Source organism: Microcoleus sp. bin48.metabat.b7b8b9.023 (assembly GCF_013299185.1).
GTDB lineage: Bacteria > Cyanobacteriota > Cyanobacteriia > Cyanobacteriales > Microcoleaceae > Microcoleus.
This window is the reverse complement of sequence record NZ_JAAFKG010000008.1, coordinates 39,823-97,493: the sequence shown is the minus strand read 5'-3', so window position 1 is coordinate 97,493 and position 57,671 is coordinate 39,823. Positions and strand designations below refer to the sequence as shown.

Sequence of the window (57,671 nt, the reverse complement as noted above, 5' to 3'; positions counted from 1 at the left end):
GGGTAAAATTCCATTGCTGAGTACGCATCAATACGATCGTGAATCCACCAAGCTAATGCTGTCCAATCTCCTGTCTGCTCGTAATAAGGAATAAAAGAAGTCACAACAACACAGGCAGTTGCACCCATATATCCATCCTTATCTTTGACATCCCAGATGTGTCCGGCATAATTTGCTTCATTACTGGCGCAACTATATTGATTTTGATTTTCCGCACCTATTTTATTGACAGCACTAGCACGGAAAGCGGAACGGACGCTGATTCGACCGAGTGCATCTTGAATTGGCTCAAGCACTTTTTCGCACAGATTTCTTCCGGCTTCAATTGCTAAATCTGGATCGTCTGGGATATTGGGAATATTTTCAATTTGTGAAATTTCAGAATACAGAAACTCACGCATAAAAAAACTCTTTGAAAGTTGGATACGTCCTAATTTTTCCAGAGATTTTACTGTTTGCGGTTTTCTCATGATTGTTCAAAATCTAGCAAGTAGTTTTAATTGGCTAACCTCACCCAAAAGCAAAATCAGCTAACTCTAAATATTAGAGTCCCACGGGCGCAACACTAATGGCGACTTTCCCCACCACCTGCCGCTGTTCGAGGTGACGAATTGCTGCGGGGACTTCGCTCAGATGGTAACGTCGATCGATCCACGGAACAATTTTGCCGGCTTCCAGCAAATCTCTCAAAATGACCAAATCTGCTTGAGTGGGAGTCAGGACAAGACATTTCACCTTGCGGCGACTCATGAGCGAAATCAACGGCCCAAGAAACAACATCACCTGAAACAGTCGCGTTGTTGAACCACCGATGAGGACGTAGGTTCCCGTGGGTGTCAAAATTGGCAGATAATTAAAGACCGATCGATAAGCCGCCGCATCCAAAATCAAATCATAGGTTTGTCCAGTTTTCGTCACATCCGTTTGGGTGTAATCAATGATACGATCTGCACCGATCGATCGCACCATATCCACTTTTTTCGTGCTACAAACCGCCGTCACCTCAGCCCCAAAAGCCTTCGCAATCTGCACAGCAAAAGACCCGACACCACCCGACGCACCATTAATTAAAACTCGTTGTCCTGCCTGAATCTGACCGGATTTGCATAACGCGTGAAGTGCCGTCAGTGCCGCCGCCGGAACCGCTGCGGCTTGTTCAAAGCTGATATTTGCAGGTTTGATTACCAATGCGTCTTGCGGCACACAGACATATTCCGCAAAAGCTCCAAACCCACACTCAGAGATGTCACCGAAAACCTCATCCCCAGGTCGAAACTGCGTCACATTCTGACCCACCGCCTCCACCTGTCCAGCAACATCCATCCCCAGTGTCTTGAATTTAGGTTTGCGGAGTCCGAAGGCGAGACGAGCGATGAAGGGCGTTCCGCGCATCAGATGCCAGTCCCCTGCATTCACAGAACTCGCATGGACTCGCACCAGGACACCATTGTCTTTTACCGCAGGCCGATCGACCTCCATCAGACTCAAGACATCCGGCGAACCATACTTCGTTTGAACGATCGCTTTCATGGTGTCACTCCTTTAGACTTATACTGTAAGTCTAACTTACGGCGTAAGTTTGTCAAGATATAGTTCAAGAATCGATTTGAGAAGAATTAAATGGCTAAGACGATCGACTCAAATACCGCGCCCCAAGTCCCTTTAAGCCGGGAACGGGTGCTGCGCGCGGCGATTCGCATGGCTGACGAGGGTGGCATTGAGTCCCTCTCGATGCGGAAGCTGGCTCAGGATTTGGGCGTTCAGGCGATGTCGCTGTACAACCACGTAGCCAACAAGGATGACATCATCAATGGCATCGTCGATATTGTTGCCGGCGAGATTGAGGTGCCGAGTCTGGGTGTTGACTGGAAAATTGCCATGCGGCGGCGGGCGAATTCTGCCCATGAGGTGCTGGTGCGTCATCCCTGGGCGACAATGGCGATCGTCTCGCGGGCTAATGTGGGGCCGGCAATGTTGCGCTATGTGGATGGGACGCTGGGCTGTCTATGCGAGGCGGGCTTTTCGCTGGAGATGGCCGATCGCGTTTGGAATGCGATCGACAGTCATATCTATGGATTCACACTTCAGGAGTTGAACTTTCCCTTCGAGGCGGCGGAGTATTCCGAAGCGGCCCAAACCGGACTTTCACTCATCCCCGCTGACGAGTTTCCTTATCTCAACAGGCTGACACATTACGTCATAGAGGGTCGTTATGACGGTATTCATGATTTCGACTTCGGGCTAGAATTGCTCCTCAACGGCCTCGATAAATTTCGAGACAAGGTTTGATTTTTGCCGATGGTTTCTAGATGAATACAGGATGATTTAACCACAGAGTACGCAGAGAACACAGAGAGAGATAAGAGAGATGAATACAGGAGGATGAAGAGCAGAATTGATATTATCTAAATTTCCGTTCAGCCTGATAATTCCGATAAGCTGAAGTGTATTTAAATTGTATAGTCGAGTTTAAGAAAAGTCCTGTGGGGAGTAGGGGTTGGGCGTATCGCCCGCCCAAAAAATCTAATTTAGATCCCCAATAGCTTATTGCCGGATTTGAGATGAGTCACCCAAAACTTTGAAACCCGATCGCCCGAGTCACCACCTAAACAGGAATCTTTTTTCGGCTGAGCACCTCAAACCCATACTGTGCAAGCAATACAGCCGAAAAAATTGACGCCTTAAAAAAAACACTTACCGGTTCGGGTAAATGCTCAAAAATCAAATATCAGACTACAAAACTCCGACTGCTAACAGCGCCTCCGCTTCACTCTCATTCATCTCATCGAGTTTCAGCCAAACTTGGTGCATCAACTCATCCAACCCAACTCGACTCACAGCCGAAATCATCAACACCGGAGCACCGCTGATTTCCTGCAATCGCGCGATCGCATTTCCAATTTCCTCATCCTCAAGATCGATCGCATCTACCTTATTAAAAGCCAAAATCTGCGGTCGATCGCCCAAACCTCGCCCGTAAGCTTTCAATTCTTCCTGAATTGTGATGTAATCGGCGATCGGATCTTCAGAAGTAATATCGACTAAATGCAGCAACAACCGAGTCCGTTCAATGTGCCGCAAAAACTCATAACCCAAACCCGCGCCCTCGTGAGCTCCGGCAATTAATCCCGGAATATCAGCAAAAACAGTACCGTCGCCAGTCGGTTTTTTGACTACGCCCAAGTTCGGAACTAAAGTTGTAAACGGATAATCTGCAATCTTCGGACGCGCCGCCGACAAAGCAGAAATTAGCGTCGATTTGCCAGCATTCGGCAAGCCAATAATTCCCACTTCAGCTAACAGCTTCAATTCCAAGCGCAAAAACTTATGTTCTCCTTCTTTTCCCGGTAGCGCATAATCTGGAGCGCGGTTAGAATTTGTCAGAAAACACTTATTTCCTAAACCGCCTTTACCACCTTTGGCAACACAAAAAGTCTGTCCGGGCGTCACCAAATCTGCTAAAATTGCCTGAGTTTCCGCATCGTAAACTACTGTACCGCAGGGAACCTCGATCGTGCGATCGGCTCCTGAAGCACCAGTCATATTCTTCGGCGCGCCCTTCTTCCCGTTTTCGCCTTTAAAAATCCGGTTGTACTGGAAATCCAGCAACGTTTGCAGGCTTTCCACCGCCACCATAAACACAGAACCGCCCCGCCCGCCGGTGCCACCACTTGGCCCCCCCGCCGGTATATACTTTTCTCTGCGAAAAGCTACCATCCCATCGCCGCCTTTGCCGGCTGCGACTTGAACATCTGCGCGATCGATAAATTGCATAATTTAATCAATAATCATTGGTCAATAGTCATTAGTCATTAGTCATTAGTCATTAGTCATTAGTCAGCAGTCATTAGTTATGATACCAGATCCAAGTACAATGTTTATCTTTTGGCGCGCAGTGCAAATCGTACTGGACTAATTAGTAGTCATTAGTTAATAACTTACAGTCATTAATCGAACATTTGACAAGAATGCCCAATGCCCTGCGCGAGCCTTCTTCCCAATGCCCTGTTTGGCCAATGCCCTGTTTGGCCAATGCCCTGTTTGCCCAATGCCCAATGCCCAATGCCCAATGCCCAATGCCCAATGACTAATGACTCTTAACAATATGACGATATATCTTCCTTACAATCATCTGCCAAATAGCAGAGAGCTCGAAAGCGCATCCCCACCAATTGTTCGTACAGCGGGTTAAGTTTGCACATCGCCGGAATGTGGACAATTTTGCGGCCGAATAATACGACATCTCGTTCAAACGGACACTGCGGTGGAATCATTTTGCAGACAAAACGTGCCACTCTCGGATCGTGAACTTCCCAGCCGTCAAGCCAGTCTTTCACGGGTGTCAGGACATTTTTCTGCTGAGGTTGAGGCCGCGCAGAAAGAGGTGTTGCTGCATAATCAACGGCTGTTTGGCTGCTTGATTCCTGCGGCTGCGTGCTGCTATCTTCGATCGTGTGTCGCAGAGATTCGATCGCCTCCACGTTATGACCCAAAGCTGTGCAAAACTTGTAAAGTACCTCGTCTTCACTCAGAGAGTAGGTACCGTCTGCTAAGGCTACCATGACTGCTGTTCTCAAAAAATTCTCCCCGTTGGCGGTGCCTGTCCCTAATACAGCAGCTAGTTCCTCTGCGGTAATCGGTTCAAAACCGGTCTCAAAAGATACCGGATTTAGTTCATCCTGAGTCAGGCTAGCAATCATTTTTTGCTCATTTTCGTCAAAGTTGCCGTCAGCCCAAGCAATTGTCAGCAATCCCCGCAGCCAAGCGGCAATCTCTCTATCCGTGCAGTTAGATTTTGCGTTACTCATCAGCGTTTCCAGTTGGATGATATACCAGTCAAGTTGTTGGTTTGGAGCGGGATAACTATTCCCCTCTAAATAATTTTTACTGGTTTTTTGCTCGATCGATCTTTTTGTGAAAGGTTTGTGCCCGAAGATTGCTCCAAACGCTTGTAGTGGACGTGTTAAAAGCATATTTGTGTCTCAGGAGCTTCGCCAATTAGCGAGCTAATCTATGGTTTAATCCTCTTCCCCTAAAGTGTCGTCTATCTGGAGGAATAGGTTTTGTTGATTCATTGTTAAGTATAGTTGCACCGATTTTAGATGGCGTATCGAATTTTACGTAATTTCAACGCCAGATCGACCCAATTTATCGCAAGCAATCACAGGTTTGCCAAGATAGGATCTAATCAGCAACCGGGTTTCTCACCCAGGGGCGATTTTACTTCGCTATGTTTACATTTTAATATATATATTTGTAAATTATTGTGTAGCAGCTCCGTAATATTTGACAACAAATCGGAATTATGCTGTGAAAATAAAAAGACTTGATGGAAGTATCAGGCTATCTCAAGGTTCTGATTGCTGGGATAGCTTATAAATCAGTCCCAGACCGAACAATCAAGGTACGTAGTTGCGCTTCAGCGCTCCGAAGGTACGTAGTTGCGCTTCAGCGCTCTTAGGTACGTAGTTGCGCTTCAGCGCTCCGGGTGGATCTAGGTTTTGCAGAAACACCATTAAAAAAAAGGTACGTAGTTGCGGTTTAGCGCTCTTTCCTGAGATTATAAAGAGCGCTGAAGCGCAACAACGTACCTCAGATCGAAGTTGTGCTGTCTTCGCTCTTTCCTAAGATTATAAAGAGCGCTGAAGCGCAACTACGTACCTCAGATCGAAAATGGTATTAGCTGCGACGGCACAAAATCCAGCGCAATTCCATGGGCGGCCGTCCATTTGCCATCGGGAAGACATCTCTACCTGTGGCCCAACTCGGGAACCAAGGCGTTGGCGGCCAGGCTTCTTTTGGCAGGTGGTGGCGTTCGTATTCCCACACCAATTCGTCGGATATTTGGACTAAGGGTAAGCCTTCCATGGCGGCGGCGAGCTCTTGGGGCGTGAATAAAGTAGACCATGAAAGTTGTGCAACTTGTCGCACGAGGGCGTCTGGCTGGTAGTCGCCGACGGTTAAGAATGTGCTGAAGAGCAACACGCCTCCGGGACAGAGGAAATCGCACATTTTGGCAAGGAAAAGCCGTACTTGATCGATGTCTCGAAAATGTGAGATGACTTCGGCTGCCACTGCCAACTGGTAGCGGGCTGGTTTCATCCGCATTAAGGGATCGAGTACGTCGCCTTCTGTTACTGTGACGGGAAGGTTTTCGGCGGTGGCGGCTGTTTGCAATTGTTCTGCAAAAGCTGGGGTTAGCTCGATCGCATCTACAGAATAGCCCAATCTCGCCAGCGGTAAGGTATTGCGCCCGGTACCGGCCCCCACGTCTAAGATGCGGATGCGATCGGGATTTCCCAATTTAGCAGCCGTTGCCATCAATTTTGCATCGGGATGGGAACCAAATAGAGGCGGTTCTCTAGTGTCAACCCAGCTTTTATATTGTTCTCCTACTGTTGAAGTAGTTACAATTACTTTGCAAGCTAAACCGGTTTGTGGCGGCTGCACAGATTCGTATTGCAGAATCATCATCGATGCTGTTGAAGTGCGGTAGCCCTGTTCTAATTTAGTAGCTAAAAGCTTTCTGAGTTCCTCTTTACGGTCTTCTGGAAGTGGTCTGTCGAGGGTGCTAAATAGCTTTTCGATTGACTTGAGATAGTGGTCTGCCATTCCCGGTACGCAGGGGAAAACTAATTCTCCGCGTGCGGTGACGCGAGTGTTAATTTTGTAGAGGATGGCTTGCTGGAGAATGTCGGGATTGACTACCAGCGGCATTTGTTCGGTTTGGTCGATCGTGCTTTCGGCGCCCATAAGTTCGAGGAAGAAGGTTCGGCAACGAGCAATGTACGGGATTTAACGGATGTAACGGATGGAATTTTGATCGAATTCGGAATTCGGAAGAGGCTATTGGTGTCAACAAGCGCGTTAGATGTAGTAGTCTTCTGTTTGACGCTTAGGCCTTCGATCCCCCCTAACCCCCCTTATTAAGGGGGGGACAAGAGTGAGTGTCAAAGTGGTTTTTTTTAAGGGGGATTTAGGGGGATCGAGACTTTGATACAAACCATAGATACAAAGGATTTTAGATGTAAGTAGATACGCTTTGGGAATAGGTTTGAGGGAAGTTTGTTGATAGCTGACTGTACAATTTCAGATTGTTAAAGAACCAGATTACATTGAAAAAATGCGGTTTGTAGTGAGGACTTTAGTCCGCATCAATTTCTGCGGACTAAAGTCCTCACTACAAACTTGTTTTTCGGAGATGATATTTAAGATATCGATCGGCTGTAGCGCATTTAAATTGTATTTTTCAGGACGAGGTGGAAAAAGCAAATCCTCTCGCCTTCTCCCCCTCTCTCGTTTTCCTGTCCGATCGCTAGAAATCGCTTTATTGGAGTAATTCCGAGTCAATGCGAGCAGATTAAAGCTCATAGCCATAGCCGTCACTCCTATGTACGAAAACTACATTGCTCATGGTTGAGAGACTTATTCTTGCGCCATCGATCAAAACCTCAAACCCTTTTGGAGTCGGTGTCTTGACTCTTGCCGTATAAGTTCCAGCTTTGACTTTTTTCCGGTTTTTGTCGATAGTAAACCTGACTACATCACCTGCTGCAATGTGAGTAAAAACAGTTTTAGCGTTTTTCACTGCCGGAAATCCCGAAGCATTAACTCGAATGGATTGGCGACTGCCATGACCTTTGCAGGTAATCAATAGAGGTCGATCGGTTCTAACTTGAATGCTTGCCCCAGACTCGCCAACACAAGCAGCATCAAGGCTGTGAGTTTTTTCAATACCTTGACGCGCTCGGTTCATTTTCGTTCTTGCACCTGAGGAGCATTTCACGTTCTGGCAAATAGATTTAGCCATTTTCACGATTGCGTATCTGGTTGAATTGACCGCAGCCGCATCTTTTAACGGTTTTGTGGAATTCTCTAAAACTTGATTCAAAATGTCAGGTGATTTTGCCAAGAAATCGCGAACGTCCAAGTTACCTTTTTTGACATTACAGACATGACAAGCTAGAGTTAGATTTCCTACGCGGCTACTCCCCCCTTTCGACGTAGGTTGAATATGCTCAACTTCTAGCGGTACGTTTTCTGTGCCACAGTAAGCGCATTTTCTACCCCACTTTTGCAACAAGTATTCACGCACTTCGTATCCTTGTAATTCACCTTGTTGGTATTCAACTCCATCTATTTCTGGATTAGCTAACTTTTGCGTATCAAACCGAACTTGTTCAATTTCGATCCAGGCAATTGGACAATACCGCATAAAGCGTTTAATCCAAGTTTCAACTGTTAGCACTCTGTGTCGGATTGATGGAGCTAGCCATCCCTCTGGCTTGGCACGATTCAAGCGTTTCTTGCGATAGCGTAAATTGCGCGAACGTCTTCCACGTCTAAACCCTGCCCGTTTAACTAAATCTAACTTGATTGCTTCTCCTCGATGATTTAGTTCTGCTCGAAACAAGATATCATTACCACATTGAATGGCAAACCCCGTCCACTGACTACCTGGGTCAATCTTGAGGATGTATTCCTTTGTTTTGATACTTTCGATAGTTTGTTGCTGGATTGCGACATAAGGAAATCTGCGAAAACTGGCAAGCTTCCCACGATTCTGTAATTCTCGGCATCTGCCGGGGTGAATCATATCTAACGGTTGCTTGTCTCCGTTGATTTGAAATACCCAGTTCTGTTGTTTCGTTGGTTGCATTTCTGCTTCACCTTTCGGGTGATGTTTGCTTTGAAAATGCTCCTGAGACTTGTCACTGGAAATAGTGTTTCACCCTCAGAAACTAGGCAATGTTCTATTTACCAAACCGCTTAGAACTAGCGAATCCTATTGGGGTTTTGACCTCAGGTAGCGTAGATCCCAAGGATCTTATTCTGGGGTAGCAGGGCTTTTATGCCTGGGGTAAACCGGAAACTCCGATTTACTCCATTTCTTTGCTACTCAGCCATCACAGGCAATTTATCTGGGTAGCAACTGAAAGCTAGGCTTAGTTGCTGCCAGTAAAAGTCACTTCGGGGAACCTTGACTGAGCTTCAGTCATCGGGCGCCGTCTGCCTTCTTCTTGCCAGTAGTTGATAACTTCTGTAGCTTGGTTGAGGATTTCGACGCGATCGTTGTCAGCAATCCAGTGTTTGGCTTCGAGTTCGTTTTTGAGTTCTTCCCACGCATCCTTGCGCGGCCAGAAAAAGTAAGATGTCAGCGGGCTAGTTCCTTTACCGACAACTTGGTCAACGGCGAGGGCAACATTCTCTTCTAGCCAGAGAACTTTTAAGATGAACTTGGACAAGCAAACCTCCAGGGTTCCGATCGAACTTATTAAAAATTTCTACAATCGCTAAGCGTAGCACATTCTGTTCAATAATGGGTCATTGGCGATTAAAAGTTTTGTCGGAGGGCTGGGTTTCCCGCTGTTTAGGGGCCCGAAACCAATAAAATTTGTGCAAAACTCCCCCCAGCTATAGGGATAATTAAGTTATGAGCAGATTTATTTTAGTTTTTGACATTGATGGTGTGGTGCGGGATGTGTCCGGTTCCTATCGGCGGGCGATCGCAGATGCGGTAGAACATTTCACGGCTGGTGCTTTTCGCCCGAGTTCGATCGATATTGACTCTCTGAAGTCTGAGGGTGTGTGGAATAATGACTGGCAGGCGTCTTTGGAGTTAGTTTGCCGTTATTTTGAGGGAATTGGGCGATCGCGAAATCAACTCGATTTCAAATATGACGAATTAGTCGCTTTTTTCCAAAGTCGCTATCGCGGGAATGACGATCAAAATTGGACTGGTTACATTTGTGACGAACCGCTGCTGTTAAATCCAGCTTACCTGGAAAATTTAACAATTGGAGGCGTTGCTTGGGGATTTTTTAGTGGCGCAATGCGCGATGAAGCAGCTTATGTTTTGCAAGGGAAACTCGGCTTAAATTCTCCCGTGTTAGTCGCGATGGAAGATGCACCGGGAAAACCAGATCCGACGGGACTTTTCGCGACTATTGAACAGTTGGAAAATCTGCACGGTTTAGAAAGCTATTTGCCCGTAATTTACGCCGGAGATACGGTTGCCGATATTTACACAGTGGTGAAGGCGCGGGAATTACAACCGAATCGGGTTTGGCTGGGCGCAGGAATTTTGCCGCCTCATATTTTGGATGATTCTGTTCGCTGTGAAGCCTATGCTGCGGCGCTGAAAACTGCTGGTGCTGCGGCGATTTTTAGGAATATCGAGGAGTTGAATGCTGCACGAATTGGAGAATTATACGGCGGTTGAAACCGCGTCGGTACATTGGAGAATTATACGGCGGTTGAAACCGCGTCTACACAAACAATGTCTGCCTCCGCAGACTTAAGAAAGACGGCGGTTGAAACCGCGTCTACACAAACGATGTCCGCTCAGACGGCGGTTGAAACCGCGTCTACACAAACGATGTCCGCCTCCGCGGACTCAAGAAAATAACATAATTTTAACCGTTTTATCTTCAACCCGCGTCGGCGGGTTTGGTTTGTGTAGACGCGGTTTCAACCGCCGTTTGATCTTCAACCCGCGTCGGCGGGTTTGGTTTGTGTAGACGCGGTTTCAACCGCCGTTTGATCTTCAACCTGCGGAGGCGGGTTTGGTTTGTGTAGACGCGGTTTCAACCGCCGTTTGATCTTCAACCTGCGGAGGCGGGTTTGGTTTATGTAGACGCGGTTTCAACCGCCGTATAATCTTCAACCCGCGTCGGCGGGTTTGGTTTGTGTAGACGCGGTTTCAACCGCCGTATAATCAACCGCCGTCTAATGAACCGCCGTATAATCTTATTTCAAGTTCAAGAATTTGTCTAAGGCGCTAACTACAACTGGCGGCCAGCGGCGGGTTTTTGCCACCCAATCGAGGTCTTTGTAGCGGGAATCGAGGCCGACTGCTGCTACCCAATTGCTCTCAGCTTCGCCGCGCTGTCCAGCCTCCCAAAGACAGGCACTGAGGGCTGCTCTCATGTCAGCAAATTGGGGATATCTGCGGACAATATTTTTCATATTGCGAATTGCTTCTTTGGTTTCCCCGTTTTGATAAAGCGCGAGGGCGTGATTGGCACGAGCAAAGGCGTATTCTGGTGCTAATTCAAAGGCTTTGTTGTAGTCTTTAATGGCTATTTCCCATTTGCCTAAACCTGCTTCGGCGTTACCTCGGTTGTTGTAGGCGGCTGGATCTTTGGGATCTAATTCTAGCACGTGGTTGTAGTCTGCGATGGCTTCTTCCCATTTTCCTAAACCTTCTAAAGCTGTGCCGCGATTTAGGTAGGGATCGGGGGCGTTGGGAGCTAGTTCGATCGCCTTTTCGTAGTCAGCAATTGCTAATTGTAGTTTGTTTTGGCTGACTCTCGAATTGCCTCGGTTGCTCCAAGCGGCTGCTTGTGAGGGAAATTTGTCAATAATTTCTGTCCACAAAGTTTCTGCGGCGGGAAATTTGCCTTCGTTTGTAGCTGCAAAAGCTTTCTGAACAAGTTCTCCTAATTCCTGCTGCTGAGGGGTGAGCTCTGTTGCTTGTACTTGTGCGGCGGCGGGCGTGATATTTCCCAACCAAACTAACCCGGTTACAATTAATACTGTAAAAAATGTGAAAAGTGAGCGAATCATCTTTGGTGGCAGTTGAAACTTTACTTAAAGATATTATTAACCAAAATTCTGGCTGTTGGTTCGATATGTTAGGACTAATTTTATGAAAAAACGCTTATTAATTTTGGGCGGAACGGGTGATGCTGTTGAATTAGCTGCCAGAGCTTCTCAAATTGCTGATATCGAGGTGATATCTTCGCTAGCAGGGCGGACGAAACAGCCTTTGACCCCAAAAACGGGTACGGTGCGGATTGGGGGGTTTGGTGGGGCCGTTGGGCTGGCTGAGTTTTTGCGTTGTAGCCCGATCGACTTTTTAATCGATGCGACTCATCCGTTTGCAGCGCAGATTTCAGCCAATGCTGCGGTGGCTGCGACTGAGTGTCACGTGCCTCATTTGATGCTGGTGCGCCCTGCGTGGGAGGCCGTGGAGGGCGATCGCTGGATTGAAGTCGCCAGCCACTCGGAGGCTGCAAAAGCTTTGTCAGGGCATTCTCGGCGGGTGTTTCTCACCATTGGGAGGCAGGAATTAACCCAGTTTGCGGGTTTGGAGGGTGTTTGGTGTTTGATGCGGGCGATCGATCCTCCGGCACCAAATACTCTTGTTCCTGATGGTGAGTTATTATTAGCAAGGGGGCCTTTTTCATTGGCGGACGAGCGGCAATTGCTCTTGGAATATCAAATTAATACAATTGTTAGCAAAAATAGCGGTGGCGCTGCGACATATCCAAAAATTATCGCGGCTAGGGAGTTGGGTATTCCTGTTGTAATGGTGCAACGGACTCCGATTCCCAATGTTGAGCGGGTTGCTGATGTGGCTGGGGCGATTGATTGGCTGATTCAGCAGTTGAGTTGAAACGAACCGCGAAGGCGCAAAGGACGCGAAGGAAGAGGGAGAAGTTGATTGGAAGAACTAATGCTTAAATTTAGCATGAAGAAGGACTAAAGTCCTCACTACGAACCTATTTTAGGGATTTTTTCGGAGTGCTGTTTAATGAGTTAAGATGATTGTTCATTTCTTGTAGATATGCTTTTAAAACTGGATACTGCGAAGTTGCTAGCAGCGGATCTTTTTTCTGGGTGATAGTTGTTTCTAACGGCAAAACGCGATACTTAGATTTATTGTTCAGGGTATAGCGGTGTACCCAAGTAGGAATTGTTTTGATATTGGTAATTTCTGTGGTTTTTTCGGGAAATATCTTGCGAATATTAATTTGCACAATTACGCCTAAATCTGTATAATCTTGGGTCTGCCCCGAGATGAAGTTTCCCATTGAATAAATTGCTACGGCCTTTCTGGTTTTCCCATTCTTTCCTTTGAATTTAAAGATTTTGTAAGGCTGGACGACGTGGGGATGGCTGCCGAGAATGATATCTGCACCAGCTTTTAAGAGGTTTTCAACTAATTGCTTTTGTTGGGGGTTTGGCTGTCGCTGATATTCGTCGCCAAAATGCAGCGAAATTGCGATCGCATCTGCTCCTTTTTTTCGGGCTTTGGCGATGTCTTTGATTATCTGTTTTTCGTCGATTAGCGAAACTAGGTAATCTTTGCCTTTGGGTATGGGGATGCCGTTTGTGCCGTAACTGTAGGCTAGCATGGCTAGCGATATGTTATTTTTGGTGACGATCAAAATCGTATCGCCCGCTGCTTTCGATTTGGCTGTCCCTGTTGACGCAAATTTGCGATCGCCCAAATTTGCGATCGTCCTCATTACCCCTATTTCTCCCCGATCCAAAGCATGATTGTTCGCCGTTGTCAAGATATTAAATCCAGCTTTTTTCGCAGCATCCAGTAATTGAGTCGGTGCGTTAAATAGCGGATATCCCGTATATCCGCCCGCATCTTCGCCCGCTAAAGGTGTTTCCAGGTTTCCCGTTACCCAATCGCCTTTTGACAGGATACTTTTAACTGGTGCGAAGAAGCTGTCAAAATTGTATGTTTGCTTTTTTGCATCGTAGCCCGAGATTGTTTGGGTAATGTGCATCATGATATCGCCGACAGCAATTAGTTGCGCTTCTTTAATCTCAGACTTGGGTTTAGCCGGTGCAGGTGTTGCAATTGGCGATGGCGTCCCGCCCCGCAAGCTACGGCTTTCTGTACGCTGCGTGTTGGTTTTTGGCGTTTGGATGTCGCAGCTTGCGATCGAAACCACGGCAATTAGCGAAAGCAACCGACGAAAATTCATAACTATATCATAGGAATTTATCGGCACCTATGATATCATGAAAAAATTAGTTACTATCCAAAAATGAATAAAAAATATTTAATTATTGCCTTTATTGTTTTTGTTTCGATCGCGAGTTTTGGTATTTTAACTTATGCTCAAGATTCAGGCGATCGACCTTTTGAATTTGCCTTAATTGGCGATTTGCCTTACAGTGCAGAACAAGAAGCAAAATTTCCAAATTTGATTGCCGATATCAATCGATCGCCCGCAACATTTGTCGTCCACGACGGCGACATCAAAAACGGTTACACTGTCTGCGACGATGCAGTTTTTATTAAAACCAAGCAGTTATTTGAAAAATTTGAGATACCGTTTATTCTCACCTATGGCGATAATGATTGGACTGACTGTCACCGTTCAAATAACGGCAGTTACGATCCAGTAGAAAGGCTCGCTAAACTGCGGGAAATCTTCAGCAAAGGTACTCAAAGTTTGGGAAAGCGCACCTTAACCCTCACCCGTCAAAGCGAAAACCCGCAGTTTGCTAAATATCGCGAAAATGTCCGCTGGACATATCATGGAATTGTGTTTTTGGCAATTAATATGCCCGGAAGCAACAACAATTTTGGCCGCACGCCCGAACAAGATAAAGAATATGTCGATCGCAATTTCGCTAATTTAGCCTGGATTAAAGAATCTTTTACCTCAGCCAAACGCAGCAACAGCAAAGGAATCATATTAATTGCCCAGGCAAATCCAGGATTTGAACTCGATCCGGCAAACAAAAGAAGAAGCGGGTACAACGATTTTATCGCAACTCTGGAAGCAGAAACGCGCAATTTTCCAGGACAAGTCGTATTCGTACACGGCGATACTCACTATTTCCGCATCGATAAACCTTTACCCCGTTTTGACGATGACACTCAACTCCCGAGATTGCAAAACTTTACTAGAGTTGAAACTTTTGGTTCTCCCAACGTGCATTGGTTGCGCGCTACTTACGATCCAAAAAGTCCTAATGTATTTGAATTTCAACAGCGGATTGTTCCGTAAAATTAGCCAATTTAACACCAGCTTTATGAAAGATATAGCGCTTATCAGAAAGATAAGGTACGTTGTTGGGCTTCAGCCCTCTTATAAGGTACGTTGTTGGGCTTTAGCCCTCTTATAAGGTACGTTGTTGGGCTTTAGCCCTCTTATAAGGTACGTTGTTGGGCTTTAGCCCTCTTAGTCTAGTGGTTATACAAGCTGCCAATCATACCTCAATCTTTTTTAGAAATGCTATATCTGAATACAGTTTACTTAAGATTGTCATTGCGAGGAACTAAGCAATCTCCGTATCTATTTTTCATAGGGTTTTACCCCCAGAACAGTCTTAAGTAAACGGTATTGAACTTTTATCTCTAATTTCCCAGCGGTGGAATCTTAGCTAAAACACCTTTTTTCAGAGCTTGAGGACGCTCAGACCAAGGCAATAAACCATCCGGTTTCGCATAGTATTGACCAGCGCATTCAAGCACAGCCTCGACACTTTCCGGTTCATTTGGAGGCAAATCACCAAACAGATAAGTATACTTTCCAGCAGCAGCAAAAGAGACCGCACAAGAGTGACTGCAAGCACTCATGCACTCAACTTCCCGAATATCAAACTGCTCGGAAAATTCCCAGTCTTGAGCGAGTTTAGATAAATCTTCCATGAATTGTTGACCGCCACTTTTACCTTGGCGCTTGCCATCTTTCCAAACACTAGCGCAAGCAGTGCAAACCAAAAGACTGTGTTTTGTGCGTACAACCGTGTTAGTTCCATTCATCATCCATACCTCGTAGATGCGTTCAAAAGTGAGTTAGATATCGGCGGGCATTCTGACTTGAGAGGTAAAGGACTTAAGTCCTTGTACAAACCTCGTTACAGTTGCGGGACAGCGCCGGACTTGCACCGAACTTTCCCCGTTTCCTCTAGCGGCTGCTCCCCGCTAGAACCGATCGCGAATTCAAATCCTATCACACTTGCCGCCCTTTCCCAAAAAAGTTATGTTGGTAACAGCGATTTTTAATATCTACCCACATAAATTAACCCGGTTCGTAGCAAGGACTTTAGTCCTCTGATATTTCTGCGGACTGAAGTCCTCACTACAAACCTTATGAACGCTTTTCCCGACTTTTCCACACACGACTATCAAGTAACCCGCGAACTCGGATACAACAGTTTGGGCGGCCGCGTCACCTATCTCGCCACAAAAATTAACACAACAAACTCCGTTGTGATTAAGCAATTTCAATTCGCCCAATTAGGTGCTAGTTGGACAGAATACGAAGCTTACGAACAGGAAATCAAAGTGCTGGAAAGTTTGGATTTCCCTGGAATTCCCCGCTATCTCGATGCTTTCGGGACTGACAGCGGATTTTGCATGGTGCAGGAATACAAAAATGCCGAAAGTGCGATCGCCCGTAATTTCTCGCCGCCGGATATTAAACAAATTGCGATCGCCACTTTAGAAATTTTAGCTTACCTGCAATCCCAAAAACCGCCCGTAATTCACCGCGACATCAAACCGGAAAACTTGTTAATCGACGACGAGTTAAATGTTTACCTAGTAGACTTCGGTTTTGCCCGCTTAGGAGGTGGAAACATCGCGGCTAGCAGCGTAGTCAAAGGCACAATGGGATTCATGCCGCCAGAGCAAATGTTCAACCGGCAATTAACAGAAGCATCCGACCTTTACGGCTTGGGCGCGACGCTGATTTGCTTGTTGACCGGTACAAAATCTGGGGATGTCGGCAACTTGATCGACGATAATTATAGCATTCATTTTCGGCATTTAGTACCGCCGTTGCAGCAGGGTTGGATGAACTGGCTGGAAACAATGGTAGCGCCCAGAATTCAAGATAGGTACAAGTCGGCGGCTGATGCTTTGACGGCTTTGAGGTCTCTTGATGCCAGCAGTTTGCCGAAAGTGAGGCTTGAGCGCGATCGGCTCGAATTAACCGCTACAGAATATGGAGAAATCGTAACGCAAAAAATCGCCATTAGCAACCCAATTCCCGATACAATACTTTGTGGCAGGTGGGAAGTTGCGCCACATCCAAACGATCCGCCACACACGCCCTACGACCACTCTTGGATCTCCTTTGAACCGCCGTCATTTGATAGCAATGAATTAGAATGTCAAATTACGGTAGATACGAGCAAATTGCTGGCAATTAAAACTTACAAACGCCAAATTATTCTGCGCGCCAATTCCGAGCCAGAAACTCATACAATAGAGTTGCAAGTCACCACATCTGCCCTACCAGTACCGCAAAAAACTAATGCTGTGTCATTAGGCAGGCTGGCTTTTATATGCAGTTTTATTTTGTCAGGTTTTATGCTACACCAGATTTCTAGCCCCAATTTTTTTGACGACAAAGCAACCGAAAATTATATTGTTATTGCCACTTTTGTGAGTGTATTATTTGGGTTTTCAGTTTCTGAAATCACAATCGTGGCAAAGTTAAACAAATACCATTCTAATTGGTTCGGAGCATTGTTTGTAGGGGCAATGGCAGCTATGTTGTCCTTGATAATTGCTTTAATATCTACTGATTATTCAACCTTTAATAGTAATATAATTTATCGGTTTCTTGTTATAGTGGTTGTTCCTATATCATTAATTCTACTTGGAGCTTTAGTCGGCAATATAATGAGTGTTAGAGTTGTAGTAGTTTCGCTGTTTTTATTCCTTTCATTGTGTTGTTTGACGTGGCCGTCATTGTTGCTGGTTATTCTGCCGATGGCATTTGTGATGTTGATATCCGCTTTGGCTTACGCGATAGTCAATCCGATTGCTAACAATCTTGTTTCCGAGCAGATAACCAGAAAAGCCCTTAAATTAGATGCTGCCAAAATAGCCTTTCTTACTGCGGGATTTTGTACTAGCTTGGGAGCAGCATTTCCACTTTTTTTTAAATTGTGTACTCAATTAGAATGGGTGGAACCAATGGAAATGATAGCTGTAGGAGGAACGACAATGGCATCTTTAGCCGTCACTGCAATTCCCTTAATTGACCTGATTGTTTTTAAACCAAAAAGGATTATTGCCAAGTATCGCAAATCTCAACCAAATTTAATTAAACCGTAAAAACTTTTTTCTACTAAGGACTTTAGTCCTCAAGGACTGAAGTCTTTACTACAAACTCAGGACTGAAGTCCTTACTACGAACCTTATAAATTACCTATGAATTCTTTCCCAGACTTTTCCAACTACGGCTATCAAGTAACTCGTGAACTCGGACACAACCGCGCAGGTGGCCGCGTTACCTACCTCGCCACCGAAATTAATACCAAACGTTCCGTCGCCCTCAAACAATTTCAATTTGCCCAAACAGGCGCTAATTGGACTCAATATCAAGCTTGCGAACAAGAAATTAAAATTTTGCGGGAACTGGATCATCCCAGCATTCCTCGCTATTTAGATTCCTTCCAAACTGCGTCGGGTTTCTGCATGGTTCAGGAATACAAAGATGCCAATTCCCTCGCTACTTCGCGCCAGCAAACACCGCAACAAACCAAGCAAATTGCTATTTCTGTGTTAGAAATACTCAAATACCTGCAAAATCGGGTACCACCCGTTATCCACAGAGATTTGAAGCCGGAAAATATCTTGGTTGATGACAGGATGAATGTCAGCCTTGTCGATTTCGGATTTGCTAGAATTGGTGGGGGAGAAGTGGCAGCTAGCAGCGTTGTTAAAGGCACTTTGGGCTTTATGCCGCCCGAGCAAATGTTCAACCGCCAGCTAACAGTCGCATCCGATTTATACAGTCTCGGCGCGACGCTAATTTGCTTGTCGATCGGGATCAATTCTACCGAAGTTGGCAGCTTGATGGACGAGACGGGGCGGATTAATTTTAAACATCGCTTACCGCAGCTAACTCCAGAATTTCTTGATTGGCTGCAAAAAATGGTGGAACCGAATTTTAAACACCGCTATCCTTCGGCGGATGCTGCCCTCAATGCTTTGATTCCCCTTGAGGTAGTTCAGCAGCGCAACAACTCAAAAATGGTACTGATATCAGTCGGAGTATTAACAGCAATTGCTGCTATTTTTATTGCGTTATTCTGGAAATCTCCCGAACCTCAAACAGCAGTCGATCTCAAACGAATAATCAACACACGAAAGTTAAATCCTCAGACTCAAGTGATGTTAACTGACGAATTAGCATCAACCAAAACTAGAGATGTTTGGTCTTTGAAACAAAAGAATAAAGTCTATTTTGCGGTAAGTGCTACTGAATTGCCAGAGGGTGAATATCGAGGTTATTGTAAAGTTATAAATCCTCAAGGACTATTTGCAGCCCAAAGTCAATCTTATTTAAAAACGACGGGCGATCGATTAAATACTTGGTGTTGGTACAACTTTCAAAAAGATGACAAACCAGGAAATTGGAAGTTTGAATTTTATTTAGATGGTCAAAAAGTGGTGCAAAATAGTTTCAAGGTTTTACCTTAATTATTTAAGCAGCATAGTTGTTCCTGGCTGGCAGTGAATTTTTTTACCGTCAAAAGTTGGCGGACTCCAAGTTTCTGCATAACTTGCGTTAATACTATCGCTCTCGCAAATGGCAGCAATAGTTATCATATCGCTACCCGGTTCTTTAAAAGCAAATACTGCGCCCGTGTAGGATTTTCCGTTCATATCATTAGGTTTGGCAATTGCGATCGCGCTTTCAAATTGTGCTGGTTCGCGTTGATTTTGTAATGTTTGAACTGGCCCCATTGATGACACGATCGTGTAATTATAGTTCTTGGTCTGTTGTTCAAGTCCCACACCCAATGTTGCAATGGAATCGCTAAATTGACCGTTTTCTGCATAGTAAGCTTGCTGCCCTTTATTGATGCCATTAATATATTGTTTTGCTTCTGAGGATTTCGGTTCCGAGGAGATGAAAAATGTATTGAGTTTGAAGTCATAAAATGATGCTATGATGCCAGCCACAACAGCACTGTAAATCGCTATTCTCGGCAGCAAACTGGATACTGGCAATCTCGATTTTTTACTGGCTTTAGTTAAATTTGCTGACATTTTTTTAGTGTCATAAAATATTGCTAAGTTTGTAAGGTGCGCGGCGCGCGCACCTTACAAGCTACAAATTAAGCTGTTTCGTGCTGTTTGTGCCATGCGGGATGCCACAGCAATTCGGCAGTCGATCGCTTCTCGACCATTTCCTTGGTAATCGTACAGTGAGCCACATCCTTGCGGGAAGGCAATTCGTACATCACATCCAGCATTAACTCCTCCAAAATGCTGCGGAGAGCTCTTGCACCGGTTTTGCGTCGGTAGGCTTCCTGGGCGATCGCCCGCAGCGCATCCGGCTCAAATTCCAACTCCACGCTATCCATCTTCAACAGCTTCTGATACTGCTTCACCAGCGCATTTCGGGGCTCAGTCAAAATCTGCATCAACGCCGCCTCATCCAGCGGCGAAATCACCGTCACCACAGGAATCCGCCCCACAAACTCAGGAATTAAACCAAACTTGACTAAATCATCCGGCTGTACCTGCTGCAAAATATCAGCCGCCCGCTTATCTTTTGCCGGCAAAGTCGAGTTGCTTTCAGTTTCTGTTGGCTGAATAAAGCCCAAAGATTTTTTACCCAAACGCTGGTCAACTATTTTTTCTAAACCGACAAAAGCACCGCCACAAATAAATAGAATCTTGCTCGTGTCAACTTGAATAAAATCTTGGTAAGGATGTTTGCGGCCACCTTGCGGGGGCACGTTAACCACCGTTCCTTCCAACATTTTTAGTAGCGCTTGCTGCACTCCCTCTCCCGATACATCTCTGGTTATCGAAGTGTTTTCGCTTTTGCGAGCAATCTTGTCAATTTCATCAATATAAATAATCCCGCGCTGCGCCGATTCGACATCAAAATCTGACATTTGCAACAGCCGCAGCAAGATATTTTCTACATCGTCGCCGACATATCCAGCTTCTGTCAGCGTCGTCGCATCGGCTACCGCAAACGGGACTTCGAGCATTTGCGCCAAACTTTGGGCTAACAAGGTTTTGCCGCAACCTGTGGGCCCGACTAGCATGATGTTGGATTTTTGCAGTTCGACATCGCTGTCGGGGGAAGACTTGCCGCTGTCTTTGGCTTGGTCTACGCTCAAGCGCTTGTAATGGTTGTAAACTGCTACAGAAAGGACTTTTTTGGCTGAGTGCTGGCCGATGACGTGGTTGTCTAAATGCTGTTTAATTTCTGTGGGTTTGGGAATTTGAGCTAGAACAATTTTCGATTTGCTCGATCGACTCGGGCGTTTCGTTCCTTGTCCCTGAGACTCTCGCACCTCTGACTGGGGAATCTGTTGACCAATTGTTTTGCTGGAGTCAAAAAACTCCTCTTCTAAAATTTCATTGCACAGTTCCACACATTCATCGCAAATGTACACGCCGGGCCCAGCTATTAACTTGCGGACGTACTCCTGCGACTTGCCGCAAAAGGAGCATCTGAGATGGGAGTCATATTTTGACATATTTAGCCTCTTACTTTACGGTTGCGGTTGCTTGTTAGACTGGCCCAGTTGCGCCGGAATCGACCGATTCTCTGCCCTAGAAAGGCTTCCCCAGCGGACACCCCAGCCAGTCAGTCGATTTTAGATTTTAGATTTTAGATTTTAGATTTACTCCACGGATAAATTTGGGAGGTTGAACCTTCGTCTAAAATTTGGGGCTCTACACGAGTTAAGTCAGGGGCTTGTCTCGATTTTTTTGCCTGCTCAAGCTTCGCGCTCTCTATTTCTAAGTTAACACTTTTGATCCATCTCTCATGAGTCATGACTCATGGAAGCAAATTTTGAAGTTTTTATTTTCCCTTGAAGTAAAGCCGTACTGGCTTACCATTTTTTGTATTCCAAAAATTTTCCCGACATAATTATTTTCACTCGATCGCCTTTTGGGTCTATTTCTTTCTCGACATCCAAACTAAAGTCGATCGCGCTCATAATCCCGTCACCGAATTTTTCGTGGATCACTGCTTTGAGCGGCATCCCGTACACCTGCATAATTTCATAGAAGCGATAAATCAACGGGTCAACCGGAACTGCTGCATCCAAAGAACCTTTTAACGGAGGTTCGCAGAGCACCGCAGCCGTCTCGCCATCCAATCCCAAAGCCGAGACAATTTTCTCGGCTTCATCGAGTGATGCGGTAGCTTGACGGTAAATAACCGCGGCAATCCAAACTTCGTCGCGACCCAAAACTTTTTCCAACTCGGCAAAACTAATTCCCTTAGCTTTTTTAGCAGCCAAAAGCTTTTCTGTAATTTCTGAAATTGCCATTAAATATTCTCCAACTTACTGCTGTACCAGGTATGAAATATTTCTCACATTTTGGTGATTTTGTCAATGGCAACTCAATCTAAAAAACAGAATCGATCGATCGCGATCGCTTCAGCAAAACCAGGTTTCGTCAACCTTGACAACTTATACAATTTTCGCATTGGAGTATAGAAGATTTGAGATTGGCAATAATTGATGACTACCAGGGTTTAGAGCTGGTCTACAGTTGCACGATCTTTTTAAAATTGCATCGCAACAGATTAATCCCAAAAAACACTCCTAACTGCCCTCTGACAATGATACAGTTGGCAGTATATCCAGTGCAAGTTAGACAAACAAAGGCAAACGGCCCAGCTTGGATCGTGCCAGCGTGACCCCCGTGCAAACACGGATAGAAGTCCCCGACAGGAGTCGCCAGCCACCCCAAATTTTAGAATTAGGTTCCTGCTCCCAGATTCATCTGTGGAGTAGTAAATCTCTCATTCTTCAATTTTAAAATCTAACATCGACTGACTCTCCATCCTCGCTCCCGCAGCCAAAGCCCTTTTACCGTTCATAACCGACAAGTGACAAAAGTATGAATATTCAGACCAAAGATTACAGCATTGAGTACGATCGCGCTACCCAAACAGTTACCTGCTGCGGCTCGTTTCGGATCGGCCAGATGGAAGAATACGCGCCGATCGTCGATCTGCTAAACGAAGTGACGGACTCTTCGCCTAATATGATTACTCTAGACTTGCGAAAACTAGAATTTTTAAATAGTTCAGGAATTAACATTATATCAAGATTTGCGATCGAAGTGCGCCAGCTAAAAAATATTCAAATTACCATACAAGGCTCAAAACAGATACCATGGCAGGGAAAATCGCTGAAGAACTTGCAGCGGCTGATGCCTTCCTTGCACTTAGAATTGGAATAGTAAATCGCACAAGGTAAAGGTGTTCGCCTATCCCGCCTTGGGCAACCAGGATGAGGGCGCCTGAAGAACCATGCAAATATAAGTTAGCACCAAACTGTAAAAAACTTCAGCACAGACTAAAAATTACCAATTTTCAATTGCTATGCAGGAAGAACCATCGAGAGAACAGCTACTTCTGGACGTTCAACGACTGAGTGCGGAACTAGAAAACTTGAAATGTGAAAAGTCCGATCTAGAAATCTTGCTGGAGACTACCACCCAACATTCGGATACGATGGAAGCTCACTTGCTCTCTCAAGCTCAGTTGGCGGTGCGCGAAAGCGAACAGCAGTTTCGGGCGATCGCCTCGGCAACTCCCGTTCCGGTATTGGTTTCTCGTCTCTCGGACGGCTTAATACTTTATGCAAACGCTCAATTGGCTTCTCTGCTAAACATACCCCTAGAAGAATTGATCGGTTGCCGCACCCCAGACTTTTACGTCAACCCTGCCGATCGCCCAAAGGTACTCGACGCCCTCGCCCAAGACGGATACCTGCAAAACTACGAACTCCACTGCAAAAAATCAGACGGAACCCCTTTCTGGGCAATACTCTCGGTTCAGTCCCTCCAGTTTAAGAGTCAGCCGACGGCATTGTGCGCCTTGTACGATCTCACTCAGCGCAAGCAAGCAGAAAACATTCTCCAAGAGAGCGAAAAGCGGCTCCGGCGCCAGAGTCTGGCCCTGTTGCAGCTAGGGCGGCAGAGGACTCTCAACAGCGGTGCGCTGACTGTGGGAATTCGCGAAATTACTGAGGCTGCTGCGCGCACTTTGGAGGTGGAAAAAGTCAGCGTCTGGCTTTACAACCACGACAGATTTGGAACTGGCTACCCGATCGATCCTCAGCTAAATTTTACCCACAGAGCGATCGCCCGCAACCAAAAAGAATCTCTCGATACAGAGGCGGCGCCCCGAAACGATAACGAGTCAGTCAATCATTCTCAATTTAAAATCCCCAACCTCAAATTAGTTTGTCTCGACTTGTACGATCGCACTCACGAGCATCATTTGAGCCGCCAGTGCATATCAGCAAGCGATTTAAAATTTTCAATTTTAGATATAGAAAACGACGCGCCGGGCGAAAATCTAGCTGAAGACAATGGTTTAGAACCGGCGCCACACACTCAAAACTCGATCGAAACAAACTTGTGTCACTTATCATCGATCGCCGAACATTCCGGTGTGCTACCGAATAAAAGCAAGCCAAATTCATCGATCTTAAATGTAGCAATTAGGCTCGGCGGCCAGATCGTGGGCATCCTCTCCATAGAACATATCGGCGCGCCCCGCGAGTGGGCTCTGGAGGAGCGTACCTTCGCCGATTCTTTAGCAAATTTAGTCGCGCTGGCGATCGAAGGATTTGAACGCCAGCGAGCTCAGGAAGCACTCTCCAAAGCCAAAGCGCAGCTAGAAATGACCGTCGATCAGCGCACCGCTCAAATCACCGCCACCAATCAACTGCTCCGCAGCGAAATTGCCGATCGTAAAAGAGCCGAAATCGCCTTGCAAGAAGCCTTACACAAAGCAGAAGCAGCTTCCAGAGCTAAAAGCACTTTTTTAGCCAATATGAGCCACGAACTGCGGACGCCGCTCAACGCCATTATCGGTTACAGCGAAATGCTAGAAGAAGAAGCACTGGACTGCGGACTCGATGACTTCATCCCCGATACCCAAAAAATTCGTAACGCCGGCAAACACTTGCTGAATTTAATTAACGATATTCTCGACCTTTCTAAGATAGAAGCCGGTCGGATGGAGGTTTACTTAGAAGAATTTGACCTCGGCAATTTAATAGAAGAAGTTGTTGAAACTTTGCACCCTTTAGTTGAAAAAAATCACAATCAATTAGAAGTTTCTTGCTCTCCAAATTTGGGAGTAATGTATGCAGATTTAACTAAAGTCAGGCAAATTTTGTTCAATTTGCTCTCGAATGCCCTCAAGTTTACCGAAGGTGGAACGGTGCTGCTGGGCGCCACTCGCGAGCCAGCAGGCGATAGCGATTGGGTTTATTTGCAAGTATCTGATACGGGGATTGGAATGTCTGAACAACAGCAGCAGGGTTTGTTTCAACCTTTTATGCAAGGGGATGCTTCGACTACTCGCAAGTACGGAGGCACTGGTTTGGGATTGGCGATTAGCCGCTTGTTTTGCCAGATGATGGGCGGCGATATCACTCTTGAGAGTCAGTTAGGTGTTGGCTCTACTTTTATTGTTCAATTAAAGGGCAAAGTTGACAGTTGACAGTTGACAGTTGACAGTTGTCAGTTGACAGTTGACAGTTGACAGTTGTCAGTTGTCAGTTGTCAGTTGTCAGTAGTGCTGTCCCCGATCGCGAACGTTATCAGTCATTAGTTATTAGTCATTAGTCATTAGTTATTAGTCATTAGTCATTAGTCATTAGTCATTACAGGGCTATTTCATTCTCAGGGAAACCAGGGTTTTGTAGGGGTAGTGCCCCCGTGCCTACCCTCCTTATCGATGATTTGCAAGCATTTCAGGAATTGGGGCAACCTGGCGTGGGATTGCCCCTACAAAGAATGAAATAGCCCTGTTAGTCATTAGTCATTAGTCAGCTTCCCGGCTCGCTTGTCTAAGGGTAGTCATTAGTCAGCTTCCCGGCTCGCGAACGTTATTAGGAAAAAGGCAACGGTCGCGCGATGAATTTAACAGATTTAACGAATTTAACGGATGGGTAAAAGATGCAATAATTCGCCATTACCAATGACTAATAACCAATATAGCAGTCCTAAATCATTTGCATGATTTTGTAGGGGGTTCTTAAAGATCCAGGTTAGCCCGATAGATAGGGGGTAGGCACGGGGGCACTACCCCTACAAATCTGCATGAATCATTTAGGATTGCTATAGACCTCTTGCAAAAAAAATCACGAGTTATAATTAAAGGTTTTGAGTTTTAGACCTGAGAGCTAACTCATAATTGTAAAGTGCCGATCTAACCTGCAATCTGCTCCACTTAAGCCAAACCCTTGATTATAGCATAAAATTATTTTGCAATAGGTCTAACAACTAATAACCAATAACTAACAACTAATAACCAATAACTAACAACTAATAACCAATAACTAATAACCAATAACTAACAACTAATAACCAATAACCAACAACCAATAACCAATAACCAATAACCAATTCCCTGTTAATTGTGATACCGATCGCGATCGACCTCTGTTTCCGATCACACAGTCGCATTTTTTGCCAGCCTAGAATACTTTCATTATCCCAAACTTTTGCCACAACCAGGATATAGCGCCTTGCTGCATTCAAAATTCCCACCTCAACCTGCCACAGAAGGGGGGTGGGGGTATTGCTTCTAGAAAGGCAATTTGGTAAAAGTAATGCTATCGTCGCTAACGAGTAGAAGGCAAAAGTTAACAGGAAATCAGGAATTATCAAAGGCATAAGAACTCAGAAACACAATTCGGCTTTTTGCCTTCTCCCTTGAACCTTCAAACTGCTGCCTCTACTGCCGAGATAGCAATCCCACTGACAGCAGCACACAAGTTCTCAAAATTAAAGGAGTGCATCGAGATGATTAAACCTTGCAGTCAACCGCTAAAAATAAATCCTTTCACTTCTTATCGCGATCCCACTACAGGCAAATGGACTGTAGTTCCAGCAGTTCAGAATGTTTGCGAAACAGACTCTAGTTTGAAACCCAAAGCCGAAAGCGAAAACGAAAGTAAAGTAGAAACAAGTCTTTGTGCTGTGCCTGCTGTCTCGCTGCCGAAAAAACGCTTTTCCTTCTCCTTGCTTGGGCTTAAAAACCTTGCTAAAAAATCTTCTGTCACTGTCAGTAGCTAGCCATCGCCGGGGCATAATCTAGTTTCCACGGTTGCGTCCGGGCGATCGCCAAACACAAAAAAACGAGCTGTTCTATAGCATAAATTGCCAAAAAGCGATATACTGACAGCAAACTTTCTCCTCACAATATCCGTCATGAACCCCATGCCTAAAGGCAGGGGCTTGTAGACTGTCCGACTCTTCGAGCGGGATACAAGCCAGAACATGACCAGCCTCAGACGCAACAAGCGTCTACGTTTTTAAGGTCACGATACCTACAAATGCGTCGCTAGTTTGTAGCCCTATCGTTGGTTGTTAAACATCTGTAATGGGTTAAGGAAGTGCAGCCAACATGACAAGCCTTAAAAACATTGGCGAAGCGAACATTACGAGCAATCAGAGGAGACGCAACAATGTCTAACTTTGTCTTTGTAATTGATACCAATCGCAAACCGCTATCACCCTGTAAACCAGGAATAGCAAGGTCATTGCTGAAAGCTGGAAAAGCAGCGGTATTTCGCCGATATCCGTTTACGATTGTTTTGAAAAAAGCAGTTGAGACGAATCCTGAACCGCTAGAACTGAAATTAGATCCGGGATCGAAAGTCACGGGGGTTGCAATCAAACAGGACAACAAGATTATCTTCGGAGCCGAACTGCAACACCGGGGACAGCAAATTAAAGATGCACTTCTCTCTCGCCGTCAACTTAGGCGAGGGAGACGCAATCGCAAAACTCGATACCGTAAGGCACGATTTCTCAATCGCACTCGCCCCGATGGTTGGCTCGCTCCATCGGGGCAACACCGAGTCGAAACAACACTTACATGGGTTCGCAAATTGATTCGACTCGCTCCCGTTGCCAGCATTGTTCAAGAGTTAGTGCGGTTTGATTCTCAACTCATGCAAAACCCTGAAATCTCAGGCGTTATGTATCAGCAGGGAGAATTGCAGGGTTACGAAGTCCGGCAGTATCTCTTGGAAAAATGGCATCGGCAGTGTGCTTATTGCTCGGCAGAAAATGTACCTTTTGAGGTTGAGCACATTCAGCCCAAGTCAAGAGGTGGCTCTGACAGGGTTTCCAATTTGACACTGGCTTGTCACGATTGCAATCAAAAGAAAGGCAATCAGGATATTCGAGCATTCCTGGCAGCTAAACCCGACCTGTTAAACCGCATCCTCAAACAAGCAAAGCTACCACTCAAAGATGCAGCAGCGGTCAACTCAACCCGATGGGCATTATTTAATGCACTTAAAGAAACGGGATTGCCCGTCACTACTGGCACGGGCGGACAAACTAAGTTCAATCGCCATCGGTTAGGGTTGGCTAAATCGCACTGGCTTGATGCTGCGTGTGTGGGCAGCATTGACACGCTCAAAGTATTGACTTCAAAGCCTTTGTTGATTGTGGCAAAAGGTCAGGGGACACGACAGATATGCGGCACAAACCAGTACGGATTTCCCATTCGGCACAAGTCCAGAGTGCAAATTCACAAAGGGTTTCAGACTGGCGATATTGTCAGCGCAACCGTTACCGCAGGGAAGAAAGTCGGCTCTTATACAGGGCGGCTTCTATGCCGTGCTTCAGGCAGTTTTGATATCGTAACGAAGGCTGGGAGAGTAACAGGTATTAGCCACAAGTATTGCAAAGCAATCCACAAAAAAGATGGCTATAGCTATGGGTTTTAAAAATATTTCAAGGCGACGGTCGTCGCTGCCGCTTTCCTCCCCATGTCGTTAGCCCGGGGCTTCTCGCTCGTTTTTCTGGTGAAGTATTTGCTCGATCGCTTCGTCCACTTTGTATGGACAGACCGACCAATTCGCCAGCGGGGAACTGTCATCGTTGCTATCCCCGTGATTTGTCTGTTTGCTTCGCTGATTGCAATTGCAGGACTCCGGGATAGTGCAATACAGATAAGAAAGCGAGCAGATACTAATAAGGAAATACTTCACGGAACCAACCGCTTGTTAACCACCGTGGTGGATGCGGAAACGGGCATTCGGGGTTACGGGTTGACGAAGCGCCGCGATTTTCTAGCACCATATTTAGAAGCAAAGAAGAGTTTGCCTCCGCTGCTGGCTCAACTCGAAATCGCGGTGGCAGAAAATCAACTGCCAGCTCAGGGATTTGCAGAAATTAAACAAAGTACCGAACAGCAAATAATTGTATTGCAAAACACTCTGAATAAGCTCGACAGTGCGGGAACAAAAGTGCAGTCGCCGGAAATAATTCAGGTGTTAGTTCGAGATAAATTGAAGATGGATAAGCTGCGCGAAAAAATTGATGCGTTTGCTGATGCCAGCCAAGCCTACCAGAAGGCTTTAGAGGGACGAGTAGGTGAGTTGGTAGATTTAATTAATTTCCTGCAATTTGCTGGTTTGCTTGTCGGCTGTCTGGGTGGAGCAGCTTCCTGGTATTTATTTCATAGTTTAGACCAGGAATTGAGGAAGCGGCAAGCAGGCTTGCAAGAAAGTAAAACTCGCATTCAAGCTGTGGTAGACAATGCCGCTGACGGGATTATTACTTTAGATGAATCGGGCAATATTGAGTCTTTTAATGCGGCAGCAGAACGGATTTTTGGCGAAAAAGCCGATCGCACAATTGGCTCGAACCTGCGCCAACTGATAGCTCAACCGCAGCCAGACAGCAGCACGGGAGATTATGCGATCGAATATTTTGTCTTAAATCCCGATGCTAAACTGAAGACTTACCAGCAAGAAACTGTCGGAATTCGCAGCGACGGCACCAAGTTTCCGATGGAGCTTGCCATCAGCGAAATGTGTCTGGCAAATCAACGGTTGTTTGTTGCGATTTGCCGCGATGTGGGAGGACGGAAACAAGCTGAGGAAACTCTCCGCAAGCAAGCGCAAATGCTGGATTTTGCGAACGATACGATCGCGGTACTCGACTTGAACGGGGTGATTTCTTATTGGAATTTGGGGGCGAAGTGGCTCTACGGGTGGCGGAATTCGCAAGCAATAGGAAAAAATATTCACGAGCTTTTGCATACAGAATGGACGCAGCCTTTTGACGAAATTCAAAAAGTGTTTTTCGAGCGGGGATATTGGCAAGGGGAACTGGTGCGTACCAAGGAAGACGGCACAAAAATTACGGTGGCGAGTCGGTGGACTTTGCAGCGCGACGATCGAGATCGACCCCAGGCTATTTTGGAAATTAGCAACGATATTAGCGATCGCAAGCGCTCAGAAAGTGCTTTAGCCGAAATCGCGCAGCGGTTTCGCGATACTTTTGAACAAGCCGCAGTCGGCATGGCTCAAGCGAGTGTGGATGGCAAGTTGCTGTTAGTCAATCAAAAACTTTGCAAAATTGTCGGCTACAGCCGTCAAGAATTGATGGCTAAAAAATTTCAGGATATTACTTTTGGACAAGATTTAGGAAACGAACTGGAACTTTTAGGCCAATTGTTAGCAGGAAAAATTGATAATTACTGTATAGAAAAGCGCTATGTCTGCAAAGACGGAGAGTTAGTGTGGGTCAACTTGACGGTTTCGCTGCTGCAAGAACAAAATGGCACTCAATTGCTGATGGGTGTGGTAGAAGATATTAGGGAACGCAAACAAGCTGAGGAATCGTTGCGGTTGCACGCTGAAGAATTGAGGTGGACGGCGAACTCGCTGGCTCAAACGACGAGTGTGTTGAGAAAGCGGAATCAAGAGTTAGATCAGTTTGCTTATGTAGTTTCTCACGATTTGAAAGCGCCGCTTAGGGCGATCGCAAATCTCAGCAGTTGGATAGAAGAAGACCTCAGCGATTCGATGACAGAGGATACTCTGCACCAAATGAACCTGCTGCGCGGCAGAGTTCACCGGATGGAATCATTGATTGAGGGACTGCTGCAATATTCCCGCGTCGGACGCATTCAACTGGCTTCAGAAACTGTAAAAGTTGGGAAGTTATTAGCAGAAATTATTGATTCGTTGGCACCGCCGTCAGGATTTGAAGTAAAAGTTGAACCGGGAATGCCAACTTTTGTGACTGAAAGATTGCCGTTGCAGCAAGTTTTTTCTAATTTAATTAGCAACGCCATCAAACACAATAGAAATGAATCCGGCCGCGTAAACATATCGTTTAAGGAGTTAGAGAATTTTTACGAGTTTGCTGTAGCTGATGACGGGCCGGGGATTGCTCCTCAATATCACGATAAAGTTTTTGTGATTTTTCAGACCTTGGAAGCTCGCGATAAAGTTGAAAATACTGGCATTGGTTTGTCGCTGGTGAAGAAAATTGTCGAATCTCAAGGCGGCACTATTTCTCTGGAATCGGCCGAAGGTGAGGGAGCAACTTTTCGGTTTACTTGGCCGAAGCAACCTATTAGCAAATAAGATAATACCAATTTTTTATGAGGCTGCATAGAATCTGATCCCCCCTAACCCCCCTGGTGGGAGGGCTACCGTGTACACACAACTCCTAGAAACCTGGCTGTGTCTGACACAACCTGACGTAGGCAAGGTTTTGAGATGAGGGAAGTTTTTATCAATAGTTTTAACTTATTGATAATGGTTGACGGGAAATCAAGGATTAAAAAAATAAATTTCCGTTTTTTTCCGTCATTTGATTTCCAACTCGACTTGTGTGTACACGGTAGGGTGGGAGGGGGGGACAAGATTCTTCTCAAAGTCCCCCTTCTTAAGGGGGATTTAGGGGGATCGAGATATATGCAACTTCACATTAAATTGGTATAAGACGTAAGATAAGACGGCGGTTGAAACCGCTTCTACACAAACAAAACCCGGATGGTGCGCGGGTTGAAGAGCGGGTGGTTAAAATTACGTTATTTTCTTCAGCCTGCTTGGCATGGACTTCGTTTGTCTAAACCTGGTTTAAACCGCCATATTGTCTGCATCGCAGCGGATTTCGATGATAAATCCATCGGGATCGTAGAAGTAAATGCCGCGTCCTGTAGCGCGGGTGACGGGGCCGCTGTCGATCGCAATTTCATTAGACTTTAGCACTTCCAAAGCGCGATCGAACAAATCGCGATCGATGTCAAAGGCCAAGTGGTTAGCGCGAGTAAAAGCCTTTTGGGGATCGGGGTTTGGCGGTTCCAAATCTGGCTGCCAAAATAAGTCAATCACAGTCCCGTCTGGAGTGATGAAATTAGCGACTTTACCAGCAGCCACCATTTCTGTTAAACTTACGGGAATTTCTGCACCTGTGAGTTCGTGCAAGCCGAGAATTGTACCGTAGAAGTGGCGGGAAGCTTTCATATCGCGCACGTTTAAAGCGATATGGTGAACGCGGCGCAAGTTCCCCGGCGCCAAGGCAATTTTGACGGTGCTTTCGGTAGTTTGCATGGTTGTCAATTGCTACTGTTAAAATTGGACGATGTGAAATTTATTCAGAGTTTGTAGTGAGGACTTCAGTCCTCAGATTTCTATAAGGACTGAAGTCCTCACTACGAACCAATTTAAAGATCGTGAGGACTTAATCTCAATTATTGTTACTTTTCTTTAGGGAACGATGCCATACCTACAAATAGCATGGCCAGCCCGCCTCCCAGTATCGCGAACGCCAGTAAACCTACAGCTAAATCTAATCCAGATGTATTTTCCATTAAATTAAACCATTCTCCAATTAAATCCAATAATCACTATTTATTAATTGCTGATTGCTTCTTAACAATGGGGAAGAGAAGAAAAAACAAGCTAACTAACCGTAGGGTGCGTCATACCAATTTAATGTGAAGTTGCACATATTCCGATCCCCCTAAATCCCCCTTAAGAAGGGGGACTTTGAGAAGATTCCAGTCCCCCCCTTATTAAGGGGGGTTAGGGGGGGATCAGATTCGGGAGCAGCCTCATAAAAAATTGGTATCAGGAAGAAAATTGTTAGTCTGTATGCAAAACATTCACCCCTGACGCACCCTACAATAACTAAACATCCATCCGTTACATCGGTCAAAAAATCCGTTGCCGAACTGCTTATTTTGCCAATTCTCGATCGATCGCAGCGATCAATTCCGGCGAATCTGGGCCCACGCTGCTGCGGAATCTGGCAACCACTTCACCCTGTTTGCTAACTAAGAATTTTTCAAAATTCCAGGAAACCTCACCTTTGGGATCGACTGCATTCGTAAGCTGAGCGTACAGCGGGTGCTGCTGGCTGCCTTTAGCGCTTACTTTGTCAAATAATTCAAAGCTGACACCGTATTTTGTAGTGCAGAAATTGACGATTTCTGCGTTGCTTCCGGGTTCTTGAGCTCCGAAGTCGTTGCAGGGAAATCCTAAAACGCGGAGTCCGGCGGCGCCGTACTTCTGGCTCAATTCTTCGAGTCCTTTGTATTGAGGTGTATAGCCACATTTGGAAGCTACGTTAACTATCAAGAGTACCTGGCCAGCGTACTCTCCTAGCTGCTTGTCTGCGCCTGCGATCGTTTTTACATTAATGTCGGAGATGGTGCTGGGCATTTTCAAATATTTCTAAATTTGACTAGCACAATTTTACCGCAATTTGGTAAGATTTTGTCGAGTTGCCGATCGCTCAAAATTAAAAAATCCCGACCGGGGGGTTTGCGGAGTTCGGGCGGATATGATAGATATTGGCGAAGCCGATGAAATTTTTCCATAGGTAGGTAGTTGCGCTTGGGCGCTCTTGCATATATATCAATACCGTTTACTTGTATAGCGCCCTGGGGATAAACCGCTATGAAAAATAGATACGGAGATTGCTTCGTTCCTCGCAATGACGATCTTAAGTAAACCGTATTGGCATATATATAAGACAACACCGTTTACTCAAGACAATAGGTACGTAGTTGCGCTTCAGCGCTCTTTATATATAACATTTATAACGAAAGATGAGGTATGACTGTAAATGGAGTTTTTGATGCAACCCCGTTTACTACACGATAAGTATAAGAGGGCTTAAGCCCAACAACGTACCTCACTTATCTGAGTGGCTTTCTGTCATCCATTTTTGGTACGTATCCTCAAGTTGCTTGTCTTCCAAAACTATTTCTAGGCGGACTTTGACGCAACCGTGGCGGGGTTGAGAGGCGATCGCATTTAAGATTTTGCTAGCTTTCTGCACAGACGTAAATTCTGCCTTAACTGTCGGTTCCTGGCGATCGCTTTTAATCTCTGCCAAATCTATACCGGTGATGTTTCCCTCGCCCAAATCTATCTCTGCCAAAACCTTCGGATCGTCGCCGACTTGTTCGACAATCAACTTTTCCCACTGGATCGGCACTTGTACCATCCGAGTCTCAATTTCTTTGCGGACTATGACTTCGCCGACTTTGCGCTTGCTGCGATTGATTACCAATCGTTCTTCTAGCAGGCGAATTACTTCACGATCGACAATATCCAAGTTTTCGTCATCCTCATCGGTCTCTAAATGTTCATTTTGGCGATCGGCATCTGTTAGATTTGACATAACTGTTGAGGGATTAGTTGACTCGTTTTTGCTCACTTCATCAAGCTGTTCTGAGGATTTTCCTAAATATTCATACTCTGCCGTTCCCACAAATCCGGGCAGCAGATCGACTGCATCGGACTTAATACTTACAAACAGAGTTTTTTGATGATAATCTACTTTTTTGAGCAGCTTGATACTTACTAAAAAAATGCGGGGGTTTTCGCGACCTAGCCCTGATACCACAAAGTTTAGCTGACCGTTAGGATCGAAATAGACATCTTTGATTTTGCCTACCAAGTGACCTTGGTTGTCTTTTACTGTAAAACTTTTTAGCTTAGTCCTGACTTTTTCCGGCACCCGGTTGAGACGGGTATTTGATTTGGCTGTGGCTACTTTTTCGGCTGATGCTTGACCGTTCATTTTTAAAACTTTCCTACTTAGAGATTTTTATTATGAATTGGGGCGAATTGGTAAAGGCGGTTCAACAGTTGACAGTTGACAGTTGACAATTGACAGTTTGAGAGCGACCTCTACCTAGAAGGAAGAGAAATGGAGTAATGAATTGTCTGATTTTAATTTCTCCCGATCGGGCGGGCGGGCTTTAAACTAATTATTTCTGGGAAAGTGCATAAACTTTGCCAAAAACTGACAATTTTCGCACTACACTCCCGTTATAGCTGTTTTATCATCGTCAGAAAAATTAGGTATGTAGTTGCGCTTGGGCGCTCTTTATAATATAAGCGTATAGCGCTGAAGCGCAACTACGTACCTTCGCCCAAGTGCGAGCCGATCTTTGAGCGATACTTTTGGTAGTTTTATATCTCCTATCCTCAGAATAAAACCACCGTATTTCTTAAGGGGGAGCGCCAGGACGATCTGGCTTAACTGAAGCCTATCGCGTCATCTAGGAATTGCGCGATCGCCAAATTCAAACCTGTGCGGTGAGAGAATTATGCGATTAATCCGCAATTCCTATTCAAGACTTTTTGCGGTTGGTTTAGATAGTTTTATTATCTACAACCGGAGTTCCGTCAGTCTGAATGTCTAATTCTTCACGGCGCAAGGTTTCTTCCCCGTCAACCGTGCTGCGAACAACTTCTTTTCTGACGTTGACTTCTTCGCGCACGTAGGCTTCCTTGTGAATGTCGGCCGTTTCTTCGTAGACTTCGATGCGTGCAACTTCCCCTGATTGGAAGTCAGCGTCACCGACTGAAACTACTCTACCAGCTTCGACTGGTGTGACTCGCTCGATTACGACTCGTTCTTTTTCAATGGGTACTGAAGCTCTTGCTGTTTCAGTTTCTACCCGCTTACCAACTGCTACTTCGCCTGTTTTGGCGCGGTTTTTGTTGGCAATCAAGCGTTCTTCATAAAGCTTGAGATTTTGGTGGTTTTGTTCGTTGGTTTCATAGAGGGGGCGATCCATATCGTAGCTGTAGTTGCTGCGATCGTAGCTAGCAGGAGTTGCAGTGCTTGCCACAGGTGCTGCTGCTGCTGCTGTGCCGGGATTGCGGTAGATGCCTCTTACCTGTTCTTCGCGATCGTAATCTAGTGGTTCTAATTCATTGTAAGCCGGCAGTTGTTCTGCTTGAGCTTTGCTGCGAAGGCCTGTGGCGTAGACGCGATGGGCTCCGTAGTCGAAGCGGGCCGAGCCGATCGGCAGCAATACTTTTTTACCAAAAATCCAAATGCCGGTATCAACTACCAGATAGCGAAAACGGCCAGTTTCATCAACCAATGCGTCATAAACGGTGCCTACTTTTTCGTCAGAGTCGCCGGCATAAACATCAAATCCCTTGATGTCGTCTCCCGCAAATATTTCTTCCTTATAGTTAGGCTCAAACTCTGCAATTCTTTGAAGTGCCATGTGTTTTTTCCTCGTCGCTCTACTTAAATTAATAGTAGAAATTAATGGCTTAACTTCCCTCTCCCTAAAGTCTGAACTGCTCAATTTAGGGCGTTTAATACTATAGGAATACAGCGCGGTGTCGGTGCTAGCGCACTCAGCGATTCAATACTGGATTGAGTCACAATACGGTTCAGTTAGGGCTAGTGTCATTGCGAGGAACGAAAAAAAATTAGGTACGTTGTTGGGCTTTAGCCCTCTTTCTCTATCAGTCTAAAGAGGGCTAAAGCCCAACAACGTACCTGTAGTTTCAGAATGTTCTAGGAGAGAGGCTTCAGGAAAGCTAGAAATTTTAGGTTTAGAGTGGATTTAGTTGAGCTCTGATGGTTTCTATGCGTTTGCGGTTGACTCCTAAATCCGACTGTCCCAGACGCGAAGCCGATCGCACGTGAATCACCTTTGCCCCATCATCTACCAAAAATTCCACATCATCCACAAAGCCCATCAAAGCACTGCTGAACTCCGCATACAGGTAATTATCGGTTGCGGTGATAATTTTAGTTTTGCCCGAGGACTCGATCGCCCCTTTGAGCTTAGCCATAGCCTCAGCAGGCGACGAAGTGTAAGCCAAAGGCTCAATTTGGTGCTCGGCATCTTGACTGAAGCTGCTGACGCAGTTGGGGGAAGCAGGGCACGCTGCCAGTTTTCCTGATACAATGCCGATATTAGTAGGTCTTTTTCCAGCAAACATGGTTTTTTCTCCGGGAATTAGGATAAAAGTTGCGATCGCCAGTACCGCTACAGCTACCAGCGATATTAAAACAACTAGGACTCTTTTCAATGCTGTCGGCGATTTTGTTTCAACTGTTTGCAAAGGATGAGTTCTCCAGAAAGTGCGATTTAGATCTAATTTTAATATTAATTGAAATTGACATCTCAAACCTAAATAGATTGAGTTTGTTCTTCGAGCAACCAGTAAGTCAGCATTGTTCCTTTACCTTTAACCGTGATAGGCCCCCGTTCTTCAAAAATAAACTGCTCTTTCAAACGCTCGTAAGTCTTCGCCGTCACTTGAATTTTACCCGGCAATCCGTTCGACTCCATCCGCGAAGCAACATTCACAGTATCTCCCCACAAATCATAGCTAAATTTGCTAATCCCAATAATTCCCGCCACCACCGAACCGCTGTGAATTCCGATCCGCAATTGAAAACCTTCTCCAATTTTGAGATTAAACTTTCTCAAAGCTGCCTGCATATCCAAAGCTAAAAGTGCGATCGCCTCAGAGTGATCTTGGCGCGCCGTCGGCAAACCCCCAACCACCATGTAAGCATCCCCAATCGTCTTAATCTTTTCCAACCCGTGCAACTCAGACAACCGATCGAACTCCGAGAAAATTCCATTCAAAATTTCTACCAACTGCGTCGGACTTTTGTGAGCCGAAAACTCTGTAAAACCCACCAAATCAGCAAACAATACCGTCACCTCATCAAAATGATCCGCGATCGGGTTTTGGCCTTTTTGCAAGCGCTCAGCAATAGGTTTAGGCAAAATATTCAGCAGCAATTTCTCTGTTTGCTCTTGCTGCACTTTCAGCGCTGCTTCAGCTTGTTTCCGCTGAATCAGCGAACCGAGCTGCGTAGCAACCGCACTCACCAATTCCAGCAAGCGCGGCTGAGATTCCAGAACTTTTTCGCGATAAAAAATCAAAATAGCTAACACTTGATTTTCCGCCAAAATTGGCAAACCAAAAGCTGCTTTCAATCCCACATTTACCGCAATTTCCGATCGCAGAAACACTTGTTCCGGTGCAGTAGAAACATCCTCGATCCATTCGGACTGCTGCGACTGCCAAATCCTCCCTGGGAGTCCCACACCAGGAGCAAAAGTTAGCTGCCAACTTGTCTGTCGGAATTGGGCAAAACTCGAATCGCTGACGTACCTGCCTCTAGCACATCTTAAAACGCCGTCACTGTTAGGAATCCAAGCTTCGCCCAGATTCCATTCAATAGTTTGGCAAATTAAACCTAAAATCACATCTATAGCCGACTCAAAATTGTCAGATTTGCTAATAGCTTGAGTTGCCTCCAGCAGCAATCTTGTTTCCATTTCAACCTGACGGCGTTCGGCAATTTCCTGGTGCAACTGGACATTTTGATCGGTCAATTTTTGATTTTTTTCTTGCAGTTGCATTTGCAAAGAACGCACGGTCAGTTGATTGCTCACTCGCGCCAATACTTCTTTCACCTGAAAAGGTTTTGTGATATAATCTGCTCCGCCTACTTCAAAAGCTTTTGCCTTATCTATTCCTTCTTCTAACGCGCTGATAAAAATGATGGGAATTTCGCTAAATTGCGGTTGTACTTTCAGTTTTTGACATAATTCATAACCGTTAATATCCGGCATCATAATATCCAGCAAAATCAAATCTGGGACGCTAGACTGAATTGCATCTATAGCCGAAAAACCATTAGTAACAGGTCTAACTTTATAGCCATTTTTTTGCAAGATTCTAATCAACAAACGCAGATTGTCTGGCGTATCGTCAACTACTAAAATATCTGCTTGATAGTTTTCAGTTTGTTCCGCCTTCATCTCCACGATCTGATTCCTCCGCCTCGGCAACTAAATTGAGAATTTTCTGGTAATCAAAATTATCGAGATGACCCTGGAGGATTTCGGCAAATTCAGGATGAGCATCCCTTATTTCCTCGATTGTTATCCCAATTAAGTCAAAATCAGCACTGCGGATTACCTGCCTCATGTTATCTATCCATTGTGCGGGAAGTATGGGTAAATAAGCAAGCGCATCATTAGACTGGGAGTCAGATAGATTGTGGCGATCGCCCGCTGACATCAAATCCGTTGAGTTAGAGTATAGATACTTCACCCCTAAATGTTTGTGAAGAGTATCAAAGATATCATTTTTGCGGAAGGGTTTGTTAATAAAATCGTCGCAGCCGACGAATAAAGCAAACGATCGCCTCCCTTCAATGGTACTAGCTGTCAAAGCAATAATCTTCGGAATCAGAGGTTTGACACCAGAGACGTTGATTTCCTCCCCCATTGCTTGCTTGGACTGTCTCTGCTGTATCCTGAGTCTAATTTCCATCGTCGCTTCGCAGCCATCCATCACCGGCATTTGCAAATCCATCAAGATTAAGTGCGGCTGCCAGTTTTCCCACATTTCTACCGCTTCACGGCCGTTGCTAGCCTGTTTCACTGCAAAACCCAAGGGAGAAAGCATTTTGACTAAAAGTTGGCGGTTGTCTTTGCGATCGTCCACAACTAAAATCCGGTAGGAAATCCCATCTGGTTCCACTCCCATCACCTGGCTGCTGATTTCCGGGGTAGGAATCGAAGCGGCATCAACTGCATCAACTTCAATCTCAAATCTAAAAATCGTACCTCGATTTTGCTCGCTTTCCACAGTAATATTGCCGCCCATTAGCCGTACAAATTGGCTGCTGATCGTCAAGCCTAAACCCGTCCCTTTTTGAGCTTTTTGACCGGATTCTGTTTGCACGAAGGCTTGAAAAACCTTGCCCAATTCTTCGGGAGAAATGCCACTTCCTGTATCTTCTACTTCAAATTGCAGAAACAACGAACCAGACAAATCTAAATTATTCTCCGTCAAATTTCCACTCTCAGGCAGAGTGTAACTTGTCGAACCATCTAAATTTGTAGGACTTTCAGCGGCAATGACAATTTCGCCTTCTGAATCATTTCCTCTTGCTTCTTCTCTATTACTTCTATCTGTCACATCCATGACATCCCCTACATCTGTCCCCGCCGAACTGCCTTGCCTAAGAGGCCTCACTCTTACAGATACCCCGCCAACTCTGGTAAATTTCATGGCATTACTGAGGAGATTGATTAGCACTTGGCGCAGTTTTACCTCATCAGTTCGCACGTACTCCGGAACATCTGTATTTCGCTGGAAAACTAACTGCAAACCTTGATTTTTCGCTCGTAGTTGAAACATATCTTCCATTTCGTCAAGCAAGTCGTAGAGATTGAAGTTTGTCGGAAAAACAATCATCCGGCCCGCTTCGATTTTTGCCAAGTCTAAAGCTTGATTGATTAAAGTCAGCAAGTGTTCGCCGCTGCGGTGAATAATTCTGATATTGTCTCGATCGTCTGCTGTTAGATTCGGGCTAGATTCGACGATTTGAGTAAAACCGAGTATGGCATTGAGGGGGGTACGCAACTCGTGGCTCATGTTGGCGAGAAACGTACTTTTTGCTCTGTTTGCTGCTTGGGCAGCTAATGCAGCCTGTTGCAGTTGTTCTGTGCGTTCCACAATGTCAGCTTCTAAGGTACGCTGGTAATTTGCGAGGACTCTTTCTGCTTCTTTGCGCTCGCTGATGTCTTGAATAGCTGCGATCGCAAAAACAACATTTCCGCTGCTGTCAAAAATTGGCGTAGCAGTTACCTCTAAAGTAATTATCAAACCGTATTGAGTGATTTCAACATCATCAACTTTGACAGATTCCCCTCTCAGCGCCCGTAAAATCGGAAAATTTTCAGGAAAATATAGGCGATCGCTCTCGCCGTTATAAAATTGATCCATTCCACGCCATGTTTGGGCAGCCCTCGCGAGGACAGTTTGTGAATCAAGCAATTCCTGCGCTGCATGATTCAAATACGCGATCGAGCCATCGGGATTGTAAACAGATACCCCCACCGGCAAAGCTCCTAAAAATTGATTCAGCCGACTTTCACTCGCAGATAATTCCTCATTGGCTAGCTTCAAGTCTGCGTTTACCACCTCTAACTCCGCATTGACTCTCTTTAACTCCTCGTTGGCTTGTTGTCGCTTGATAGTTTCAATTGTTAATTTTTGGTCTTGCAAATAACTGTGTATTGCTTCTACTACTGTTATTTGCAAATCTTCATCTTGCCAAGGTTTCTGGATGTATCTGTACAACTTAGCATACTTGATGCTGTTGCTCAGAGCTTGTAAATCGGCTTGTCCCGTCAGCATAATAGTCAGCGTATCGGGCGATTGTTCGTGAATTTGTTTGAGCAGCTCGTCCCCTTTAATATCCGGCATGATGTAATCGGAAAGCACCAAAGCTATTTCATGCTCATCAGCCCGCAAATCTGCCAGCAATTCCAAAGCATCTTCTCCACCTTCTGCCGTTTCAATAATGCACCGATCGCCGATCGCCTTTTTGAGCTCAATCTTTAAGCTTTCCAAAACATCAGGCTCGTCATCTATACAAACAATCACAGGTTTCTTCATAAATTTATTTGCCATTTTTTTGTTGAATATTTACTTATTCAAGGCAAAAAGAGTTGTTTGGTTTCGCTTTTTTTGCCAGTTTCACTGCCTTGCCACCCCAGTCAGAAAGTTGATTTTAGATTTACACCACAGATAAAATTGAGAGCTTTTGCATGATTGTTTGATTTACAGAGAAACTGGTAAGCGATGTAGATAATTTCAAGATTGTTTGTGAATGACTGCAATTCAAGTCTAGTCTAAAATTTTGATATTGCCACCACTAAAGATGAATTGTATCTATTATTTTTAGCCATCAGTCATCCAGAGATTTTTTTTCAGACTTCACCCCTGAAAATTGGATCTGAAGCCTCCCCCTAAACGGGGGAAATCAAACAAAATGATTCATTCCTCCAATCCTCTTCTATCGACTGCTATGGGTAGCTGTCAACTGTCAACTGTCAACTGTCAACTGTCAACTGTCAACTGATCACCCGTACTATTAAATTTCTCTGCTTCGATAATTAAGTTGAGAATTTTTTGGTAATCAAAATTCTCTAGATGACCTTGAAGGATGTCGGCAAATTCAGGATGAGCATCCCTTATTTCCTCGATCGTCCTCGCAATTAAGTCAAAATCAGCACTGCGAATTACCTGCCTCATATTATCCATCCATTCTGCGGGAAGGTTGGGCAAAGAAGCAGACAAAGTATTAGAAGAATCAGATAGGTTATTGCGCTCGGGCATTGAATCAGATCCTGTCAATTCAGAATAGATATAACTCACCCCCAAATGTTTGCTCAGCGTATCAAATATATCCATTTTGCGGAAAGGTTTTCTGATAAAGTCATCACAACCCATCAACAAAGAAAAAGCGCGTTTCTCTTCATGGGTACTAGCTGTTAAAGCAACAATCTTCGGGTTCAGGAATTGAGGATTGGGAATATCCATCTTCCCCTCGCCTTGTTCCTCTTCCTTTCTCCGCTGTATCCTCGATCTAATTTCGATCGTCGCTTCGTAGCCGTCCATCACCGGCATTCGCAAATCCATCAAAATCAAGTGCGGCTGCCAATTTTCCCACATTTCTACCGCTTCACGGCCGTTGCTAGCCTCTTCGACTCCGAAACCCAAGCCAGAAAGCATTTTGACTAACAGTTTGCGGTTGTCTGTGCGATCGTCCACAATTAAAATTCGATAGTATGGCTGATCGGGTTCCATTCCAATCACCTCACGGATGATTTTTGGAGTGGCAATTGCAGCGGCATCAACTGCACTAACTTCTATGTCAAATCTAAAAATAGTACCCCGTTCTAGCTGGCTTTCTACAGTTAGAACGCCACCCATTAACCGTACAAATTCATTGCTAATTGTCAATCCCAAACCAGTACCTTGTTGAGCTTTTTGACCGGATGCTGTCTGCACAAATGCTTGAAAAAGATTGCCCATTTCTTCTGGGGCAATACCAACTCCCGTATCTTCTATTTCAAACTCCAAAAACAGAGAATTAGAAATATTTAAATTATCCATTCTTGCCAATACTTTACTTTCAGACTGACGGGAAATTATAGGATTTCCTGGATAATTGCTTGCTTCTAAATCTGAATCTGTCGAATTTTTCAAGGGACTGACAATTTCCCCTTCATCGCTTATTTCGGCTATATTCGCGATCGAATTCGCTGCTGAAATACCTTCTAACTTCCGGCGCACTCTTACTGACACCCCGCCGATTTGAGTAAATTTCATGGCATTACTCAGAAGATTGATTAGCACCTGGCGTAGCTTCACTTCATCGGTTCGCACGTACTGCGGAATGTCAGCATCGCGCTGGAAAATCAACTGCAAATCTTGATTTTTCGCTCGCAGGTCAAACATTTCTTGCAATTCGTCAAGCAAGCAGTAAAGGTCAAAGTTAGTCGGAAGAAGTGTCATCCGCCCCGCTTCGATTTTTGCCAAGTCTAAAGCTTGATTGATTAAAGTCAGCAAGTGTTCGCCGCTGCGGTAAATAATTCTGATATTTTCTCGGTCTTCTACTGTCAAATTCGGGCTGGGTTCGACGATTTGAGTAAAGCCGAGTATGGCATTGAGGGGTGTACGCAACTCGTGGCTCATGTTGGCAAGGAAGGTACTTTTCGCTCTGTTTGCTGCTTCGGCGGCGAAGGCAGCTTTTTGCAGTTGTTCTGTGCGTTCTACAATTTCAGCTTCTAAGGTGCGCTGGTAATTGGATAGGAAATTTTCTAATTCTTTGCGCTGGCTGATGTCTTGAATAACTGCGATCGCAAAAACAATATTTCCGTTGCCGTCAAAAATGGGTGTGGCACTTATTTCTAGAGTGATTGTCAGCCCGTATTGAAGGATTTCAACTTCATTCACCTTGACATATTCCCCTCTCAGCGCCCGCAAGATCGGAAAATTTTCAGGGAAATACAGCCGATCGTTTTCGGCGTCATAAAATTGAGAACCTGCAACTAATTGTTCAACACTGTTGCCTAGCATACTGTCTGCCAAGCCAGTATCTGCATCCAGCAACTGGTTGGTGGCATGATTGATATAGGCGATAGAGCCGTCGGGATTGTAAACAGATACCCCCACAGGCAAAGCTGCTAAAAATTGATTTAACCGGCTTTCACTCGCCGACAATTCCTGGTTTACTATCTGCAACTGCTTGTTTGCTTCTCGCCCCTTAATAACTTCATCAGCCAACTTTTGGTCTTGCAAATAGCTGTGAACTGCTTCTACTACTGTTAACTTCAAATCTTCCTTTTGCCAAGGTTTGGGGATGTAGCGGTACAGCTTGGCATACTTGATAGCGTGACTCACTGCCTCTAAATCTGCTTGACCAGTCAGCATAATTTTCAGCGTATTGGGCGATCGTTCATGAATTATTTGGAGCAGTTCGTCTCCTTTGATATCCGGCATGATATAATCAGAAACGACTAAAGCTATTTCGTGTTCGTCCGCCTGTAAATCTGTTAATAACTCTAAAGCATCTTCTCCTCCTTGCGCTGTTTCAATAATACACCGATCGCCGATCGCCTTTTTTAGTTCAATCTTTAAACTGTTCAGAACATCAGCTTCGTCATCAATACAAACAATCACAGGTTTTTTCATGATTTTGCTTCCCGGAGTTTTTTTTGCTTCTCTCTTTGCTGCTACAATTTTGGTAAAGAATCAGATTTCAACCGATTTTTTTTACCAACTTTTTTGGGTAACACTAGATTGAGTTGAATCTCGATCGCCATTTCAATGTGATCCTCTAGAGGAAATTTCCCGATCGACCTTCACGCCTGAAAATTGGATCTGAAGCCTCCCCCTAAACGGGGGAAATCAAACAAAATGATTCATTGCTCCAATCCTCTTCTATCGATGGAAGAGGTAGCTGTCAACTGTCAACTGTCAACTGTCAACTGTCAACTGATGAACTCTACCATGCTATTTTTATGCCTCGGCAATTAAAGTAAGAATTTTCTGGTAGTCAAAATTATTGAGATGATCCTGGAGGATTTCGGCAAATTCAGGACGATCGTACCTTAATTGCTCGATCGTCCTCGCAATTAAGTCAAAATCAGCGCTACGTATTACCTGCCTCATGTTTTCTATCCATTCTGCGGGAAGTGCGGGCGAGTAAGCAAGCGCAGCATTAGAGGTAGCGTCAGATTGATTGTGGCGATCGCCCGTTGGGATAAAATCAGTTGAGTAAGAGTAGAGGTACCTCACTCCCAAATGTTTGTGGAGCGTATCAAATATATCAGTTTTGCGGAAAGGTTTGCTAATAAAATCGTCGCAGCCTATAGATAAAGCAGACGATCGTTTCTCTTCAATAGTGCTAGCTGTCAAAGCAACAATCTTCGGAATCACAGAGCCGTTTTCTTGTCGCTCTTGCTCTTGCTGCTGTATTCTGTTCCTAATTTCTTTAGTAGCTTCATAGCCGTCCATCACTGGCATTCGCAGATCCATCAAAATTAAATGCGGCTGCCAATTTTCCCATATTTCTATTGCTTCGCAGCCATCGCTAGCCTCTCGCACTCCAAAACCCAAGGGAGAAAGAATTTTGACTAAAAGTTGGCGGTTGTCTTCGCGATCGTCTACAATTAAAATTCGATAGCAGGGTTGATTTGGTTCCAACCCAGTAACTTCCCGGTTAATTTCTGGGGCAGGAATATTAGCAACATCAACCACACCTACTGGAATCTCAAATTTAAAATTTGTGCCGCGTTCTAATTCACTTTCTACGACGATTTCTCCTCCCATCAGCCGGACAAATTGACGGGTAATAGTCAATCCCAAACCCGTACCCTTTTGAGTTCTTTGACCCGAAGATGTTTGCACAAATGCCTTGAAAATATTCCCCAATTCTTCCGAAGCAATACCAACGCCTGTATCTTCTATTTCAAACTGAAGGAAAATTACCCGCTCGTCAGTTAAATCATCAGGCTCATCTGTGGGTACAACAGTTGCCACATCAATTCTATTGGTGGCAAAGTCTCTAATACTTTTTGTAGTATCAATGCAAGCTGTGGGATTCCCCAATAAATCAACTATTCTAGATTTTTCTAATTGTGAAACCCTTAAAACGATCGAACCTTGTTCCGTAAACTTAATTGCATTGCTGAGAATATTTATCAGCACTTGCCGCAGTTTGACATCATCGGTTCGCACATACTGGGCAACGTCATTTGCTCGCTGAAAAAGCAACTGAACCTCTTGATTCTTTGCCCGCATTTGAAACATATCTTGTAAATCGTCAAGCAAGCGGTATAAGTCGAAGTCTTTAGGGTCAAGTATCATCCGCCCCGCTTCAATTTTTGACAAGTCTAAAACTTCATTGATCAGGGCCAGCAAGTGTTCGCCACTGCGGCGAATAATACTCAGATTTTCGTGGTTTTCGACAGTAAAATTGGAGCTGCCTTCCATGATTTGTGCAAACCCCAGTATCGAATTGAGAGGAGTCCGCAATTCATGGCTCATATTGGCCAAAAACGTGCTTTTAGCTTTGTTTGCAGCTTCAGCAGCTAAGGCGGCTTGTTGCAGTTGTTCTGTGCGTTCGTCTATTTTGGTTTCTAAGGTGTGCTGGTAATCTGCTAGTATTTTTTCGGCTCGTTTGCGATCGGTAATATCTTGAAAAGCTGCGATCGCATAAACAATATTTCCCCTAGCGTCAAAAATTGGGGTAGTATTGATCTCGATCGCAATTATTTTGCCATCTTGACGGATTTCTACATCGTCAACCCTGACAAATTCTCCTTTGAGCGCGCGCAAAATTGGTAGATTGTCCGGCGGGTAAAGCTCATCAGTATTGGCAACATAAAGTTGATAAGTTGCAGCTAATTGTTCCGCAGTGCTTTCCGGGATAGTGTCTGCACCCAGCAAATCCCGCGCTGCTTGGTTGAAATAGGCGATCGAGCCGTCGGGATTGTAAACAGATACCCCCACGGGCAGAGCTGCTAAAAATTGGTTCAGGCGGCTTTCGCTCGCCGACAGCGCCGCATTTACTTCTTGCCGCTTCAGGATTTCATCTGTTAACTTTTGGTCTTGCAAGTAACTGTGAATTGCTTCTACTACCGTTAATTTCAAATCTTCATTGTGCCAAGGTTTAGGGATGTAACGGTACAATTTAGCATACTTTATAGCATTGCTCAGAGCTTCCAAATCAGCTTGCCCAGTCAGCATAATAGTCAGCGTATCGGGCGATCGTTCGTGAATTTTTTTAAGCAGTTCATCCCCTTTAATATCCGGCATAATATAATCGGAAAGCACCAACGCAATCTCGTATTCATCCGCCTGCAAATCTTCCAGTAACTCTAAAGCATCTTCCCCCCCCTCAGCCGTTTCAATAATACACCGATCCCCGATCGCCTTTTTCAGTTCAATCTTTAAACTGTTCAAAACATCAGGTTCGTCATCAATACATACAATCACAGGTTTTTTCATAATAACTTTGCCAGCCCAGATTTGATCGTATCTATTAACTCTTTACTTTTCCACGGTTTGTACAAACAGCAGTATAAATCGGCTTCTTCTACTGCCCGCTGAAGAGCAGCTTTATCCGCTTGCCCCGTCAACATCACCTTAACGATTTTAGGATATTTTTGGTGAACTCTAATTAACAGTTCGTCACCTTTAATTCCCGGCATCAGCCAATCAGAAACAACCACAATCACCTCAGCTTCTGCTGGAAACTCCTCCAGTAAATCTAAAGCTTCATCACCACTTTCAGCTAATTCGTAAAAATAATCATCTTTAAATTCATTCTTGAGCTGCATCTTGAGAGTCTTCAAGATATCGGGTTCATCGTCAACGCAAAGAATTACAGGCTTATTCATCTTTTGCTCTCTGCTATTATTTTAATGGGTTTACCGACATGACTTGCTTCTGTGTTATTGATTTGGGGCGAGGATGCACTATCTATGTCCCCTATTTTATTTTAATAGAACTTCACAAAAGAAACCCGGTCAATCGCAATAAATCTTATGTTTGTCAGCGAGACAGCCCCTGTCGCTATCGGGAATCAGCCCCTGCGGATAATACCATTTTGGCATTGGAGGATTGGGGATGTTCGATTGGGTATCACTGATGACAATCGGGGTTTGGTGCTTGCTGACAGTGGCATTCTTTTTTTAACAGGTGTAAGTTTAGTTTAATAGATTGGGAGGGAGACTGTAAAGCTTGTCTGTCCCGGTACCGACTCTACAGCAATTGTACCTTCATGTTTGTCAACAATTTTTCTCACGATGTCCAATCCCAAACCGCTACCTTCCCCCGCAGATTTAGTCGTAAAAAATGGGTGAAAAATTTTGGGAATAACTTCTGGGGGAATACCTTTGCCGTCATCAGTAAATTTGAGGACAAGATTTGTCTCTTGCTGCTTAGTTTCAATCGTCAAAATACCTTTATAATCCATTGCTTGCAGGGCATTGTGAATTAGATTTGTCCAAACTTGATTTAAGTCATCGGGATAGCACATAATTTTCGGTAAATCTCCATAGTTTTTGACTACTTCTATGCCGTGTTTCAGTTGATTTTGATAAAGAGTTAACACCATTTCAATGCCATCATGCAAGTTCGCCTGCACTTTTTCTTGCTTGCTATCGAAATGAGCGTAGCTTTTTAAGGCAAATACTACTTTTCCCGACTTGGCTGTCGCTCTTTGGATCAGGCTAATACTTTTTTTAAAGCTCGCAAACTGGTAAGCAGTATTGAAAACCACTTCCCAATCCGGCAATTTAAAAAATGGCAACAATTCTTCTATGCGATCGTAAATCTCCATGTCAACTAAACTATCCGCTATTTCTTCCGCATTTTCAATGCCTCCTGCCATCAACTCGTTAGTCAACTGCTGCTTAATTTTGCGCTTTTCTCTGCTAGTAAATAGCGTTTCGTGATTTATAGATCTGTGCAGCAAAGCTAAAAAACAAGCTTGGCTTTCTTCAGAAAGTTGTTGAAAAAATTGAGGCATTTTTTCTAAATTTTCGTCCCAAAAATTAGAAATATTATCGATAGATGAACCTATGATGCCCAGCGGAGTATTGATTTCGTGGGCAATGCCGGCAATCAGTTGTCCCAGTGCCGCCATTTTTTCCGATTGAATCAAATGCTCTTGTGTCGCTTGCAATTGGTAGATAGCAGTTGCTAAATCTTGATTTTTTTCTTGCAAACTTTGTTGCAACGAACAAATTTTTAAATGAGTTTCGATGCGGGCTAAAACTTCTTCAACCTGAAACGGTTTGGTAATAAAGTCCACTCCCCCAACTGCAAAAGCTTTAACTTTATCCATCACGTCGTTAATCGCACTGATGAAAATCACCGGGATGTCTTTTGTTACTTCAGAATCTTTGAGGTGCTGACAAACTTCATAGCCATCCATCTCCGGCATCATAATATCCAGCAGGACTATATCTGGGGGCATTTTTTGAGCGGCAGACAGTGCTAGCTTGCCGTTGGGAACCGGGCGAACTTGATAGCCTTTGTCGCTCAAAATTCCTGCCAGCAGCCGCAGGTTTTGTGGCGTGTCGTCCACCACTAAAATATTAGCTCGATTGGTGTTGGGTAAAGTTAAATTCATCGGTATTTACTGTTGTTCGCTGCGCTCGATTATGGTCAAAATTCTGTCATATTCAAAATTATTAATGCAATCTTGAAGCGTGGCAGCCAGAGAGGGGTTGATAGTGCCGATTTGTGCGATCGAACTGGCGATCGCCTCCATGTCTACACTCAAAATATTTTGCTTGAATTGAACCCTCCAGTCTGGAGAAAGAGAGGCGATCGCCTCTGGTGTCAGCACATCCTGACTAGACTCCCCCGCACCCCCCATACTGACCTCTGTTGGCTCTTCATAAATATAGCGTACTCCTAAATGTTTCCCCATGGCCGCAAAGATATCTTCCTCTCGGAACGGTTTCCGCATAAAATCATCGCAACCCGTCGAAAGAATCACCGCCCGTTCTTCCTCCAAAACACTAGCAGTCAGGGCAACAATCGCCGTTGCTTGCCCGCCAGTTGTAGTTTTAATCTGTTTCGTTGCCTCGTACCCGTCCATTACAGGCATTCTCATGTCCATCCAAATTAGATGCGGTTCCCAATCCCTAAAAATATCCACCGCTTCTTGACCGTTATTCGCTTCTCTCAACAGAAATCCCAACGGACTGAGAAGTTTTACTAACAGTTGGCGGTTCAAAGGTTTGTCGTCCACAATTAGCAAGCGGTAAGGTGGCTGATTCGGTTCGAGGGCAACAACTCGACGTAGAGCTTTTTTGCTTTCAATATCACTAGCTTCCACCAGGTGAACTTGGATGTCAAACTGAAATAGCGCACCCTTGCCCACCTCGCTGCTAACAGTAATTTCACCTCCCATCAATTGCACGAACTGGCGGCTGATCGCTAAACCTAAACCCGTGCCTTCTTGAGAATCTTTACCCGTTGTTGTCTGCACAAATGCTTCAAACAACTGATGGATTTCTTCGGTGGCAATGCCTGCACCAGTATCTTGAACTTCAAAGTGAAGCGAGTAGCGGCCGGGCATTTCATCAGCGCTGTTTTTGTGTAAATTCCGCTTTCCTCCTTTCACTTGCACAGACACTCCACCTTGTGAAGTAAATTTAATTGCATTGTTGAGCAAATTAATTAATACTTGGCGCAATTTCACTTCATCTGTGGAAATGTAATGGGGAACTTCTGCATCTCGATCGAAGATTAATTGCAAGTCTTTTTCCTCAGCTTTGAGAGCAAACATATCTTCTAAATCGTCGAGAAGTCGGTATAAATCGAAACTTTTTTCATTAATGGTAGTGCGTCCGGCTTCAATTTTTGACAAGTCTAAAACTTGGTTAATTAACGTCAGCAAATGCTCGCCGCTCCGCAGGATAATCCCGACATCTTCTTGATTTTCGGGAGACAAATTTTTACTGCGGATCATGACTTGAGCAAAGCCGATGACTGCGTTCAGGGGCGATCGCAATTCGTGGCTCATATTGGCGAGAAACGTACTTTTAGCTTTGTTGGCTGCTTCGGCGGCTTCTTTCGCCTGCTCCATTTTGATTTGTGCTTGTTTGCTATCCGTAATATCTTTAATAAAACCTTCGTGATAAAGTAGATTTCCTGCGGGATCGCACACGGCCCGACAATTTTCGGAAATCCAGATGATGCTACCATCTTTGCGGTAAATTTCCGATTCAAAGTTAGACAGTATCCCGTACTCGTCGATCAGCGCTACAAATTCGCTGCGGCGGTTGGGTTTCACGTAAAGCTGGTTCTTGAAATTCGGCTGTGCTGCGATTAATTCTGCGGGCGATTCGTAACCGTAGAGTTCAGCTAAAGCGGGGTTGGCGCTGAGGTATGTCCCGTCAGCAGCAGTTTGAAAAATGCCATTCAAAGCGTTTTCATAAATGTTGCGATACTTTTCTTCTGCTTCGCGGAGGGCGGTTTCTGCTTTTTGGCGATCGGTAATATCGCTCGAAATCGAGAGAAAACAAGCTTCTCCGTCAATATCGATGGTTTCAATAGACAGCAGGGCAGTTCTTTCTGTACCGTTTTTTTTGCGAAATCTCAGCTCGTAATTGTGAAGGGCTGTCTGGTTTCTTAACATTTGAATCATGCGATCGCGCTCTCCTAGACTCGCCCAAAAATTCAGATCTACGGCTGTTTTGCCAATAATTTGGTCGTGCGTGTAGCCAATCATCCGGCAAAAGCTTTCATTAACTTCTATGTGGCGACCGTCACTGATTCTCGTGATCGTAATTGCATTTGGACTAGAACGAAAAGCTTTAGAAAACTTTTCTTTTGCCTTGGCAAGAGCGGCGGTACGTTCTGCAACTTGCACTGCTAAGTTTTGGTTGTATTCTTTTAACAGTTGCTCCGCTTGTTTGCGTTCCGTAATATTTTGAAAAGCGCACATCCCGTAGATAATATGTCCTTGGGCGTCGTAAATAGGAGTTCCCCAAACTTGTAGGGGAACAGTTTTGTCACTGGAGGAGATTTCCATGTCATCGACAGTGACACTTTTGCCCTGCAAAGCATTTAAAATAGGGTCGTGTTCCGCCGGGTAAATTTCCTGGGTTCCAGCTAAATAAACTTTGTAAGCTTGGCGCAAATTTTCGGCATCTGCTGCTATGATTCCTTGACCAAAAAGTTGCTCTCCTATAGGATTAATGTAGTGAGGTTTACCATTTTTTTCGACAATAAAAATGCCTAGCGGTACTGCATCGAGAAATTGTTTAACTCGGCTTTCACTTTCCGAGAGCGAAGTAAATGAATGCTGCAATTGCTCTGCCATGCTGTTAAAAGCAGTGGCAAGTTCTCCGAGTTCGTCAGAACGATAACTCACTAATTTTGTATCCCACTCATTGCTCGCCAAAGCTTTCGCGGCCAAATTTAACATTAAAATCGGTCGCACCACCCATTTCGCAGTCAGAATCCCTAGAATTGTCGCTGTTATCAAAGCTGCAACCGACAGCCAAATCGTCGTGCGCGTATTAGAGTTAATTTGCTCCATAAAATCAGACTCTGACACAACCACCACAACCAGCCAATTTAAGCCGTATTCGTCAGTAATGGGAAAAACTTGGAGAAATTCTTGTTGCCCGTCGATCTTAAATTCAAATTGATAGTTTTGCTGAATATTTTTTAAACTGACGAAGTGATTTTTCAAAAAAGCAACACTAGAGCGCATAATTAAATTATCGCTGTTTACTGCTTGAATGCGTTTGGAATCTTTGGCTTTTCCCGTTAATATGGCTTGACTTTTAATCGAGCTTGCCACTAAATCACCTGTCGGTTCGAGAATAAATACTTGCCCTGAACGACCAAATTTTAGCGTTTGCAAAAAATGACTAATTTGGTTGATTCCCAATTCAGAGGCGATAACTCCTAACAGTTTGCCACTGCTATTATAAAAAGGTCTGCTCGCTTTTATTTGCAGCACGTTATAGCCAAAATTTATGTAAACTTCGCTCCAAGTAGGCTTTCCTTGCTTGATAGCACTCGTATAAAAAGGACGGTTACGTGGATCGTAGTTAGGAACTTTTTTAGCAAGTTTGACGCGGTTGGCATTATTGTCGATGTTGTAGTAGTAAAGATCGCCGCCACCTGGGGTCAGTTGTTCTGCAATCTGCGGTTGTTCCGAAGTTGATTCTCTATCGATCCAACCGACACGGAAAGATTGACCTTCTGCATTGGCAAGGCCAGCATTGCCTAAAGAAGGGAAAGCTTGAACTTGCCGCCAAAAATAAAGTTCAGCTTCTGAGAGTTTTTGAAAGTCTAACAAGCCCTGTTGCAGGGCATAATAGTTAATTTGATTGACTTGTTGGGGAACTTGGAGGTAGCTTTTGACGCGATCGTAAACTCGGTTGCTAATTTCTTGTCGCAACTGAGCGGCCACATCGTTGACCGCGCGCTGACCGTTTTGGAACGACAGCCAACCTACAACTCCTACTATGCCAACAATTTGCACTAAAAAAGGAAGCACGAGCACAGTTTGTAATGGAGCTTTGCCGATAATTTTGGTAGCAAAGCGATTCAGCGGTTTAGGAAACATATTCATCCTAAAAATAATTGAAATTGGTCGTGGAAATTAGTAGATCTTAAAGTCTTGGAGCGATACAGGAGGGAGTTGTCTCAAATCCGGTTCCTGACTCATCGTAAAAGTGTTGGCGATCGCCTTTTGAGAGTTTTGAGGACTTCCCTCGTGACTGCACAATTAGAGTTTTTTAACCTGATTTGCGAGTGCGAAGCAATCCTGGGTGTTGGCGATCGCGATCGGATCGCTTGCCTTCCGGTCTTCGGACACGCAATAGAGATGTCCGCGGCATAAGTAGGTGGTTACAAATAAAGATTACATCAGTTGGGCGGGTGAAAGCGCTGCTCTACTAGCTTCTATCATAGAATTTTAACCGACACCAGCCCTTACAAGAGAATCAGGTTTTTTTTGATGACCTACTTACTTGTTGCGGGAAATGCAGATTGGTATAACTGCTATGCAGATATTGTCCGTACTGACAACTGTCCAGGGTATTAATTTAAATTAATCTAGCGTATTTCAAGAGAAAGTTTTTGGAGAACTATCGATGCAGGTGATTGGGTACGATCGCACTATCCGCAGCCACCGGCACCCGAAACACCTGCATTTACCTGCGATTCAACTCCACCCTTTCGCCGTAACGCAACAACATATCCAAGCTTTCCAAACGATTTTGCCAAGTTTGCACCTGATAGCTATTTTCCCCAGAATGCAAGCGCATCGTAGATTGAAATTGAGCTTCAAAACTCGCCAACAATCTTTTAGCAGTTGTTAAGCTTTCGGCAGAAGGACTTGCAGCCAATCTGCTCAAGGCAACACCCAATTCCTCCGATCGACTTTTGAGAACTTTCAATTCAGATTCCGACACCCGCAACTGATTGTTAGCCAACAAAAAACTCCATTCCTGCTTGAGAGCAGTATAGCGCGAAGCTGCTGCTGCAAAGGGCTGGCGGTAAGGAATTGGTTCGGAAGCAGAAGTTGTTAGCGAAGCCCTGGTAGACGATCGCACTCTGACACCTTGAGTCCGGTTAAAAAAGCCCTGCATCCCGCTGCTGATACTTTCCACCGCAAAAATAGCATAGCCCCCAGTCGGCAAATCGCGCAAAGCTTGAATTTGGTCGATCGCCACAACTTCCGGGAGTGTCAACAACTTAACCGAGGGAGAAATCAAGGCCGAACCGAGCATTTGTTCCTTTGCTAGCGGTTCCGTAATGCGTTGAAGTCGGTTCGTATCCAAAGCATAAGTCATCGGCACAATCAAGTCTACAATCCCCTGACGGGCCCAAACTTCCCAATTTTGCTGAATTTTGTAAATCCGCTGACTTTCGGGGTGGGGAAACACCGCGACTGACAGAATAGTGCGCGGATAATTCTGCCGCAAAAGCTGAGATACTTCAGCTACAAAACTATTAATTTGATTGGTTTTAAACTCAACCCACTGGCGCCACAAATTGCCAGAACTCGGCGAAATATTCACCGGATCGGTACCAGTTAACTGTTTAAATTGCTGCCTTGCTGCTGAACCGTAACCGTAGACAAAACCTGCATTGTCATCTTGAAAAGGATAGCGAATGTAGTCTAATTGCACACCATCTACTTTGTATTTGCTGGTAATTTCGCTGATAATTCTTAGTAAATAATTCCGCGCTTCCGGGTTTGCAGGATCGAGATAAAATTTTCCATCGTTAGGGTTTTGGGTGCGTCCTTTATTGTCAATGTTTGCCCAATTTGGATAGGCCGAAAGTACCGGGCCTGGATAAGAACCAGGTTTGCCAATTAAAGTATTGTGGCGTTTATTGCCCGTGGCAAAAGTCCAAATCCAAGCGTGCAGTTCTATGCCTCGCTCGTGGGCTAATTTAACCGCAGATTCCAGAGGATCCCAGCCAACTGTGAGGGGGTTTTGTTGCGGTGCAACTTGACTGGGATAAATCGGATATCCGGCATTTAAAGTTTCAAAGAAAACCGTATTGATTCCGGCGGCGGCAAGTCGATCGAACACCGAGGCCAAACCCTGTTCCGATCGCGCTGCGACGATCGTACCGCGATCGAGCCAAACGGCGCGAATTTCCGCCCCAACGCGCTGCCCTTCCTGGGGGTAATTTTGCCACAGCAACTGGCGCGCTTGCACCCACTGCTGCCTGATCTCAGCGTATTTTTGCTCTTGCAGGAGTTGGTCAAAATTTTGCAAAACCTGACGGGCCTTGGCGATCGCCCCTGTGGTTGCTGCTGGCAAAACCAACGGGCGACTCGCCTGCGGCCCACCGACACTGTTGTTTGACGCCACCAATTGAGGGGGGATAGCAGCATTGATATTGACCGCAGTATTGCCTGAATTAGCTGCTGTCAGGGCGCTTTCAAACCTGCCGAGGAGGTTGGTGAGTTCTTGGCGCATCAAGTAGGCTTCAATGCTGACGATCGGCTTATTGGAATTTATCTGCACGTCCAAACCCGCAGGCGCCGACTGATCCGAAGGGTCTGTAAAAGTTGCAGGTACGGGATCGGGAAGGGGGGGAGAAGGAGAAAGTCGGCTCAGCGGAGTATTGCGCGGCGAACTGGGGGTATTTCTCGTGACCCTGGAGGGGGGATTTGGCAGCGGTGGTGCGGCTGCTGTTGGCGGCTCGACAGGCCTACCCACAGTTCCTCCCCAGCGGGCGATCGAGGCCCGCAGCCAAGCCGAGTCTATATTTGGAGAACCGTCGCTACCCCAGCGCCAGCCGAGATAGGTAGCGCGATCGGTGGCGATCGCAGCGGAGGAACCGGAACTATCTTTCCAGGTAGCGATGGTTTGACTGTTCGCGTCGGCGGGAATCAAGACGCCGCCTTGAACCGAGGCATTTTTTTGTTCTGGGGGAACCCAGTTGCTAGAACTGGTACAAGCGAGATCGCGGCAGCGGGTGCGGGGTTGCACACCTCCCCGCTGAGTCAACGGAAAAGCCCAATAGGCCCCGAGGAGCGATCGTAAAGATTGACGTACCAAGGCTGGGGAACTGCGGCCGACTGGGCCTGAAGCAATCAAGCGGCCTCCCTGTTTTGTCCAAGCTTCTAAAACTTTAATTTGCGCCGGAGTCAAAGTTTCTATATTGGGCAAAAACAGCACGTTAACGCCTGCTAAATCCGCCAAATTTTTGATGTCTTCGAGATTTATTGGTTTGTAAGCAATGCCGCTTTCCCAGAGGCGCGTGGTAATCTTCACCCAGTCGGGGGAATTCTCGGAACTGCGAACAACTCCCAGAACTACTTGGGCAAAACTGGGAGAGGGAAATAGGATCGAGAGATTGAATAATGTACTCGCTAGAGTCCCAATGAAGACTCTTTGCAAGAAGGTGAAAAAGCGAATTTCTTGATTTCTATCGGGCTTTTTGATTTGTTGTATTGACACGAGAATTACCCACCACACCACTTAGGAAAATTTCAATAAAAATTTCGAGGAATTAATCCGCACACTACAGTTTTTTATCACGTCCTGCAACCTAAATCAGGAAAATATGCGATCGCCCGCCTACAATGGGATCGAATTCGAGCGAACCGATCTCAGGTGCGATCGAACGATCGCCATAAAAAAGGTTTGTAGTGAGGACTTTAGTCCGCATTTAGGAAGGACTGAAGTCCTCACTACAAACCTTACTTACTGTTTGTAGTGAGGACTTTAGTCCGCATTTAGGAAGGACTGAAGTCCTCACTACAAACCTTACTTACTGTTTGTAGTGAGGACTTTAGTCCGCATTTAGGAAGGACTGAAGTCCTCACTACAAACCTTACTTACTGTTTGTAGTGAGGACTTTAGTCCGCATTTAGGAAGGACTGAAGTCCTCACTACAAACCTTACTTACTGTTTGTAGTGAGGACTTTAGTCCGCATTTAGGAAGGACTGAAGTCCTCACTACAAACCTTACTTACTGTTTGTAGTGAGGACTTTAGTCCGCATTTAGGAAGGACTGAAGTCCTCACTACAAACCTTACTTACTGTTTGTAGTGAGGACTTTAGTCCGCATTTAGGAAGGACTGAAGTCCTCACTACAAACCTTACTTACTGCTTGTAGTGAGGACTTTAGTCCGCATTTAGGAAGGACTGAAGTCCTCACTACAAACCTTACTTACTGCTTGTAGTGAGGACTTTAGTCCGCATTTAGGAAGGACTGAAGTCCTCACTACAAACCTTACTTACTGCTTGTAGTGAGGACTTTAGTCCGCATTTAGGAAGGACTGAAGTCCTCACTACAAACCTTACTTACTGCTTGTAGTGAGGACTTTAGTCCGCATTTAGGAAGGACTGAAGTCCTCACTACAAACCTTACTTACTGCTTGTAGTGAGGACTTTAGTCCGCATTTAGGAAGGACTGAAGTCCTCACTACAAACCTTACTTACTGTTTGTAGTGAGGACTTTAGTCCGCATTTAGGAAGGACTGAAGTCCTCACTACAAACCTTAC

At 45.1% G+C, this 57,671-nt stretch carries 41 protein-coding genes and 1 riboswitch (1 of these 42 running past the window's edge); of the genes, 12 read left to right on the top strand and 29 right to left on the bottom strand.

The window, feature by feature from the left end; translation table 11 throughout:
* Both QZW82_RS07135 and QZW82_RS07130 read right to left on the bottom strand, forming a co-directional pair.
* Positions 1-470 carry the 5' portion of a peptidase M15 gene (locus tag QZW82_RS07135; RefSeq protein ID WP_293146525.1) on the bottom strand. The gene continues 187 nt to the left of window position 1, outside the view, so 470 of the gene's 657 nt are visible here — the first part of the coding sequence; it begins with the start codon at positions 468-470; the stop codon falls past the left edge of the window.
* Between the two features lie 73 nt (positions 471-543).
* Complete coding sequence (locus QZW82_RS07130) at positions 544-1,530, bottom strand: NAD(P)-dependent alcohol dehydrogenase (protein WP_293146523.1); 987 nt, start codon at positions 1,528-1,530, stop codon at positions 544-546.
* 90 nt (positions 1,531-1,620) lie between these two features.
* Between QZW82_RS07130 and QZW82_RS07125 the strand changes: the two genes are divergently transcribed.
* Positions 1,621-2,289: a TetR/AcrR family transcriptional regulator C-terminal domain-containing protein gene (locus QZW82_RS07125; RefSeq protein WP_293146521.1), complete on the top strand. Its 669-nt coding sequence runs from the start codon at positions 1,621-1,623 to the stop codon at positions 2,287-2,289.
* 444 nt (positions 2,290-2,733) lie between these two features.
* Here QZW82_RS07125 and obgE read toward each other — a convergent pair whose 3' ends face one another.
* From obgE to QZW82_RS07100, 5 genes are all read right to left on the bottom strand, one after another.
* Positions 2,734-3,774, bottom strand: a complete 1,041-nt coding sequence (gene obgE, locus QZW82_RS07120) for a GTPase ObgE (protein WP_293146519.1) — start codon at positions 3,772-3,774, stop codon at positions 2,734-2,736.
* A gap of 323 nt (positions 3,775-4,097) precedes the next feature.
* On the bottom strand, positions 4,098-4,973 hold the full coding sequence (locus tag QZW82_RS07115) for a Mo-dependent nitrogenase C-terminal domain-containing protein (protein ID WP_293146517.1): 876 nt from the start codon (positions 4,971-4,973) through the stop codon (positions 4,098-4,100).
* 706 nt (positions 4,974-5,679) lie between these two features.
* Positions 5,680-6,753 (bottom strand): class I SAM-dependent methyltransferase, encoded by a 1,074-nt coding sequence (locus tag QZW82_RS07110; protein WP_293146515.1) that lies wholly within the window; start codon positions 6,751-6,753, stop codon positions 5,680-5,682.
* 607 nt (positions 6,754-7,360) lie between these two features.
* Positions 7,361-8,659, bottom strand: a complete 1,299-nt coding sequence (iscB, locus tag QZW82_RS07105; RefSeq protein ID WP_293146513.1) for an RNA-guided endonuclease IscB — start codon at positions 8,657-8,659, stop codon at positions 7,361-7,363.
* 286 nt (positions 8,660-8,945) lie between these two features.
* The gene (locus tag QZW82_RS07100) at positions 8,946-9,257 is read right to left on the bottom strand and encodes a 30S ribosomal protein PSRP-3 (RefSeq protein WP_293146632.1); all 312 of its coding nucleotides are present in this window, start codon (positions 9,255-9,257) and stop codon (positions 8,946-8,948) included.
* A gap of 176 nt (positions 9,258-9,433) precedes the next feature.
* Here QZW82_RS07100 and QZW82_RS07095 point away from each other — a divergent pair, with 176 nt between their 5' ends.
* The gene (locus tag QZW82_RS07095) at positions 9,434-10,222 is read left to right on the top strand and encodes a TIGR01548 family HAD-type hydrolase (protein ID WP_293146511.1); all 789 of its coding nucleotides are present in this window, start codon (positions 9,434-9,436) and stop codon (positions 10,220-10,222) included.
* Positions 10,223-10,749: 527 nt separating this feature from the next.
* Here QZW82_RS07095 and QZW82_RS07090 read toward each other — a convergent pair.
* Positions 10,750-11,568 (bottom strand): tetratricopeptide repeat protein, encoded by an 819-nt coding sequence (locus tag QZW82_RS07090; protein WP_293146509.1) that lies wholly within the window; start codon positions 11,566-11,568, stop codon positions 10,750-10,752.
* Between the two features lie 82 nt (positions 11,569-11,650).
* Here QZW82_RS07090 and QZW82_RS07085 point away from each other — a divergent pair, with 82 nt between their 5' ends.
* Positions 11,651-12,400, top strand: a complete 750-nt coding sequence (locus QZW82_RS07085; RefSeq protein WP_293146507.1) for a cobalt-precorrin-6A reductase — start codon at positions 11,651-11,653, stop codon at positions 12,398-12,400.
* Positions 12,401-12,506: 106 nt separating this feature from the next.
* On the opposite strand, the gene QZW82_RS07080 is transcribed toward QZW82_RS07085, so the two are convergent.
* A complete protein-coding gene (locus QZW82_RS07080; protein ID WP_293146505.1) occupies positions 12,507-13,730 on the bottom strand; it encodes a CapA family protein in 1,224 nt (407 codons plus the stop codon).
* A gap of 63 nt (positions 13,731-13,793) precedes the next feature.
* On the opposite strand from QZW82_RS07080, the gene QZW82_RS07075 reads away from it, so the two are divergent.
* Entirely contained in the window at positions 13,794-14,765 is a 972-nt protein-coding gene (locus QZW82_RS07075; RefSeq protein ID WP_293146503.1) for a metallophosphoesterase, read from the top strand.
* Positions 14,766-15,115: 350 nt separating this feature from the next.
* Here QZW82_RS07075 and QZW82_RS07070 read toward each other — a convergent pair whose 3' ends face one another.
* Positions 15,116-15,526, bottom strand: a complete 411-nt coding sequence (locus QZW82_RS07070) for a DUF1636 domain-containing protein (protein WP_366664982.1) — start codon at positions 15,524-15,526, stop codon at positions 15,116-15,118.
* Between the two features lie 21 nt (positions 15,527-15,547).
* Positions 15,548-15,711: riboswitch (cobalamin riboswitch) on the bottom strand.
* A gap of 142 nt (positions 15,712-15,853) precedes the next feature.
* Between QZW82_RS07070 and QZW82_RS07065 the strand changes: the two genes are divergently transcribed.
* Positions 15,854-17,830: a serine/threonine-protein kinase gene (locus QZW82_RS07065; RefSeq protein WP_293146501.1), complete on the top strand. Its 1,977-nt coding sequence runs from the start codon at positions 15,854-15,856 to the stop codon at positions 17,828-17,830.
* A gap of 96 nt (positions 17,831-17,926) precedes the next feature.
* Positions 17,927-19,201, top strand: a complete 1,275-nt coding sequence (locus tag QZW82_RS07060; protein ID WP_293146499.1) for a serine/threonine-protein kinase — start codon at positions 17,927-17,929, stop codon at positions 19,199-19,201.
* Here QZW82_RS07060 and QZW82_RS07055 read toward each other — a convergent pair whose 3' ends face one another.
* The 3 genes from QZW82_RS07055 to cynS form a co-directional block, all read right to left on the bottom strand.
* The gene (locus QZW82_RS07055) at positions 19,202-19,774 is read right to left on the bottom strand and encodes a type IV pilin-like G/H family protein (RefSeq protein ID WP_293146497.1); all 573 of its coding nucleotides are present in this window, start codon (positions 19,772-19,774) and stop codon (positions 19,202-19,204) included.
* 68 nt (positions 19,775-19,842) lie between these two features.
* The gene (gene clpX, locus QZW82_RS07050) at positions 19,843-21,225 is read right to left on the bottom strand and encodes an ATP-dependent protease ATP-binding subunit ClpX (protein WP_293146495.1); all 1,383 of its coding nucleotides are present in this window, start codon (positions 21,223-21,225) and stop codon (positions 19,843-19,845) included.
* 360 nt (positions 21,226-21,585) lie between these two features.
* The gene (gene cynS, locus QZW82_RS07045; RefSeq protein WP_293146493.1) at positions 21,586-22,029 is read right to left on the bottom strand and encodes a cyanase; all 444 of its coding nucleotides are present in this window, start codon (positions 22,027-22,029) and stop codon (positions 21,586-21,588) included.
* 577 nt (positions 22,030-22,606) lie between these two features.
* Between cynS and QZW82_RS07040 the strand changes: the two genes are divergently transcribed.
* A complete protein-coding gene (locus QZW82_RS07040; protein WP_293146491.1) occupies positions 22,607-22,951 on the top strand; it encodes a hypothetical protein in 345 nt (114 codons plus the stop codon).
* A gap of 142 nt (positions 22,952-23,093) precedes the next feature.
* Positions 23,094-25,229, top strand: coding sequence for an ATP-binding protein (locus QZW82_RS07035; protein WP_293146489.1), 2,136 nt, complete (start codon positions 23,094-23,096; stop codon positions 25,227-25,229).
* Positions 25,230-26,056: 827 nt separating this feature from the next.
* Here the strand turns inward: QZW82_RS07035 and QZW82_RS07030 are convergent.
* Entirely contained in the window at positions 26,057-26,407 is a 351-nt protein-coding gene (locus tag QZW82_RS07030) for a hypothetical protein (RefSeq protein ID WP_293146636.1), read from the bottom strand.
* Positions 26,408-26,536: 129 nt separating this feature from the next.
* Here QZW82_RS07030 and QZW82_RS07025 point away from each other — a divergent pair, with 129 nt between their 5' ends.
* Positions 26,537-26,809, top strand: a complete 273-nt coding sequence (locus QZW82_RS07025; protein ID WP_293146487.1) for a hypothetical protein — start codon at positions 26,537-26,539, stop codon at positions 26,807-26,809.
* Here the strand turns inward: QZW82_RS07025 and QZW82_RS07020 are convergent.
* The gene (locus QZW82_RS07020; protein WP_293146485.1) at positions 26,799-26,921 is read right to left on the bottom strand and encodes a hypothetical protein; all 123 of its coding nucleotides are present in this window, start codon (positions 26,919-26,921) and stop codon (positions 26,799-26,801) included. The two genes, QZW82_RS07025 and QZW82_RS07020, sit on opposite strands and share 11 nt — an antisense overlap.
* Positions 26,922-27,201: 280 nt before the next feature.
* Here QZW82_RS07020 and iscB (QZW82_RS07015) point away from each other — a divergent pair, with 280 nt between their 5' ends.
* Positions 27,202-28,476 (top strand): RNA-guided endonuclease IscB, encoded by a 1,275-nt coding sequence (gene iscB, locus QZW82_RS07015; RefSeq protein ID WP_293146483.1) that lies wholly within the window; start codon positions 27,202-27,204, stop codon positions 28,474-28,476.
* 42 nt (positions 28,477-28,518) lie between these two features.
* Positions 28,519-31,131, top strand: coding sequence for a PAS domain S-box protein (locus QZW82_RS07010; RefSeq protein WP_293146481.1), 2,613 nt, complete (start codon positions 28,519-28,521; stop codon positions 31,129-31,131).
* Positions 31,132-31,629: 498 nt separating this feature from the next.
* Here QZW82_RS07010 and QZW82_RS07005 read toward each other — a convergent pair whose 3' ends face one another.
* The 13 genes from QZW82_RS07005 to QZW82_RS06945 form a co-directional block, all read right to left on the bottom strand.
* The gene (locus tag QZW82_RS07005) at positions 31,630-32,103 is read right to left on the bottom strand and encodes a VOC family protein (RefSeq protein ID WP_293146479.1); all 474 of its coding nucleotides are present in this window, start codon (positions 32,101-32,103) and stop codon (positions 31,630-31,632) included.
* Positions 32,104-32,730: 627 nt separating this feature from the next.
* Positions 32,731-33,216 (bottom strand): glutathione peroxidase, encoded by a 486-nt coding sequence (locus QZW82_RS07000; RefSeq protein ID WP_293146477.1) that lies wholly within the window; start codon positions 33,214-33,216, stop codon positions 32,731-32,733.
* A 2-nt stretch (positions 33,217-33,218) separates the two neighbouring features.
* Positions 33,219-33,374, bottom strand: coding sequence for a hypothetical protein (locus tag QZW82_RS06995; RefSeq protein WP_293146475.1), 156 nt, complete (start codon positions 33,372-33,374; stop codon positions 33,219-33,221).
* A 317-nt stretch (positions 33,375-33,691) separates the two neighbouring features.
* Positions 33,692-34,585 (bottom strand): DUF2382 domain-containing protein, encoded by an 894-nt coding sequence (locus QZW82_RS06990; protein ID WP_293146473.1) that lies wholly within the window; start codon positions 34,583-34,585, stop codon positions 33,692-33,694.
* 577 nt (positions 34,586-35,162) lie between these two features.
* On the bottom strand, positions 35,163-36,032 hold the full coding sequence (locus QZW82_RS06985) for a DUF2382 domain-containing protein (protein WP_293146471.1): 870 nt from the start codon (positions 36,030-36,032) through the stop codon (positions 35,163-35,165).
* Positions 36,033-36,369: 337 nt separating this feature from the next.
* Entirely contained in the window at positions 36,370-36,885 is a 516-nt protein-coding gene (locus tag QZW82_RS06980) for a DUF1499 domain-containing protein (protein WP_293146469.1), read from the bottom strand.
* A 68-nt stretch (positions 36,886-36,953) separates the two neighbouring features.
* Complete coding sequence (locus tag QZW82_RS06975; RefSeq protein WP_293146467.1) at positions 36,954-38,612, bottom strand: adenylate/guanylate cyclase domain-containing protein; 1,659 nt, start codon at positions 38,610-38,612, stop codon at positions 36,954-36,956.
* Positions 38,587-41,259 (bottom strand): response regulator, encoded by a 2,673-nt coding sequence (locus QZW82_RS06970; protein ID WP_293146465.1) that lies wholly within the window; start codon positions 41,257-41,259, stop codon positions 38,587-38,589. Before QZW82_RS06970 ends, QZW82_RS06975 begins: the two co-directional genes overlap by 26 nt.
* Positions 41,260-41,703: 444 nt before the next feature.
* Entirely contained in the window at positions 41,704-44,343 is a 2,640-nt protein-coding gene (locus QZW82_RS06965) for a response regulator (protein WP_293146463.1), read from the bottom strand.
* Between the two features lie 327 nt (positions 44,344-44,670).
* A complete protein-coding gene (locus tag QZW82_RS06960; protein ID WP_293146461.1) occupies positions 44,671-47,163 on the bottom strand; it encodes a response regulator in 2,493 nt (830 codons plus the stop codon).
* Positions 47,160-47,555, bottom strand: coding sequence for a response regulator (locus QZW82_RS06955; RefSeq protein ID WP_293146459.1), 396 nt, complete (start codon positions 47,553-47,555; stop codon positions 47,160-47,162). Before QZW82_RS06955 ends, QZW82_RS06960 begins: the two co-directional genes overlap by 4 nt.
* Positions 47,556-47,869: 314 nt before the next feature.
* Entirely contained in the window at positions 47,870-49,294 is a 1,425-nt protein-coding gene (locus QZW82_RS06950) for a response regulator (RefSeq protein ID WP_293146457.1), read from the bottom strand.
* A gap of 6 nt (positions 49,295-49,300) precedes the next feature.
* On the bottom strand, positions 49,301-53,260 hold the full coding sequence (locus QZW82_RS06945; protein WP_293146455.1) for a PAS domain S-box protein: 3,960 nt from the start codon (positions 53,258-53,260) through the stop codon (positions 49,301-49,303).
* A 75-nt stretch (positions 53,261-53,335) separates the two neighbouring features.
* Between QZW82_RS06945 and QZW82_RS06940 the strand changes: the two genes are divergently transcribed.
* Entirely contained in the window at positions 53,336-53,536 is a 201-nt protein-coding gene (locus QZW82_RS06940; protein WP_293146453.1) for a hypothetical protein, read from the top strand.
* Between the two features lie 313 nt (positions 53,537-53,849).
* On the opposite strand, the gene QZW82_RS06935 is transcribed toward QZW82_RS06940, so the two are convergent.
* Positions 53,850-56,621 carry a family 10 glycosylhydrolase gene (locus QZW82_RS06935; protein WP_293146451.1) on the bottom strand — a complete coding sequence of 924 codons (2,772 nt, stop codon included), beginning with the start codon at positions 56,619-56,621 and terminating at the stop codon, positions 53,850-53,852.
* Positions 56,622-57,671: the final 1,050 nt, after the last annotated feature.

Bases quoted from the DNA above. Each gene is read 5' to 3' on its own strand.
- QZW82_RS06990 (WP_293146473.1), bottom strand. From the start codon at position 34,585: ATGAACGGTCAAGCATCAGCCGAAAAAGTAGCCACAGCCAAATCAAAT.
- iscB (WP_293146513.1), bottom strand. From the start codon at position 8,659: ATGCAACCAACGAAACAACAGAACTGGGTATTTCAAATCAACGGAGAC.
- QZW82_RS07005 (WP_293146479.1), bottom strand. From the start codon at position 32,103: ATGCAAACTACCGAAAGCACCGTCAAAATTGCCTTGGCGCCGGGGAAC.
- QZW82_RS07055 (WP_293146497.1), bottom strand. From the start codon at position 19,774: ATGTCAGCAAATTTAACTAAAGCCAGTAAAAAATCGAGATTGCCAGTA.
- QZW82_RS07000 (WP_293146477.1), bottom strand. From the start codon at position 33,216: ATGCCCAGCACCATCTCCGACATTAATGTAAAAACGATCGCAGGCGCA.
- QZW82_RS07065 (WP_293146501.1), top strand. From the start codon at position 15,854: ATGAACGCTTTTCCCGACTTTTCCACACACGACTATCAAGTAACCCGC.
- QZW82_RS06945 (WP_293146455.1), bottom strand. From the start codon at position 53,260: ATGTTTCCTAAACCGCTGAATCGCTTTGCTACCAAAATTATCGGCAAA.
- QZW82_RS07010 (WP_293146481.1), top strand. From the start codon at position 28,519: ATGTCGTTAGCCCGGGGCTTCTCGCTCGTTTTTCTGGTGAAGTATTTG.
- QZW82_RS06995 (WP_293146475.1), bottom strand. From the start codon at position 33,374: ATGGAAAAATTTCATCGGCTTCGCCAATATCTATCATATCCGCCCGAA.
- clpX (WP_293146495.1), bottom strand. From the start codon at position 21,225: ATGTCAAAATATGACTCCCATCTCAGATGCTCCTTTTGCGGCAAGTCG.
- QZW82_RS07095 (WP_293146511.1), top strand. From the start codon at position 9,434: ATGAGCAGATTTATTTTAGTTTTTGACATTGATGGTGTGGTGCGGGAT.
- iscB (WP_293146483.1), top strand. From the start codon at position 27,202: ATGTCTAACTTTGTCTTTGTAATTGATACCAATCGCAAACCGCTATCA.
- QZW82_RS07090 (WP_293146509.1), bottom strand. From the start codon at position 11,568: ATGATTCGCTCACTTTTCACATTTTTTACAGTATTAATTGTAACCGGG.
- QZW82_RS06960 (WP_293146461.1), bottom strand. From the start codon at position 47,163: ATGAAAAAACCTGTGATTGTATGTATTGATGACGAACCTGATGTTTTG.
- QZW82_RS06970 (WP_293146465.1), bottom strand. From the start codon at position 41,259: ATGAAGAAACCTGTGATTGTTTGTATAGATGACGAGCCTGATGTTTTG.
- QZW82_RS06950 (WP_293146457.1), bottom strand. From the start codon at position 49,294: ATGAATTTAACTTTACCCAACACCAATCGAGCTAATATTTTAGTGGTG.
- QZW82_RS07130 (WP_293146523.1), bottom strand. From the start codon at position 1,530: ATGAAAGCGATCGTTCAAACGAAGTATGGTTCGCCGGATGTCTTGAGT.
- QZW82_RS07110 (WP_293146515.1), bottom strand. From the start codon at position 6,753: ATGGGCGCCGAAAGCACGATCGACCAAACCGAACAAATGCCGCTGGTA.
- QZW82_RS07080 (WP_293146505.1), bottom strand. From the start codon at position 13,730: ATGAATTTTCGTCGGTTGCTTTCGCTAATTGCCGTGGTTTCGATCGCA.
- QZW82_RS06955 (WP_293146459.1), bottom strand. From the start codon at position 47,555: ATGAATAAGCCTGTAATTCTTTGCGTTGACGATGAACCCGATATCTTG.
- QZW82_RS07040 (WP_293146491.1), top strand. From the start codon at position 22,607: ATGAATATTCAGACCAAAGATTACAGCATTGAGTACGATCGCGCTACC.
- QZW82_RS07115 (WP_293146517.1), bottom strand. From the start codon at position 4,973: ATGCTTTTAACACGTCCACTACAAGCGTTTGGAGCAATCTTCGGGCAC.
- QZW82_RS06985 (WP_293146471.1), bottom strand. From the start codon at position 36,032: ATGGCACTTCAAAGAATTGCAGAGTTTGAGCCTAACTATAAGGAAGAA.
- QZW82_RS07030 (WP_293146636.1), bottom strand. From the start codon at position 26,407: ATGCCTTTGATAATTCCTGATTTCCTGTTAACTTTTGCCTTCTACTCG.
- obgE (WP_293146519.1), bottom strand. From the start codon at position 3,774: ATGCAATTTATCGATCGCGCAGATGTTCAAGTCGCAGCCGGCAAAGGC.
- cynS (WP_293146493.1), bottom strand. From the start codon at position 22,029: ATGGCAATTTCAGAAATTACAGAAAAGCTTTTGGCTGCTAAAAAAGCT.
- QZW82_RS07085 (WP_293146507.1), top strand. From the start codon at position 11,651: ATGAAAAAACGCTTATTAATTTTGGGCGGAACGGGTGATGCTGTTGAA.
- QZW82_RS07070 (WP_366664982.1), bottom strand. From the start codon at position 15,526: ATGATGAATGGAACTAACACGGTTGTACGCACAAAACACAGTCTTTTG.
- QZW82_RS07075 (WP_293146503.1), top strand. From the start codon at position 13,794: ATGAATAAAAAATATTTAATTATTGCCTTTATTGTTTTTGTTTCGATC.
- QZW82_RS07060 (WP_293146499.1), top strand. From the start codon at position 17,927: ATGAATTCTTTCCCAGACTTTTCCAACTACGGCTATCAAGTAACTCGT.
- QZW82_RS07125 (WP_293146521.1), top strand. From the start codon at position 1,621: ATGGCTAAGACGATCGACTCAAATACCGCGCCCCAAGTCCCTTTAAGC.
- QZW82_RS07035 (WP_293146489.1), top strand. From the start codon at position 23,094: ATGCAGGAAGAACCATCGAGAGAACAGCTACTTCTGGACGTTCAACGA.
- QZW82_RS07025 (WP_293146487.1), top strand. From the start codon at position 26,537: ATGATTAAACCTTGCAGTCAACCGCTAAAAATAAATCCTTTCACTTCT.
- QZW82_RS06965 (WP_293146463.1), bottom strand. From the start codon at position 44,343: ATGAAAAAACCTGTGATTGTTTGTATTGATGACGAAGCTGATGTTCTG.